This is a genomic window from Mesorhizobium sp. M1273 (assembly GCF_040318195.1).
Lineage (GTDB): Bacteria > Pseudomonadota > Alphaproteobacteria > Rhizobiales > Rhizobiaceae > Mesorhizobium.
Genome location: NZ_JAMYLV010000037.1, coordinates 1 through 53,282 on the forward strand (window position 1 = coordinate 1; position 53,282 = coordinate 53,282).

Genomic DNA, 53,282 nt, shown 5'->3' on the forward strand with positions numbered 1-53,282 from the left:
AGCCATGGCGAGTTCCTCTCGTTGAAGGGAACTCCATGGTCAGATCGACCCCTCTACCCGCTCAAGTCAAAATGGCAGTCGCGCCATCTCAGAACGAGGCGCCCCTCCCGCGAAGCGGGTTCGTGCATTGGGCGCGAAGCGGTCATCCACGATCCTCAGGTTCTGACCCAGGACGGCCGTTCCCCGGTAGTGAGCGGGAAGGGCGCGGTCGTCGAGCGAGTTGTCAGCCGCCTATTTCCGCAGCCCATCAATGTGCAACTTGGGAAGCCGCTGACATCAATTCCTCCGGATTCGGCGCCTTGAAGGTATTGAGGCCATCCTCCAGAACTTCAGTGAAGTTCCAGCGTACGATGCCCGCCCGGTCGATTAGGAACTGACCGACAAGCTGCCCCTGGCCGGAAGCCATCGCCTGCTGGTCGGCTCCCGTAATCTCATATCCTTCCTTCTTGTTAAGAAACTCGTACATTGCCATGACGTCCATAGGCTCGGGCAACTCGCCCGGCAGATCGATACGGATCGCCATGACCGTGTCCATCCCGACCTCGCGCAAGCCGAAAGCACGGTGCGAGGCCCGCTCCGGGTCGGATGCGGCGAGAAGATCGGGTGCCGGGTGGTAACGGAAATAGAGCCGCGCCCGCTCGACTGGCGTATTGACCACCGCCAGGCATTCGACGCCTTTCTCACGCAGGGCCGGCTTAAGTTGCGCCATCGCCGCGACATGGCGCCGGCAGAACGGACAGTGCAGGCCTCGGAACAAACCGATCAACAACGGGCTACGGCCTCGAAAATCGTCGAGCGCGATCTTGCCTTCGCGGGAGATCGCATCGAGAATAATATTCGGCGCCCGGTCGCCCGGCTGGAGCGGGCGTTCGACATTACTCGTGGACATGGACAACCTCCTCGCCCCGGATAAGCACACCCAGCCATCCGGAGTTGAGTCCATGCTGGGCAACGCCAGGGCAAAAATGCGTTCGACCTTTGCCATATTGCCGAGGTCGAGATTACGCGCGTTGCAAGTGCATCATAACACGAAAAAAGCCTCTGCGGGTCGCCCGTTTCGCGAGCTGTCGCGAGCGCTGTGGTAAAACAATGTAATCGTCTCATCCGTGCCATGGGACGACACAGCGGCGGGACCGATTGGATCTTCACATGCTCGCGGTGTTCAAGTCTTGAAACTTGGGCGGCTTCGATGTGCCCGGACGTCAAATGCCGACCGTACAGATCGCGGAACTCTGCCCTCAGCGGAACCGACCCGCCATGCAGCCAGTTAACCCGCATGAAACTTCCGACCAGCGCAAGGCCACGTCATGAGCATTTTGCAAACCACGAAGAAAGCCGTCGGGCAGGTCACCGGCGTCGCCAGGCCGGGCCGGCGAGAGGTCGCCGACCTCCTGAGGCCGCGCAAACCGAACGAGTTTCGGTTCAGCGATGATGGCCTGGTGCCCAACCATCCGTTCTGGCCGCTGGTCGTCTATCGCGGTGCCGTGACGCTGCCCGAAGACTTCGATCCGGCGGCTGTCATCGAGGCGCTTTTCGAGGCAAATGGCTGGGGCGATAGCTGGCGCAACGGCATCTACGGTTACGTCCACTACCATTCGCGGATACACGAGGTGCTGGGCGTTGCGCGCGGCACGGCCAAGGTCCGCTTTGGCGGCAGCAAGGGGCGGACGCTGTCGCTGAAGGCCGGCGACGTCGCGGTGCTTCCGGCCGGCACCGGGCACCAGCGTCTTTCCGCATCCGACGATTTTCTGGTTGTCGGCGCCTATCCTCCATCCGGCACCTATGACCTGTGTACGACCGCCGCCGACCATGCCAAAGCGGTCGTCACGATCCCCAGGGTCGGCCGTCCGCGCAAGGACCCTGTCTATGGAAGCAACGGCCCGTTGCTCGCAGCCTGGGAAAAGGATTGAAGCCGTTTTCTTGCAGGTTGGCTTCGGGGCTAAAACCGGATCCTTGACCCGCCGCTCAAGCCGCCAGCACCGCCGCATCCAGCCCGCGAATGATCTTCGCCAGTTCGACGCACTCGTCGTGCCGGACCTTGTTGCGCCGCCAGGCGAGGCAGATCGTGCGTTGCGGCATCGGTTCCTGGAACGGCACGATCTTCAAATCGGGGATAGTGCTGGCCGGCCCTGCCGCCATTTCCGGGATGAGCGTGACGCCAAGCCCGTGCGCCACCATCTGTAAGAGCGTCGTCAGGCTGGTCGCGCCATAGCTTGCCATCGCCACCGGCCGCACGTTGCCGCACACGGCGAGCGCCTGTTCGCGCAGGCAATGGCCTTCCTCCAGCAGCATCAGCCGCTCCAGTGCCGGGCTCTCTGGTGGCACCGGCGGCGAGGCGAAGGCGGGATCGCCGGCCGGCACGGCCAGGAAGAACCGGTCGGAGAAAAGTTCCTCGGTAATCAGGCCTGGGTAGTCGAGAGGCAGCGCCGCGACGAAGGCGTCGAGCTTACCCGAACTGGTGTCCTCGACCAGCGAGGCGGTCACCGCTTCGCGCAGTTCCAGCTGCAAGGCCGGGAAATGCCGTTTCAGCTCCGGCAGCACATGCGGCAAGAGATAGGGCGCCACCGTCGGGATGATGCCGAGCCGGAAGCGGCCTTCCAGCGCCGGGCGGCCGCGCCGGGCCGTCGCCTCGACGTCGCGGACGTCGGCAAGAATGCGCTCGATGCGCGGCAGCAGGGCCACGGCCTCGTCGGTCATCCGCACCACCTTTCCGCCGCGCTCGAACAGACGGCAATTCAGCCGCAGCTCCATCTCGGCGATCTGCGAAGACAGCGCCGGCTGGCTGACGCCGGCGAGTTTTGCGGCACGGCCGAAATGCAGCGTCTGCGCCAGCGCCTCGAAATAATGCATCTGCCGGACGGTTAAACCGATCATAAGGAAAACCTATCAGAATAAACAGCAAAGGCAATTTGTCTTTATCGGCTGGGCGGGCTAGTCTGGAACCATTCCAGGATGGCGCGGCCGCCGGCCCTGCCCGGAAAATCAACAAAATCCCGAAAAATCAACAAATCGGAGGCAAAGATGGACGCGAAAACCGACGACAACAGCGCCGGCAAATGCCCGGTCCCACATGGATCGGCCAGGAGAAGCAACCGTGACTGGTGGCCGAACCAGCTTGACCTTGGCGTCCTCCATCAGCAGTCCAGCCTGTCGGACCCGATGGACGAGGACTTCGACTACGCCAAGGAATTCAAGAGTCTCGATCTCGATGCGGTGATCAGGGATCTGCACCAGGTGATGACCGATTCGCAGGATTGGTGGCCGGCCGATTTCGGCCATTACGGCCCGCTCTTCATCCGCATGGCCTGGCACAGCGCCGGTACCTATCGCATCGGCGACGGCCGTGGCGGCGCCGGCGCCGGCCAGCAGCGTTTCGCGCCGCTCAACAGCTGGCCGGACAACGCCAATCTCGACAAGGCGCGCCGGCTGCTGTGGCCGGTCAAGCAGAAATACGGCAGGAAAATCTCCTGGGCCGACCTGTTGATCCTCACCGGCAACGTCGCGCTGGAATCGATGGGCTTCAAGACCTTCGGCTTCGCCGGCGGCCGCGCCGATGTCTGGGAGCCGGAGCAGGACGTCGACTGGGGATCGGAAACCAAGTGGCTCGCCGACGAGCGCTATTCCGGCGACCGCGAACTTCAGGGCCATCTCGGCGCCGTGCAGATGGGGCTGATCTACGTCAACCCGGAAGGCCCGAACGGCACGCCCGATCCATTGGCCGCGGCGCGCGATATCCGCGAAACCTTCGCCCGCATGGCCATGAACGATGAGGAAACCGTGGCGCTCATCGCCGGCGGCCATACCTTCGGCAAGACCCATGGCGCCGGCGATGCATCGCTGGTCGGCCCGGAGCCGGAAGGCGCCGACATCGAGGCGCAGGGCCTCGGCTGGTCGAGCAAGCATGCCACCGGCATTGCCGGCGACGCCATCACCTCGGGCCTCGAGGTGACCTGGACCACGACGCCGACCAAATGGAGCAACAACTTCTTCGACAATCTGTTCAACTACGAATGGGAGCTGACCAAGAGCCCGGCCGGCGCCCATCAGTGGACGCCGAAGGGCGGCGCCGGTGCAGGCACCGTGCCGGACGCGCACGATCCCTCCAAGCGCCGCGCGCCGGCGATGCTGACCACCGACCTCGCGCTACGCGTCGACCCGGCCTACGAGAAGATCTCGCGGCGCTTCCATCAGAATCCTGATCAGTTCGCCGATGCCTTCGCCCGCGCCTGGTTCAAGCTGACGCATCGCGACATGGGTCCGGCCGTCCGCTATCTCGGCCCGCTCGTGCCGAAGGAAGAGCTGATCTGGCAGGACCCGATACCGGCAATCGACCACGAGCTGGTCAGCGAGCAGGACATCGTCTCGCTGAAGGCGAAGATCCTGGCCTCCGGCCTGTCCGTCTCAGAACTGGTCTCGACCGCCTGGGCCTCGGCCTCGACTTTCCGCGGCTCCGACAAGCGCGGCGGCGCCAACGGCGCCCGCATCCGCCTGGCGCCGCAGAAGGATTGGGAGGTCAACCAGCCGGCGCAGCTGGCCAAGGTGCTCGAGACACTCGAAAGCATCCAGAAGGGTTTCAATAACTCGCAGTCCGGCGGCAAGAAGGTCTCGCTTGCCGACCTGATCGTTCTTGGCGGCGTCGCCGCGATCGAGAAGGCGGCGAAAGACGGCGGCCATGACGTGGGGGTGCCGTTCACGCCAGGCCGCATGGACGCCTCGCAGGAACAGACCGATGTCCAGTCCTTCGCCGCGCTCGAGCCGAAAGTCGATGGCTTCCGCAATTATGTCAGGGGCAAGCCGCCGATGTCGGTCGAAGCGATGCTGGTCGACCGGGCGCAGCTGCTGATCTTGACGGCGCCGGAGATGACGGTGCTCGTCGGCGGGTTGCGGGTGCTCGGCGCCAACACCGGTCAGTCGAAGCACGGGGTGTTCACCGACAGGCCGGGCACGTTGACCAACGATTTCTTCGTCAACCTGCTCTCCATGAACACGATCTGGGATCCGGCCGCCGGCTCAGATGAGGTCTACGAAGCGCGCGACCGCAAGACCAGGGCAGTCAAGTGGACCGGCACCCGCGCCGACCTGATCTTCGGCTCGCACGCGCAATTGCGGGCGCTGGCCGAGGTCTACGGCTCGGCGGACGCCGGGCGGAAGTTCGTCAGGGACTTCGTCGCCGCCTGGACCAAGGTGATGAACGCCGACCGTTTCGACCTCGCGGCCTGATCCGGGCATATTTCTCGACGCAACGAAAAAGGCGCGGGCCTCGACCCGCGCCTTTTTCATGAAGCCTTCGAAAAGTCAGTCTTTCTCGAAGATACCGGCCTTGGCGACCACGCCGGCGATGGCGCCGCCGATCAGCGGCGCGAGGATGAACAGCCAGAGCTGGCCGATCGCCGCAGTTCCCGAAAACAGCGCCGGTCCGATCGAACGGGCCGGGTTGAGCGATGTGCCGGTCACCGGAATGATGGCGAAGTGCAGTCCGGCCAGCGTCAGGCCGATGACCAGGCCGGCGAAGGCCGTCGTGTGCTTGGCGTTGGTGACGCCGAGGATCACCGTGACGAAGGTGAAGGTGCCGATCAGCTCCCACAGGAAGGCCGAGCTGACGCCCCATTTCGTCACGTCCCAGCCATTGGCGCCGAAGCCGCCGGTGTGGCCGCCGACCTGTCCGGAGACGATGATCCACAGCGCCAGCGACGCGATGATGGCGCCGATGACCTGCGCGATCCAATAGGGAATGACGTCCCTGGCCGGCATCCGCCCGGCGAGGAACACACCGAGCGTCACTGCCGGATTGAGGTGCGCGCCCGAAATCGGGCCGATCGCGTAAGCGGCCGCTATCAGGCCGATGCCGAACGCCAGACCGATACCTTCCTGGCCGAGCGGCAGCGCGCCGCCGAAGCCGCCCGTCACCACCGAAGCCGTGCCGATGAACACCAATAGAAACGTGCCTAGAACTTCCGCCAGATAAGTTTTCATTGCCCTCTCCTCGTATCGACCCGCGGCTCCGCTTTTTCTGCGACGCGAATCACCGCGCAAAGAGTATTCGCAACCGGAAAACTTGCAAAGCAGAGCAGTTTCGCAAGCCGCTATGCTTGTGAGCGCCGGACACGAACATTAGAGACGTATAATATATTTATCGAATTGTTCGTTCCGCATGCCGGCGCCCGCCTGGTGGCCGCGGCTCGCGATGCATCAATCCACATTCGTCACCCCTCGGCATGGATCGTCTCGCCGTCGGCGAAACAGAACTGTTTCAATCAGGGCACGAAAAGCTCTAAGAGCAGGGCCAGAATTAATTTACTGAATAATGGAAGACGACAATGAGACTGGGCGGGCGGCTGGCGGCAGCCATTGAAGTGCTTGACGAAATTGGCCGTCGCCACCGGCCGGTGGCCGATGCGCTGAAGGACTGGGGCCTGTCGCACCGCTTCGCCGGCGGCGGCGACCGCGCCGCGATCGGCAACATCGTCTACGACGCGCTGCGCCGCAAGCGCTCGGCCGGCTGGCTGTTGGGCGAAGACACACCGCGCGCCATCGGCTTCGGCGCGCTGCTGCTCGAATGGGGCCAGACGGCGCAGTCGCTGAACGAGGCGCTCGAGGGCGACAAGTTCGCGCCGCCGCTGCTTACCGCCGACGAATTGAAAACGCTCGGCGGTCGCCGGCTTGCCGATGCGCCGCCGGCGGTCAGGGCAGACATCCCCGACTGGTGCATGCCGCTGTTCGAACGGGCGTTCGGCACGGCCTGGGTGGAAGAGGGTGCCGCGCTGGCGACGCGCCCGCCGCTCGACCTCAGGGTCAACACGCTGAAGGCCGATCGCGGCAAGGTGCTGGCCGAGTTGGCGGAGACCGGCGCCAAGCCTGCGCGGATCGCGCCGCACGGCATCCGCATCCCGCCGATCGAAGGCGACGGCAGGCACCCGAACGTGCAGGCCGAACCGGCCTTCCAGAAAGGCTGGTTCGAGGTTCAGGACGAAGGCTCGCAGATTGCGGCCGAACTGGCCGGCGCCGAGCCTGGAATGCAGGTGCTCGACTTCTGCGCCGGCGCCGGCGGCAAGACGCTGGCGCTGTCCGCGGCGATGGACAATCGCGGCCAGATCTTCGCCCACGATGCGGAGAAGGCAAGGCTGGCGCCGATCTTCGACCGCATCCGCCGCTCGGAAAACCGCAATGTGCAGATCGTCACCAGGCCGGCCGAACTGGCGCCGCTCGGCAAGCACATGGATATCGCCCTGATCGATGCGCCCTGCACCGGCAGCGGCACCTGGCGGCGCCGGCCGGATGCCAAATGGCGGTTGACGCAAAGACAGCTCGACGCCCGCAAGGGCGAGCAGGAGACGATCCTCGATGCCGCCAGGGACTTCGTCAAACCCGGCGGCCTGCTGGTCTACATCACCTGTTCGGTGTTCGACGAGGAGAATGGCGACCAGGTTTCGGCGTTCCGGGACCGCCATCCCGATTTTGTCCCGGTCGATCACCGCCAGCTTTGGGACAGCCGTTTTGCGGGCCACGAAGCGGCAATGCGCATTGGCGCCGCGGGCGGCATTTCGCTGTCGCCATTGCTGAGCGGCACCGACGGCTTTTACTTCTGCGCGCTGCGGCGGGCCGGCTGAATCGTTGCCATCGATACAGGGCTAAGCCGAATGCTGCAGTGCAGCATTTGCGATTGCCTGCCGCCCACCCCTCTGCGATAAATGCCTTTGCAATAAGATTTGCCGAGAAACAAAGGGCGACGGCCATGGCAGCAAAGATCGTTCCTGCTCCCGATTATGAGGACCGCGTCAGGACGTCCTTCGCGCGCCAGAACGCGATGATGACGATTGGCGCCGAGCTGACGCTGGTGACGCCCGGCATCATCGAGATCGAAATGCCCTATTCTGCGGCGCTGACGCAGCAGCACGGCTTTCTCCATGCCGGCGTCATTTCGACGGCTCTCGACTCGGCCTGCGGCTATGCGGCATTCTCGCTGATGCCGGAAAATTCCGGCGTGCTGACCATCGAGTTCAAGGTCAATCTGCTGGCGCCCGGCAGGGGCGAGCGCTTCCTGTTCCGCGGCTCGGTGACCAAGCCCGGCCGCACCATCATCGTCGCCGACGGACAAGCCTATGCGTTCGCCGTCGACGGCGAGGCCAAGCTGATCGCCACAATGACCGGAACGATGATGACAGTGCTCGGCCGCGACGGCATCGAAGGCTGAGGAGCGGGTAGGGAGGATGGACGATCATGGCCGGCAAGACACCTGGTGAGCTCACCCCGATCTCCGGCAAGTCCGTTCTCTTCGTCATGGCGGCGGAGGCCGAATACGGTCCACACCTGCAGCGGCTGTTCACGCCGCTGATGACCGGCGTCGGACCGGTCGAGGCCGGTATCGGGCTCGGCGCCGAACTATCCCGGCTGCATGCCGGGATGGGGCTGCCCGATCTCGTCGTGTCGCTCGGGTCGGCGGGCAGCCGGACGCTGGAGCAGACGGAAATCTACCAGGCCGTTTCGGTTGGCTACCGCGACATGGACGCCTCGCCCCTGGGGTTCGAGAAGGGCGCCACCCCGTTCCTCGACCTGCCTGTAAGCGTGCCGCTGCCGTTCAGGATGCCAGGCGTCAGACAGGCGACGCTGTCGACCGGGGCGGCAATCGTCTCCGGCGCCGCCTACGACGCGATCGCCGCCGACATGGTCGATATGGAGACCTTCGCCTGCCTGCGCGCCTGCCAGCTGTTCGACGTTCCGCTTATCGGCCTGCGCGGCATTTCCGACGGCGCGGCCGATCTGAGACACGTTGGCGACTGGACCGAATATCTGCACGTCATCGACGAGAAGCTGGCCGCGGCGGTGCAACTGCTGGAACAGGCGATCGCCTCAGGCGCAATCCGGTTTTGAATCATCGCCTAAGGCGCGGGATTGAAGTAAGGCCGCGACCTCATAACCTATTGCGCCGACTCGTTCTTTCTCCAAACGCTCGCCATGGCAACATGTCGGCTTTCATTGGTTTAGCAAAAACTATTATGCAGATTTGTTCCCACCTGTGCCGCCCAAAATAGATAGTCGGAAACCAGCCCGGATATGTCGCCAGACTTTTTTGTTAGGCCGGTATCGCCTACATATCGTGACAACCATGACATATCGATTCGCATGATGCTTTACGTCCCGATGACGGCGACCGAATTCCGCGCTTGCCTAGCCGCCATCCCACTTTCGCAACTGGCTTTCTCTCGATTGCTAAGTGTTGCCCCGCGCACGGTACGCTCTTGGGCGCTGGCGGAGCGGCAGATACCGCCGCATGCCGCCATGATCGCCCGCCTGCTGGCGACGAAGCGAATTACGGTGAAACAGTTGCAGCACGCGGCCATGACCCAACTTAACGGCTAGGCTTTTTCAGCCTTGTAGCATAGGCACTATCAACCTATATTCTCTGGCTGCCGGGCAGCCGTCGTTCCCGATAGGCGCGGCAACGGGAGTAAAACTTATGAGTGACGTCGAAAACATTACGGCGCCCACACCATGGGAGCCAAAATTCCATCTCGACCTCAAAACCGCCAATTCGGGCACATTCTATGCCCTGGTTGATCAGTTTGAGGAATGGAGGAAAACCCGAGCTGAAAACGAGGACAAGCTTGCCAATGGATGGCATATCATAACTTCGGAAATGGCCGAAGGGCTGTTGCTCAAGAATCCAGCCGGGTCCAATCGCAAGGCCGTATTAGCTAACATTGTCTACTACGCGGAACAGATGGCCGCGGAGGATTGGCCCGAAACCGGGCAGCCGTTGATCTTCGATGTCGATGGCAAGCTGCTAGACGGTCAGCATCGCCTCTGGGCTTGCTACCTTTCCGGGGTGCCGTTCGCAACTTACGTTGTCAATCAGCGCAAGCCTATCAAATCGGCCTTCGCCTACATCGATAACGTCAAGGCGCGCACGGCCAAGGATGCGCTAGCCACGGCGGGCCTGAATGGCCTTTCGGCTCTGACGGCGCAAACGGTGATGATTGCCCAGCTTTACGAAAACAAAGCCTATACTGCGACGAAGAAGCACCGTCTTCCGCGCATGTCGCCCAAACAATTCATCGACTACGTCGAGGCGAATCCGACATTCGCCGGGGCGCCCAGTTGATGGCGGGTGAGCATGCCTCCGCATCCGCGATGATAGGCCATAACGATGTCGCGGCCTTTGCGGCGGTCAAGATTCTCGACCTCCATGATGAATTCACGCTCGACGAGTTCATGAACGACGTGGGTTCCGAGGGTGAAGAATTCGGCGCGGGAAGCCCGATTGCGGCTTTGCAGCATGTCCTGAAACTCAACAGCGTTGCCAAGGAGCCGATGCAGAAACATCAGGTCTTGGCGCATGTCATCAAGGCATTCAATGCTTGGATGGCTGGCGAGCAGGTCAAGAAAATCAGTCTGAGGGTTGATGAAACATTCCCGCGTTTCATGCCGAAACAAGCCGAGGCCGCATAAAAACGTTCAACGGGGAGGCGCGCGAATGCGCCTCCATTTTTCGCGCAAGGACAGAACCAAAATGGCTGTTCATTATCTAGACCATCCTTTCGCTGGAATCTGGCCTCTGTTGGGCGGCGAGGATTTTGCGGAATTCGTGGCCGATATCCGGGCCAACGGTATGCATATGCCGATCGTGCTTTATCAGGGAAGGATTCTAGACGGGCGCGCCCGTTACCGCGCCTGCATTGAGGCGGGCATTGAGCCGCGCTTTGAAAATACCGGCACGCTAAACGATGTTGGCGCGCTTGATCTGGCCGTTTCGCTCAACGACTATCGGCGGCAACATTCAACCTTTGAGCGGCGGGCTTTCGCGGCGGCAAGGCTGGCGCATTTAAAGCAACAAATTCAATTTCAAGAAACGATAGAAATGCCTGCCAGCGCAACGCGTGATCCTAGCCTTCCCGGTCACAATCGTTTCGTTAAACAAGCGGCCTTGATCATGGATGTTTCTACGGGTTCGCTTGCCCGCGCCCGCACCGTTGTGCAGTACGCGCCGGAACTGGAAAAGGCCGTCGTGGATAAGAGAATCGGACTTCAAACTGCGTCCGAAAAAGCGCGCCCGCCAAATGCCACGCACGTCAAGCGGACCGCTGCTAAGCGATCCGCAGCCAAGGAATCCGCCGCCGAGGAAATCTATCAACGCGGGCTGGAATTCCGCCGCAACATTCCGAAAACCAACTTTCTGACACCGGAAGAAGTTGATCCGGATTTCGAGGGCACACCGCTCGAATTCGCCACCAAATACGGTCACGTTCTTACCAAAACTGCCTCACAGCGCGAACAGGAGGCGGCGCAAGCACGCGGCGAGGATTTCGTGGCTTGGCTCCGTAAGTGTGCCAGCGGTGCGCCGGCTAATGTCAGTGAAACCGATTTGCTACCCTATATCAGGGGCAACGGCGCCGAACCCGGTTATCGACTCAACAAGCTCACCGAACGTTGGGCGGCACTCGATGCCATGCATGCCCGCTTTGCCGCGCTGGTCGCGCAACTGGAATCGCATCTGGCCGGCAAGCCGATCGAAGTAAAGCGCTAGTTCACCCTGCCCGCTCCAGATCGAGAGGAGCTACGTTGCCTGCCTCGGCCAGAAGGGTTCGCGGCGCTGATGGGCGCCTTGCGGTCGCTCGGCGCGGAGCGGACCGAGGCATCGATAGAGCCGCTCGCATTTAAGACGGTACAGCGGAATCGGATTGAGGCAGACGCCCAGCAACCCATTGCGCCGACTCGTTTCTTTCTCTAAACGCTCGCCATGAAAACAGCCAATCATCCCGACACCGTCCTGATTGTCGATTTCGGCAGCCAGTTCACCCAGCTGATCGCCCGCCGCATCCGCGAGGCCGGCGTGTTTTCCGAGATCGTACCCTTCCAGTCGGCCGAGGCGGCGTTCAAGCGCATCGATCCGAAGGCGGTGATCCTGTCCGGCGGCCCGGCCTCGACCGGCGACATCGGCAGCCCGCGCGCGCCGCAGATCGTCTTCGATGCCGGCGTGCCGGTGCTCGGCATCTGCTACGGCCAGATGGCGATGTGCGTGCAGATGGGCGGCGTCGCCGAAAGCTCCGATCATCGCGAATTCGGCCGCGCCTTCGTCGAGATCGCCAAGGACAGCCCGTTGTTCGAGGGCCTGTGGGCGCCCGGCCAGCGCCACCAGGTGTGGATGAGCCATGGCGATCGCGTCATCTCCCTGCCCAAGGGGTTCGAGGTGCTCGGAAAATCGGAGGGCTCGCCCTTCGCCATCTTCGGCAATGTCGAGCGCAAAATGTACGGCCTCATGTTCCACCCCGAAGTGGTGCATACGCCGGACGGCGCCAGGTTGCTCCGCAACTTCGTCCACAACATCGCCGGCATCGAAGGCGACTGGACGATGCGCGCCTACCGCGAGCACGCGGTCGAGACGATCCGCAAGCAGGTCGGCAAGGGCAAGGTGATCTGCGCGCTGTCGGGCGGCGTCGATTCCTCGGTCGCGGCCTTGCTGATCCACGAGGCGGTCGGCGACCAGCTTACCTGCATCCTTGTCGACCACGGGCTGATGCGCAAGGACGAGGCATCAGGCGTGGTGGAGATGTTTCGCCAGCATTACAATCTGCCGCTGATCCTGGTCGACGCTTCGGACCGTTTCATCGGCGCGCTCGAGGGCGAGTCGGACCCCGAGAAGAAGCGCAAGACCATCGGGCGGCTGTTCATCGAAGTGTTCGAGGAGGAGGCCGAGAAGCTCGGCGGCGCCGATTTCCTGGCACAAGGCACCCTCTATCCCGACGTCATCGAAAGCGTCTCTTTCAGCGGCGGCCCGTCGGTGACGATCAAGTCGCATCACAATGTCGGCGGCTTGCCCGAACGCATGAACATGCAGCTGGTCGAGCCGCTGCGCGAATTGTTCAAGGACGAGGTGAGGGCGCTCGGCAAGGAGCTCGGCCTGCCCGACAGCTTCATTGGCCGGCATCCGTTCCCCGGTCCCGGTCTCGCCATCCGCTGTCCGGGCGGCATCACCCGCGAAAAGCTGGAGATCCTGCGCGAGGCCGACGCCATCTATCTCGACGAGATCCGCAAGGCCGGACTCTACGACGCCATCTGGCAGGCCTTCGCCGTGCTGCTGCCGGTGCAGACCGTCGGCGTGATGGGCGACGGCCGCACCTACGAGTTCGTCTGCGCGCTGCGCGCCGTCACCTCGGTCGACGGCATGACGGCAGACTTCTACCATTACGACATGGCATTCCTGGGAGCAGCCGCCACCCGCATCATCAACGAGGTACGCGGCATCAACCGCGTCGTCTACGACGTGACGAGCAAACCGCCAGGCACCATCGAGTGGGAGTGACGAGGAGTAGTGCGGAGTAGAAGAGGATAGAGCAGCACGTTTAAGGCGATGTTGGCTCGGCGATAATAGTCAATAGTCCCAGCCCCCGGCCACCCGGCGACGGCATAGACGAAGCATCTGGCCGATCGGCGAATGTCTGGAACGAACGTCCCACAGAGAAGGGTGGAGCAGCCTAGCCTTGCTGGGTTTGACACCCGGGGTCCGCGGCAACTGCCACCGGCGAGGCGTTGCATCTGCCGGCCACGTATCCTTTCGCTGGGTTCATCCGTCTTAGCTGTTCATGGGCACGGTCATCCTTAACATCGCCCTCCTGGACGAATTGGAGCGTGACAAATGAACAGCAAGCAGAGCCTAGCGAACAAGATACACTACGAAACGCTCGCGGAGGCTTTTCGCAGCGGTCGAGAATCGCCACAGGAAGCATCCGAGTGGTCCGTTTTGACGGCAGAACCGGGCGGCGTCGATTACGTCGAGACGAACGTCGGCGACAAGACCGCGCTGTGGGTTCAGCCAAAAACGGCGGCCAAAGACCGGGTCATGCTTTACCTGCACGGCGGTGGCTATGTCGGCGGATCGATCTGGACCCATCGCAAGATGGTCGGACACCTTGCTAAGGCGATCGGCTGTTACGCTCTGCTCGCTACGTACGACTACGTTTTCCAGAGCAAGTTTCCGCGCCAAATCGAGCAGGCCGTGACCGCGTTCGAATGGCTCGCCGAGCAGGGTGTCGCGCCGAAGCACACCATAGCTGCAGGCGATTCCGCTGGTGCTGGCCTGATCGTTGCGGCGGCGATGAAACTCCGCGATGCGGGACGGCCGCTGCCGGCCGCGATCCTCAGCATCTCTGGCTGGTATGATCTGTCGGCGAGCGGGCACTCCTACGAAAGCAACCGCGAGAAGGACGCCTTCTTCCAGAAGGCGGTCGTGGATATGCTGGTATCGCAAGTCCTTGCGGGGACCGATCCCCGGCATCCACTCGCCAGCCCGATCTTTGCCGATCTGAAGGGCCTGCCGCCGATCTATCTGCAAGTGGGTGGAGACGAAACCCTGCTCGACGACAGCCGAGCGCTCGCCGACCGCGCGAAAGCCGCCGGCGTCGAGATGCGCTTAGACGTATTTCCGGGGATGCTGCACTCGTTCCAGATGATGGCCGGCCGCGCTCCCGAAGCCGACGACGCGATCGCGCGGTTGGCACAATGGGTTCGCCCCAAGCTTGGTCTGGCCGCAACCGCAGACACGCGCTGAAGGTCAGGAGGTCGCATGACTGGCAAATTGAAACCAAGATGTGGCAGCTGAAGGACATGCCCAAGCGACCGACCGGCCTGTTCGATGCGCGATATCGCGCCTTCCTCGAGACGGTGTCAGGCGTCCGCGCCCAACTGCATCGCTACTGCGCCCGCATGACGGGCTCACGCCTCGACGGTGAGGATCTCGTGCAGGAGACGCTGTTCGAGGCCTACACGAAGATTAAGACCCTCGATGATCCCCGCAGGCTAAAACCCTGGTTGTTTCGCATCGCTCACAATCGCTGCATCGACTTTCTGAGGCGACGCGATGTGCGCGAGCGCGCGGAGCACGGCTATTCGGACGACATCGGCGTTGTCTCTGCAGAGCCGGCAGCGACCGATGCACGCCGCGCCATCGAACGGCTGGTTGGCCGCTTGCCGCCCAAGGAGCGCGCCTGCATCCTCTTGAAGGACGTGTTCGACTATTCGCTGGAAGAGACCGCAGAACTCGTGGGCTCGACGGTTGGGGGCGTCAAAGCCGCGCTCTCCCGCGGACGGGCGAAGCTCGCCGACTTGCCCGCTGAACCTGCCGGTGAACCGAACCGTCCGCTTGATCCCGACACCGCGCGGCTCTTGCAGCGCTATGTTGACCTCTTCAACCGCCATGACTGGGATGGCGTGCGGAGCCTGACCAGCGCCGATGCTCGGTTGCGGGTCGCCGACTGCTTCGACGGCCTGGTCAGAAGTTCTCCCTATTTCGTCGAATACGAGCGAAACCCGGAGACGTGGACCATGGAGTTGGGGGCGATCGACGGAGAGCCTGTCCTGATCGTGCTCTTCCAGCGAGGCGACCGGTGGCAGGTCGCGTGGCCGGTTCGTGTCCATGTCGCCGGTCGCGTCATCGATCGCATCGAAGATTATTATGCCTGTCCATGGATGTTGGAAAACGCCGCGGAATCCGACCTGAAACTCATGACTGGGCCGCTTTGGGAAGAGCATAAGGCGACGATTTCTCACTCTGGCTTGGCCGAGTCACGATGGTGAATTCTCAACGAAAAATCGTGGCGTGCCTCGGGTCGAGCAGCACGGCGGGCAAGGGCCAGGCATTCGATTGGATGGCGGAGCTCCGCCGGCGGCCGGGCAACGGGCAATTTGAGTTCCGGAATTTTGGTGTCGGCGGCGACTTGGCCTACAACGCGCTGCAGCGCTTGCCGGATGTGCTCGCCTGTCGTCCCGACAAGGTCATCGTCTGGGTCGGCGGGAATGATGTTCTCACGCTCGTGTCACGCAAAGTGCGGCGGTTCTTTACGTTTTGGAAGCGTCTGCCCCGCACGCCTTCGCCCGATTGGTTCCACGAGAATCTGGCCGAGATAGCACGCAGGCTGAGGCGCGAGACGGCGGCGGAGATCGGCCTTTGCTCGCTCCCTCCGATAGAAGAAGCGCCGGATTCGGACGACCCGTTCCAGAGCGAGCTCAACCGGCGGATCAAGGAATATTCTGCGATCGTGGCGGCCATCGCGCACGAGGAACGCTGCGGCTATGTCCCGCTCCATGAGGCGCTCACCGAGGCGGCTCGCGCCTCGCCTGGCCGGCCTACACGGCGTTCATCTTTCTTCCATTCTATCGCGATGCTTTTCGCGTACTGGTGCTGCGGCAGCGTCCGGATGATGTCGCCCGCGTAAATGGCTGGCTATTTCACACAGACGGCGTGCACTTGAACAGCCGGGCAGGGCTGATCGTGGCGGATCGCCTACAGAAATTCGTTCAGGCCTGAACCCTGAGCGGCAAGGCTGTATCCGATTTGCGCACCTATCTGAATGTCTTATCGCGCAGGCTGGCGGCCGGTTTATCGACCTAGCAACATCGCCACGCGCGATGCCAAAAGTTTAACGACGAACCCTAGAGGATAACCCCGGTGGCTCGGCACGTCGTCAGGAATGACATCGCTGTCCGACTTGAACTTCGTGCAAATCCGCAGCTGCAGTGGCGGGAGTTCTCCGTGAAACCGCGCTCTGTATACCGAGACCCAATGCGGACCTCTATCGAAGTTCATTAACATCGCTGAATTGCAGCACATGGCGATGACCCTATTCGTGGCTGAAGTTTCCTTAAGCTTGTAACCCCTCAGCAATTCGGCCCCCTTGGAGCACTCGATGCGGTCCTTTCGATAGAGGATGTATGCGGTGCCGCCATCGGGATCGCGTATGGCGCCAGCACCTGGCAAAGCTTCGATCTGATCAGCTCCCTTCCGGCAGTCGTCGCAGTAGCAGGCACTGCTCACGATCGGCCTGCCAAAGGCTTTGAGTTCGACGCCACCGCAAGAGCAAGTTGCGGTCATGATAGGTGAGTGCGTCATCTGCTGGTGATCATCATGCGATTGCCCTCGCTGTCCCGAAATTCCGCGATCGTGCGCCCCGGTTGCCATGGCGCGGGGCGCGGTTCTGCTATGATCTCGGCGCCTCGCGATTTGAGTCTCTGAACGGTGACTTCGATTTCGTTGTCAACCAGCACGAGGACGGGCCCCTCAGATGGTGTTTCGTCCTTGCGCCTTAGGAAGTGGAGGGTGGTTTCGGCCCCTGGAAATCCGAGTTCGATCCATCGCCAGCCATCATTGCTCATGGGCTGATCGGCGACGATGCGGCAATTCAGGTGATCGATGTAGAACGCCTTGGCGCGTTCCTGGTCGAACACTGGAAGCTCCGCGAACTGGATGTGCATTGTCGATCTCTCCCCATTGCATCTCGGTCCAAATCAAACTAGACGGTCCAGTACCCATGAGTCAATCGGCAGCGGACACGCCAGGAGCATGACCACGACGCGTTCAGCAGGTGCTACAGAAGAACTCGAACCGCACGGACGGTCGGCGAAAAAGCGCCGGGCCATCCTCGATGCGGCTACAGAGGTGTTTCTGCAAAAGGGCTATCTGGCCACCAACATGGACGAGATCGCGGCGCTTGCGGCGGTGTCGAAACAGACCGTCTACAAGAATTTTCCGAGCAAGGAGACGCTGTTCGTAGAGATCGTGAGCAGCGTGACCAATCGAGCCAGCGATAGGGTCCACAGTAAAATGCCCGAACTCGCCGAGGGCGAAGATATTGCCGATTATCTTCAGCGCTATGCGTACCGACAGCTTGCCACCGTGCTCACGCCGCGCGTCATGCAGCTGCGCCGTCTGGTGATCGGCGAGGTCGGCCGCTTCCCGGAACTGGCAAAGGCACTCTTCGATGGCGGACCCGGGCGCGCAATTGCGGCGATGGCAGTGTTGTTCGAGCGTTTGGCTGATCACGGCCTGCTTGCGATCGATGATCCGGCCGTCGCCGCTTCCCAGTTCAATTGGTTGATTATGGGCGAGCCATTGAACAGGGCCATGCTGTTGGGTGACGAGTCGATTCCGAAACCGGCGAAGCTTCGACGGCACGCCGCGGCCGGCGTACGGGTGTTCCTTGCGTCATACGGCAAGTGAGGCACGCCACGGCGACGAGCGAATGCCGGGCGCAACCGTGCGGACCGCTCGGCCGTGTTTGACGGTCCTTTTTTGGTCCCCAGTGGGTCGCGGCTTGTTGCGGCGCGGCTGCCGAAAATAGACCGATTGTTGTCGATAGTCGCCGAAACCGAGCCGATCCCGAATCGCCGAAATTCCCTTTTGAAATCAAGAGCGCAGATTTCTGACGGATCGCAGAGTCGGTTCTTTAGGGCGTGCAGAAAAGTTTGTGCTGCCGCGTCAACGCGTTACGATGGCTCAAAACGATCGAGTGGGAGTGAGGGGAGCGTAGTTTCGGATACTTCGGGAAACTGTGTCGTAGTGTAGGCGGCTCACACATCTCGATAGATACCGAATAATGTCCGCTTGTGGTGCCGTTCACGCTTTTGGATTGGTCAGGGCTGGGCGTGCCATCACCTGCTCTCATCGAAGTAGGCATGATGATGCCTCGGGGACTGCAATCAAGGCCCTGAATCCAATGCATTTCCCTTTCGACAGACATCTCGATCCCCACTGCGTCCCTTATTGAAAAGGCAGCCGCAGCCTCATGGTGTGTGCCCACACAATCTTCATTCGAGCTTGGTCGGTATGGACCGCGAAAGATGCGGGGCTGCATCCCTTGACCAATCTCATGCCATCCCCTATTATTGAGTATCCACTCACTCAATATCGTTAGACGGAAATATGGCGCGTCCCCTCAGTGAAGAAAAGCGACAGGCACTGCTCGATGCAGCGGCCAAGTTCGTCGCCAGCCTGGGCACAGGCGCGTCCACGGCCAAGATCGCAAAGGCTGCTGGCGTGTCTGAGGGAACGCTGTTCACTTACTTTCCAACCAAGGACGATCTGCTCAACCAGCTCTTTCTCGAGATCGAGGCCGACTTGGTAGAGATGATGCTGGCGCCATATCCGGCGGACGCCTCCGCCAAAGACCGACTATTCGCGGTCTGGAACCGTCTGATTGACTGGGGACTGGCTCACGCCACGGCGCGCAAGGCCCTTCGTCAGTTGAAGGTGTCGGATCGCGTGACAGCGGAAAGCCGGAACCGGTGTCACGCCATGCAGCGGGATGCGCGGACGATGGTGGAGGAGTGTCTCGCCGGCCATGCCGCGCCTGACAGGATCGCCTTCTACATCGATACCATTCTCTTCGACTTGGCCGACATCAGCATCAACGCGGTCACAGCCAAACCTCAGGAAAGTGACGCCATCCGGCAGGCCGGGTTCGACCTGTTCTGGAAGGGGTCTGCCGCCTGAGTTTTAGCCCATAAATGAGTATGTAGTCACTCATAGATAAGGATCGAAAATGTCGAATTGCAAGGGTTGCACCGAAGCTAACGTTCCCAAGCAGACGGGAAAAAGCTTCATCGTCACAGGCGCCAACGCCGGCGTCGGGTTCGAAATCGCGCGGGTGCTTGCCGCCAGGGGCGCGCGCGTCCTGCTTGGCTGCCGCGAGCAGACCAGGGCGCAGGACGCCATCGCGCGGATCAAGCGGATCACGCCGAATGCCGATCTCGTCTGGTTGCCGCTCGACCTCGGTGACCTGGACAGCGTTCTCACCGCAGCCGAGATCGCGGCGAAGGAGCCACGGATCGATGCACTCATCAACAATGCCGCGATCATGAATCCGCCGCTGACGCGCACGAAGCAGGGGTTCGAATCGCAGTTCGGCGTCAATCATCTCGGCGTGTTCGCGCTCACCTCGCTGCTCCTGCCCAAACTGACGGAGACGCCGGGATCGCGGGTGGTCGTGACCTCGAGCATCGCGCATCTGAAGGCCAAGATCGACTGGGACGACCTCAACGCCGACAAGAGCTACATCAAGACCGATCGCTACGGCGGCAGCAAATTGGCGAACGCGCTGTTCTTCTTCGAACTGGATCGTCGCCTGCGCGCGCCGAAGTCACCCGTCACAGCCATCGGCGTTCACCCTGGCGTCGCCAATACAAGTCTTGGCCGCCACATGGGGATTGTCCAGATCGCAGGCCCAATCGTCGGCCTGTTGCTCAATAGCTCCGACAAGGGCGCGTGGCCGGCACTTTTGGCTGCGACCGGCAAGGTGAAGCCCGGAGGCTATTACGGTCCCACCGGCCTTGGCGGAATCCGCGGTGTAGCCGGCGAAGCAAAGCGCGCGCCGCATGCCGAAGATCCCGCGCTTGCGAAGCGGCTCTGGGACGTCTCCATCGCCATGACCGGCATCGATCCAGGCTTGCCGGCCACCTGACTTCACGGCGACACGGTGCGTCAGGCCCTCGTGTAGGCTTGCTCTGGGGCGCGGATTGGACGAGCCTCGCCCGGGCGACGAAACCTTGCTATAAGAGACATGACGGTACTTTTCCGCTGTTAGCGGAGCGGCTCCCAGCCGCTAAAAATCGGTTCTCAGAGGCAATCGACCTCGATAGATGCCGAAATCATGCGAAAAATATTCAGTGAAAAATCTGTTTAAAATCAACAGCGTAGATTTTTGACAGCCCCCATGTCGGCTTATTGTCATCTAAACTGAGAAATTTCGAGGGAAATCAGATGCTTATGGTCCGTCCGAACAATCGAGTGGGAGTGAGGGGGCGTGCGGTAGAGTAGGTTGGAGTACTGTGGGATATATTCGGAAATTGTTGGTCAACGATAGGAGGCGATAGTTCGCGGGCGATTCTGCAAGAACAAGCAGCCGTTTTGCAGGTCGGCGATAGACCTTCGATTATGTGTAGAGATGCTCAAAGGGATCGATCCACCGCGCCGTTCACAGCACATGCTTTGGATTGGGATCGGAGCGCCGATCCAATTCCTCGGACAATAGACATCATGTTCCGTGGATTTGTATCATGGTCTAAGCCCGGGGCGGGACCAACGAGACGAGCACACAGCCGCCGAGCACAGCGGGGACGGCGCCGTAGCTGAATACGTTCTCGTGCCTCGCATAGTTTCAGAGTGCTCCCGCAAGCGTGGATCGTGCGCATGCCGTGCGCCAGATCCCTGTAGACTTAAGCGTGCCATGCTTCAGCAGCTTGGCCGACAGCGGACCCGAGTTGGCGAACGGCACAATTTGGTCGTCCTGCTACGCGACGAAGCGGACCACGCCACCATCCACCCGCAAAGCCGCGCCGGTGGTCGCCGAAGCCTGCTCCGAGCATGTGTAGATGATCATGTTGGCCACCTCATCGGTGGTCGCGAAGCGGTGGATGAGGCTCGTCGGACGCATCGCCTGCAGGAAGCCCTGCTCGGCTTCGTGCTGCGTGATTCCATTTGCGTCAGCCTGTTTCGCCATGAAGTTGCCCAGGATCTCAGAGCGGGTAGGTCCCGGCAGGACGGCGTTGACGGTGACGCCCGTGCCCGCGACCGCCTCGGCAAGCCCGCGTGAGACCGCGAGTTGAGCGGTCTTGGTCATGCCATAGTCGAGCATTTCCTTAGGGATGTTGACTGCGGATTCGCTACTTATGAACACGATGCGGCCCCAGCCTTTCGCCACCATCCGCGGCAGGTAATGACGGCTCGCGCGCACGCCACTCATTACGTTCAACTGGAAGAGGTCAAGCCAGTCCTCATCGGGGATATTTGCGATATCCTCGACGCCGTTGTAGCTCCGGATGTGTGCTGTACCGACGTTGTTCACAAGGATATCGGCGTCAGGCGCATGCGCGATCAAGGCCTTTGCCCCCTCCGCTGTCGCAAGATCAGCGGCGATACCCGAGATGTCGCTGCCGGGGAAGGCCTGCCGCATCTGCCGCACCGCCTCATCGACCCGAGCGTTTCCACGGCCGTTGACGACGACCGATGCACCGGCACGTGCCAACCCCTCCGCCGTCGCGCGGCCGATACCGGCGGTGGATCCGGTAACAATGGCCTTGCGGCCTTTGAGTTCGATATTCATCTCATTCATCTCCAAAATTAAACAGGAAGCGCAATCAATCCACTGTCGTCTTCGCTGTTTCCGCCTCCGCTGCGTGGGCGAGGCTTTCGACCCAGTCTTGGTGATACCGATAGAGTGCGCCGGGATGTTTGCGCCCGAGTTCATCGAGGAAGAAGGGGCCCTGCTGCGTTTCCTCGGTCAGCACATGGCAGCCATGGTCCGTAGGCGTGATGACCCAGCCATGGTATGCGCTTGAGCCGGTCTCGTCGCCATCAACTGTCGTCGCCCATGCGAGCCTGCGAAGGGGCTCGCATTCCGTCACGACCAGACTCATCGGAAATCCAACCGTCACACGGCTGTATCGCGTTCCGAGCGCCAGTTCCGGCTCCCCCGTCAGAATCTTGACCTGATCCTCGGCGGGAAAGTAGCTCGACCAATTCTCGGCTTCGACGAGCAGCTTCCAGACCGCTTCAGGCGGCGCCTTCACGTCAATGTCGTTGAGTGCGTAGATGGCCGACGTTTTCGGATCATATCGCTCGGGCCAAGTCACATGGTCGTACATCGATTACTGCTCCTTCTTGAACAAATCCTGGAAGATGAGCTGGCCCCAAGTGCGGCCGCGCGCGTGCACCAGCGCGCCACCCTCGTTGAGCTTTCCCAGCTTGACGGGTGCGAACCCGAGTTGTTTGGCCAAGGCCGCCACGGGAGCGGTCGCGTCCTCGTCGTCGCTCGACAGAAAGACGACACGGTGCCCGCCCTGGACGATCGGATCGGCAGCCAGAGAGGCCGCACCCAGATGATTGAACCCTTTGACGAGCTTGGCGCCGGTGAACGCCTTCGCGACGAAGGCGGAGGACGGGAGACCGTCCAGCTCTTCAGGCACTGGAAACGCGTTCATCGCGTCGATGACTGTCTTGCCTTCCCAGCTCGGCAGAGCCTTCGCAACCTCGCGATGCTCCCCGAACGGGACTGCCAAGATGATTGTGTCGGCCTCGAGTGCATCCCGCAGCGACTTGGCGACTACCGTGGGTCCAATCGCCCGAGCCTGCGGCGCCAACGCCTCGGGCGGTCGGCGGCTCGCGACGGCCACGTCGATGTTTTTACGGGCGAAGGCGTGGGCGAGGGCCTGGCCTATCTTACCGAATCCTACAATTGCGTAGCTCATGATCTTCTCCGATCCGTGTTGGTATTGATTTCCCCGGCCTTCAACGGCGCTGGGTTAGCGCGTCAGAGTTGCGCAAGACCGCCGTCAACGGCGACCTCGCTGGCAGTCATGAAGCTGCTGTCCGACGACGCGAGAAAGGCCGCCGCCGCCCCGATCTCCGCCGGATCGGCCATGCGCTGGAGCGGAGTCATCGAGGCGAAGACCTTCTGGCCCTCCTCGCCTAGCGCTTCCTTCGCTAGCTCGGTCGCAGTGGCCCCGGGCGACAGCACGTTTACCCGGATGCCGGTGCCCTTTAGGTCCTCCGCCCAGGTCCGCGCGAGGTTGCGCACTGCCGCCTTGCTCGCGCTGTAGGCGCTCATCCCCGGGGCGCCCGTGGTGCCAGCGCTCGATCCGGTCAGGATTATCGAACCGCCCTCGCTCATCAGCGGCAGCGCCTTCTGGATCGTGAAGATCGTACCCTTCACATTGGTGTCGAAGGTTTCGTCAATGTGCTCGGCGGTGATCTCGCCGAGCCGAAGCTGGCTTCCCGCCCCGGCATTGGCAAAGACGATGTCGAGGGTTCCACGCTCGGCCTTCACCGCAGCGTAAAGTCGGTCGAGGTCGGTCAGATCGGAGACCGAGCCCTTCACCGCGCGGGCATTGGGCCCGAGGTCGGCCACAGCGGCGTCGAGCGCTTCCTGCCGACGGCCGAAGATGAAAACGAAGGCGCCCTCCTCGATGAAGCGCTTTGCTGCGGCGCGGCCGATGCCGGTAGCGCCGCCGGTGATGACTGCAACCTTCCCTTCAAGCTTTCCCATGACTTATCCTTCCAGGCCTTCGCCTTTGGTTGTGCGGGGACACCCCCGAGAACCTCGAAATGGGTCCGCCGGCGTCAGTTGTTGAGTGCGGAAGCGCGCACATCGGTGGTGCGAAATCGATCCGGCTGGGCGACTGACGCCAGCCGCGACGATCGGCGTCCGCCGTTCGGAATTGAGCTGCGCGCGTCGACATAGGCTATGATGACCGCCCGTACTGCTGTTCGATGTGTTAGATACGGGCTTTGGAAGGCGCACCGCGCGGTGCCGGATTGCACCATGATCGACTGGGATGACGTTCGCTACTTTCTTGCCGTCGCGCGCGGAGGCTCGGTGCGGGCCGCCGCCGAGCGCCTCGGTGTGAACCACTCGACCGTGCTGCGACGTGTCGCCCAGCTCGAGGAACGCCTCGGGGTGCACATGTTCGAAAAGCTGCCTTCGGGCTACCGCCTGACGACTGCGGGCGAGGAGGTCCTCGAGTTCGCGGACCAGATGGAAGTGTCGTCGCACCTGCTGGAGACGCGGGTCTTCGGGCGCGACCAGAGCGTGCGCGGGCTTCTGCGGGTGACGCTGGCACCGCCCCTCGCGACACACCTGCTCATGCCGGACTTCGCCGACTTCGCGCGTCTGCATCCGGACATCGAGATGGAAATCTTGTCGTCCGGCGAGCTGGCAAATCTGACCAACCGAGAGGCCGACGTCGCGATCCGCGTCGTCTACGACCGCAAAACCCTGCCGCTCAATCTTCACGGCCTGAAGGGACCGGAGCTGTTCGGCGGCGTCTATATGTCCTGCGATCGACTAGCCGCGTGGCGTGCGGGCGCACCTGATCCCATCCGGTGGATCGTCATAAGCATTCATGGAATTCCGGAATGGGCCAGCGAGGGTGAGGTTCGCACCACGGCGGTTCCCTTCAGGACCACGGACGCCGAGGCGCAGATCGTTGCTGTACGGCAAGGGCTCGGGATCACGACACTGCCCTGCTTCGTCGGCGATGCCGACCCCCTGCTGGCGAGGGTGCCGGGCACCGACCTGCACATGTACGGAACGCTCTGGCTTCTCACGCAGGGGGAGACACGCAAGACGAAGCGCGTACGGCTCTTCACGGAGTTCGTATCCCGCAGGCTCGCCGCGTACGCGCCGCTTCTCGCGGGGCTGTCCATATCGCGCGACTGACGCCTGGCAGGTCGCCGATGGCGCTGTCTCGAGCGGTCGGCGGCCGTCAGAAAGAAATCGACCGATTGATACCGATAGTCGCCAAAACGAGCAAATCGTGGACCGTCGAAATTGGTGTTTGAAATCAAGAGCGCAAATTTCTGACGGATCGCAAGAGGGTTCTTCGTCATGCGCAAAGGATTTGCGATAGCCAAATCAGCGAGTTACCATAGCTATGAACCATCGAGTGGGAATGAGGGGGAGTCTTAGCGAGCTGCCGAGAGCAGAGTGGCGGAAGCGATAATACCCCGGCAGATGTAGGCGATTGTCCTTGCATGGTGGCCTCTAGTCCCTCAAGGCGACGAGAAGGGCCATTCTCGGCGTTGAAAAACAATTGCTCTTTGAAGACTGTGGCGCGTACAGCTATTTCGAAATCCCATGATTGCTATGAGAAGCTTTGCCCGAGCACCGCGCCGCACGAATGATGACGCGCAGCGCAACCAAATTGGGGAGGATTCAAAATATTAGTATGCGATGTTTGATTGTCACGGCTCATCCACTCAATCCAAGCCTTTGCCAAACGCTTTCGAACGCAGCTATCGACACCCTGGTGGATGCGAAGCACCAGTGCCGACATGTTGATCTGTATCGATCTGGCTTCTTCCCGGCTCTTACACCGGCGGAGCGTGCGAGCTACTATTCCGGATTCGAGACCACAGAGGTAGCTAAAGAGATTGAGGATCTTCTCTGGGCCGAGACTATCGTCTTGATTTTTCCCACGTGGTGGTTCGGACCTCCAGCTATATTGAAGGGCTGGTTCGACAGGGTATGGGTGCCTGGTATTGCATACGATCACGCAGCCGATCTTGGTGCCATGCAACCGCGACTTCGCCAGTTAAGGAAGGTGGTTGCAATAACAACTTTGGGCTCACCTTGGTGGGTCGATTGGCTGATCCTCAGGCGGCCAGTGCGGCGTGTTCTCAAGACAGCTATTCTGAATACCTGTGCTCCTCAAGCCTCGCTTACGTTCCTTTCATTTTACAAGGTTGAAAGTCTGCCTAGGCAAGGCGTCGATGCTGCGATAAATCGCATTAGATCAACGCTACAGCGTCTATAGCTAAGCCCCGTCACAATGCTCCTTTTCCTTGAAGGGCGCACGTAGAGCAATGCCCGTGGGGACAGCGCGGCTCGTGACCGCTGCCCTTATCGGTATGTACGCGCATCACCACCGGTAGATGGCAGCACCGCGGATATCTACCGTCACGACATGGCATTCCTGGGCGCAGCCGCCACCGGCATCATAAACGAGGTGCGCGGCATCAACCGCGTCGTCTATGACGTGACGAGCAAACCGCCAGGCACAATCGAATGGGAGTGAGGGAAACGGCGATGATAGGCGGCTCTAGCGTAGAATTTCGCAGAAAATACAATGATTTGCGGGCAGGGCAGACTGCTAGCCAGGGCACCTTATCAATGCAATTGACAAACCTATCAAATCATTGAAATAGTTAAGTTTATCGGAGCGCCTGGCGCGGCTCGCAGCTTGTAGCAGATCACTCTGACGGTACTTTTGACGGTACTTTTCGTATCCGACAGAGCATTCTAAAAAGTACCGTCATTCGTTTTTGGGATTTGACGGTACTTTTCTGTGCGTCAACGCTTTGAAATATAACGAAAATTGCCCGTACCATGACATTTCTGCGCTGACGGAACTTTAGTTATCGACATACATAGTTTCAGCTTTGGCTGCGGTACCGATCGATGTTCCGGACCCGATAGCATATCGTCGGATGGCACCGTCGCATCACCTATCAAATGTTGTCCCGACTGCTGCCGGATCTGCGATGGAGAGAAGCGTCGACCGCATCCAGGCGGGAGCTTGGACCGCGGTAGATGCGAGCGTCTTTTTGTCGTTGGGAGAAAGATGAGGTGCCGCGATCTGTGCAAGCTCGGCCGCGCGCCGGCCCAATATGACGAAGCGCCTGGATACGGTCCCGGCCAAGCTGCCCGGAGCAATCAAATGCTTATCCGCCCGCGTGGTCGTTGCCACCGTGCGCGGCGATGAACATGGCGATGGCCGACCGGCAATAGGATTCGATTTCGTTGTCGTCTTCTGCTCTCGCCTGATCGAAGCGTGCGATAATCAGGAGATCGGATCCTTTGAAAAGCGCGGCAAACAAGCGGGCGGACCGGAGAGGATCGGGCACGTTCAGAACCGCCTTCGCGTGCAGCTGGCGCAACAGGGCCTCGATTTGGGCGATGACATGGGCGGGGCCGGCTTCGTAATGGAGCTTGCTTAACGACTTTTGATTCGTCTTGTCGGCCATGACCATGGCTTCGACACTGCGGACGTCTGATCTCAACAGCGTGCGAAGCAGTGATGATCCCACCGCCATGAGCTGATCGTCGACCGAACCGTCGACGCCTTCAAGAAGGGCCTGTGGTGCAAACAACTGATGGCAGCCGGCCGCGATGGCCGCGCTGTACAGCGCCTCCTTGTTCTCGAAGTGCCGATAGATGCTGAGCTTGGATATCTTCGCCCGCTGGGCGACCTTGTCCAATGTCGTCGCTTGAAAACCCAATTCCACAAAGAGTTCGCAAGCGGCGTCGAGTATCGTTTGGCCAAGCGCCTCGTTGGCGGGCCGGCCGCGCCGGCCCTGGCTGTTTTCGGTCACGACAATTCCAGTCCTTGACAGTATCCTAATTCTTGAATTACGATACCATGTAGTTTCCGAAATGTGCAAGCTAGCGGGTGGATTTCAACCTGTCCTCCAAATCAAGTTTCCCCGGGCCGCCCGGCGATATCGAATGCGGCATTGTCCGGCCGGCCAACACAGTGATGGGCGACTTTCTCGCCGATGCCGAAGCCCTGCTCGCTGCCCGTCTCGAGCGCGTATCGCTGGACGATATTTCGCGCCAGGCCCAGCCCACTCCCCTCCATCAACAACACGGAGCCCATCACCATGGATGACGTCATCATCATCGGCGGCAGCTTTGCCGGTCTCGCCGGCGCCCTGCAGCTCGGCCGTGCCCGCCGCAAGGTCACAGTTCTCGATACCGGCCTGCCGCGCAATCGCTTCGCCGGCCACTCGCATGGCCTGCTCGGTCACGATCACAAGCCACCGCTGGACATCCTGGCCGAGGTGCGGCAGCAGCTGGCGCGTTATCCCACGATCAGGCTGGTCAGTGCCCGGGCCGACAGCGTCTCCGGCGCCATCGACGATTTCTCCGTCCTCACTGGCGATGGCGAAAGCCTTGGGGCGCGGCGCCTGATCCTGAGCTATGGCGTCGCCGACCAGATGCCTGATGTTCCGGGCTTTGCCGAAAGCTGGGGCACGTCCATCGTACCCTGCCCCTATTGCGACGGCTTTGAGGCCGCCGGCCAGCATTGGGGCCTCGTCTGGTCCGGCCCGCAGTCGCACAATTATGTCAGGCTGTACCACGATTGGACCGACACGTTGACGCTCTTCGCCGATGGTCACGACATTCCACCCGATATCCGGGCCGATCTGGCGCGCCGCAACATACCTGTCGTCGATGGCCGGATCACCGAGATCGCCCATCACGGGGGCCATATCGCCACCGTCAATCTCGATACCGGCCGCAATGTCGCGGTCGACATCCTGTTCGCCCATCCGCGCAACAAGCCGTCCGCAAGCCTGCATGAATCACTGGGCCTCGCCACGGTCGATACGCCCCTCGGCATCGCACTCAAGGTCGACGAGCGCCGCGAAACTAGCATTCCCGGCATCTACGCCGCCGGCGACCTCGCCAACCCCCTCATGGCCTCGGTCACCCTGGCAACATCGCATGGCGCGACGGCGGGTATCTCCGCCCAGCAGTCGATGCTGGTTTGAGAGCACAGATTCCCTTCTCCGGTTGCCGCGGGCTATCATATTCTGAAGGTTGCGGGCCGGTGCCACGGAACGCGGGGCCCCTCTCCCCTGAGGGCCTTGGCCGCCTGAGCACCGTCATGTGTCCGCCGCTCCGCTAAACACGGGGGCTGCGCGGCGGACACGCCAACGTCAACGCAATGCCACGCCATTTTGCAGAACTTGACGCACACAACTCTCGGAGCGGGTGGGTCTTGAGGTGTCCAGTTTATGCTGCCGGGAGTGTCCAGTTTGCACTGCCAGCGGTATCCAGTTCACCTACAAACGGAGAGGGATGGCGCTTGGATGACGCTGCCGCGGCGGGTCGCGTTGTGGCGCGCTGTGCTATGAAAGTTAGTGACGGTACTTTCTTGGTTCGCTGTGAAACCCACCTGAGTTGCCCAAAGTGGGTCGGGAAAGGCGATCGACTTCGATAGATGCCAAAACCGCACAAAAAATTTTCGTGCTATTTTTCCATTTGAAATCAAGACTGTAACGTTTTGACGGCCCATGGGTCGGCTTCTTGCGCGGCAACGAATAAAAAACCTAGCTATATCAATGGCCTAACTAGATTTAGAACAATCGAGTGGGAATGAGCTCAAATTCGGTCCGACGGACGTTAGGGTGTCGGGTGGGTTGTGATCAGGCGGGGAACGTACGTCACTCTGATCGCGTCCTCGCCAACCCGGTCGCTGGCCACGAGACGCAGCGTTGAAGTGGCGATGGAGCGCCTCGCCCGGCATCGGCAGCCCGGGCCGGCCCTCGGCGCCAGCGACATAGTCGTCGAGCGACTGCATCATTCCGAACACAAGCTTCGCCATGCACAGGCTCCTATCGATCGACGACGATCCGAAGGGATCGCATTCATTTATACCTCGCCCTTACTTCGTCGGTTCGTTGGCTGCACACATTCTCTGACCTGTTCACGTTGGCCGGTAAATCTGCGCCACCGCGGCCCCCGGAAAGGCTTTCGAGCTCACCAGCTTGAGAGACATCGGCGCGGCGAGTTCGGAGAACAGCGGCAGGCCTTTGCCCAGCGCCACGGGGCCACCATCAGGGCGAGCTGGTCGACCAGTCCTTGGGCGACGAGACTGCGGGCGAAGCTCACTCCGCCGTGGGCGATGATCGGCTTGCCCTCTTGGGCTTTCAACTTCGCGACTTCCTCCGCCAAGTCACCGCTCGCCACATAGGCCTCCGCCCAACTTTCACCACCGGGCTGCAATTTCGCCGGCTGGTTGCGGCTGAGGCAACTGCCGCCCGCCAGGTGGCGAGAGGCATGTGAGACGAAGCCGCTGCACGCCGACTGATTTGATTCCCAAAACCGGATACGGGTCTTTCCGTAACGGCGCCAATCAGCTGGTCGATTTTTCTCGGCCGGGTTCTCCTTTCGTCGCGCCCAGGCGGGTAAGCAGATTGAGCGTGATCCTGCCGACATCGTTCATGGCGCCTGCGGCTGGCAGCGCGCCGCACCAGGCAACCGAGCTTGCCGAAAAGATCAAGCCGCCTGCTGCGAGCTTTCGCAGGGTCATTTCGGCGCAGCGGCGGGCGATGCGTTGCTTATCCCCGCCCTCATACCAGCGCGTCGGATCCTGGAAGAAGCTGTCGGGAAAGCTCGTCGCCCGCGCGATCACGACGGTGTCAGCGGAAGTGCCGAGGGCTGGATCCGTCGCATCCACTTCGTAGCCCGCGGCACCGCCCAGCACCATGCCGTCGGTGCCGAAGGTCGCATTTTCAACGCCTTCGAACAGCCATGCGCATCCTGCTTCATGGCTTTCCTCAGTGCGCGTGAAGGGGCGTGCGCCATCGAAACCCATCAATGAGATTGCACCGCCGATCAGCGAGAATTCGCCTCGGCCGCGGCAGCGGAGATAGCCGCCTGGTTCGTTGGTGATCGACAGCGCCTGTTCGGCGACCGGGCCGTCCCAGGTGCGGCCGGCCTCCAGCGGCGAGCGCCGCAACTCCATCAGGTCGTCCTTGAAAGCCACAGTGGCAGCAAAGCCGTTTCCGCCGAGATAGGCGATGCTGCCGCCTTCGGCTACAAACTGCCGCAGCGCCTGCTCCATCTCGATCGACACATATTCGGGATGACTGCCGGTGACGACGGCTTGATGTCGACGCAAACCGTCTATGCCGCATTCGTGCAACTCGTGATCGGTCATGACGTCAAACACGATTCCATTGTCGTGGCAGAATCGGAGGAAATGCAGATCGACCGGCAAATTGTGTGGGCAGCCGCAGAGCGGATAATCGTAATCGTCCCTGAGCGTCACTTTCGGCTTTTTGTAGGAGCAGATGGAAACACCGCTAAGGTCGGAATGGTAGTCGTAAAGGGATTTCAGATTGTTGGCGATCGCGAAGCGATGTCCCCGGTCGTCGCCTTTCCATTCATAAAGATGATCCGGGAGATATTCGTCCGCATAAGCGAGATAGGTGGCCGTCGGCACGAGATACAACAGCGGCGACGAAACCTGTGAAGAGGTGACGAAGAACACCACGCGTTCGTAGCCACCCTCCCATTCGGCCTGGAACGCGTAGACGCCTGGGTGTGCGTTTTCGGGGATCGTCACGCGGTGCGAGACCGGCCACTCAAGCGGGCCGATGTCGTCGTCGTGGCAATGGATAGCGTCGTAGTGCGACGGCACCAAGCGAGGCTCGAAGCTCGATCCGTCCCAGCGTGCCGAAGTCACGCAGAAGGCTGGCTGATTGATCACATCTAGGAGCAGCGGATCTGCTCCGCCCGACGACAGGATCGGTTGCGTTGGTAACAGCGTCGGGAAATCCCAGGCAACAGTCCCCTGTGGGGTGTCGAGCCGGATCGCAGCAAATTTCGCGTTGAGGGTAGGTTCGTGGTTGGTGGCACTTGCGCCGAAATGGATGCCGTGCGCCTGGAGGTTCCGCGCCGGGCCGCCAAAACCTTCATGGAGTTCGTAAGGCGCGAGACGGTCATGGGATTTGATGCGCAGACGCGATTGTTCCTGCCGCAGATCCAATTCGACGGTGAGCCACACACCAGTTGGCGCCTTCTTCTCGACAAAGGTTTCGTCACCGATTTCCACGACAAATGCGCCGTCGTCGCGGAGGCGCAGCCCGAGGGCGCCTGCTTCCAGGATCGTGCGCGCACCTTCGTTGCGCGTGAGGAACAGCTCGAAACGAATGCCGTGGACGGCTTGTACTTTGGCCAGTTCGCCGGCTCGCACGAACAGGAACGACCCCTGGTCGAAATGCCGATGCCGTGCTTCACCTATCGTTTCGATGGGCCAGGCGAGAAATTCCGGAGCCGGCTTGTCGAGCCGGCAAATTCGTGTGGCCTTTATCGGCCGATCGCATGACAGGCTGAGGTTGATCCGCTGGCCTGCTTTGGCACTCCAGGGGGTGGTATAGCCGACCACGCTCATCGCGTCGTGGTCTACTGCGCGCTTCATCTATCCCCTCCCGATGAACTCCAGATGGGCTGGGGCGAACCGCGTAGACCGGTCCGATGTCGGTCAATGCGCTGCCGCTCTGACAAGCAAAGTTCCGCATGGCGCACTACAGCCATGATGTACATGCTTGTATAGATAAGCTGCATTCGGATAGTCTCGACGCGATCGGTCCAAGCGCGACATTACCAAGGAGGATGACATGCGCAACGCATCTCTCTTCGATCTGTCAGGCAGGAAGGCGCTTGTAACCGGCGCAAGCCGTGGCATCGGGCGCAGCATCGCCGAGGCGCTCAGCGCGGCCGGCGCCGACGTCGCGGTCGCGGCGCGCAGCGTGGCCTCGCTCGAGAAGACGATGGCCGCCATCCGCACCGCCGGCGGGGTCGCGCACGCCGTCGCCCTGGATGTCACCGATGTCGACCGCTGCCGGGCGGCGACAGCCGAGGCCGGCAGCCTGCTCGGAGGTCTCGATATTCTCGTCAACAATGCGGGGGTGGAAGAGGTCCGGCCTTCACTCGATGTCGACGAGGCCTTGTGGGACCGGATTGTCGATACGAATCTCAAAGGCGCCTTCTTCTGCGCCCAAGCCGCCGCGCGGCAGATGAGAGACGCCGGACGGCCCGGCGTCATTATCAATCTCTGCTCGCTGACCTCCGAGGTTGGGGTTCCCACGGCGGTGCCGTACGGCTCGTCGAAATCAGGCCTCCTCGGCATGACGCGGGCGCTTGCTGCAGAGTGGGCCGATCTCGGGATCCGGGTCAACGCCATTGCGCCTGGCTATTTCAGAACAGCGATGACAGACGTGTTCTACAGCAACGAGGCATGGCAGCAATCGATGCTCGCCAAGATTCCGCAGCGCCGTTTTGGTGATCTCTCGGACCTGCACGGAATCGCGGTGTTCCTCGCTTCGGATGCGGCAGCCTACATAACCGGCCAGTCCATTCCCGTGGATGGAGGCTTTCTCGCATCGATTTGAAGGCTTCAGGGGCCGGAGACGTGTCCCAGAAGTGATCGACAAGCGCTAATCGTAATTGCGTTCTAACAAAAGGAGCCGCCATGTCTGACGTCAGCTTCCACCGCCTGTCATCCCTCAGCGTCGATCAGCGGGCCAGTTTACTGAAACGCGCCGAAGGAGATCTGTCTTCCTTCATCGAAAAGGTCCGTCCAATCATTCAGGCCGTCAAGGATGAAGGTGACGCGGCACTGCTCCGGTTTGCACGCGAACTCGACAAAGCCGATGTTGCCGACGGTGGACTGAAAGTTTCGGAAGCGGAGTTCGACGCGGCATTCGACAAGGTCGAAAAGGATGTCGTGGAGAGTATCCGGTTCGGCATTGAGAACATCCGGCATTTCCACGAGGAGCAGCGCCCGGAAACGATGTGGCTCAAGGAAGTTCGGCCGGGCGCCTATGCGGGTGACCGATACACACCGATTGCTTCCGTTGCGCTTTATGTGCCGCGCGGCAAAGGCGCCTTTCCCTCGGTGACGATGATGACCTCGGTTCCGGCGGTGATTGCCGGGGTTCCCCAGATCGCGATTGTGACGCCTGCGACTTCGGATGGTTCCGTCGACGCCGCGACGCTGGTTGCTGCCCGCATCGCCGGCGTGGAGACCGTGTACAAGTGCGGCGGCGCCCATGCGGTCGCCGCCGTCGCCTATGGGACCGAGACCGTGAAGCCTGCCGTCAAGATCGTCGGGCCGGGGAGCCCCTGGGTGGTGGCGGCAAAGAGCGTGTTGTCCCCGATCATCAACACAGGTCTCCCCGCCGGTCCTTCCGAAGCGATCATTTTTGCCGATCACAGCGTCGACGGCGGCTTGGCCGCTCTTGACCTGTTGATCGAGGCCGAGCACGGGCCGGATTCCTCGGCCTACCTAGTGACGCACAGCCGCAAGGTCGCCGAAGCCGCGTTGATTGCGATACCGGAACACTGGTCCAGGATGAGCGAACAGCGTGTGGAGTTCTCACGCGCGGTGCTGACTGGGAAGCGCGGCGGCATCGTGCTGACCGAGTCGCTGGAGGACAGCTACCGGTTCATCAACGACTATGCGCCGGAGCACCTCGAGATTCTGTCAGCGGAGCCATTTGCGCATCTCGGACGTATCACGGAAGCTGCCGAGATCCTCATGGGTCCGCATACGCCGGTGACCCTCGCCAACTTCGTCCTGGGACCCAATGCGGTGCTGCCGACCAGCCGGTGGGCGCGAACCTTTGGACCGCTTTCCGTGACGGATTTCGTCAAGAGATCGTCGGTCGGCTATGTGACCTCGGCGGCCTATCCGGAACTCGCCCTGCATGCCCGCAGGCTCGCCCGCTACGAAGGATTCAGCTCGCATGAGAACGCGGTTTCGGAGATCCGCGATCGCTATCTCGCCGGCTGAGCGGAAACGATGACGATGAGGGCGGCGCGGCTCCATGGACCCGGCGACCTGCGCGTCGAGGATATCGCCGCGCCAGGCGCTCCCGAGCCAGGCTGGGTGAAGCTGAGGGTCGATGCCGCAGGCATTTGCGGTTCCGATCTCCACAACTTCCGCACGGGCCAATGGATAAGCCGATCGCCTTCCACGGCCGGCCATGAGCTGACAGGCACGGTGATTGCCATCGGCGAGGGCGTGGATACCGTCGGTGTTGGCGACCGAGTGGTCGCCGATTCCCGTTTCTGGTGCGGAGAATGCGCGCAATGCCATGCAGGCAAGCGGCATCTTTGCACGTCGCTGGGCTTTGTCGGCGAGATATGCGACGGCGGATTTGCCGAACAGGCGGTCCTGCCCGCACGCCTCCTGCACATCGTCGAAGCCGTGCTTGACGAACGGGTCGCGGCGATGGCCGAGCCGCTGGCTGTAGCGTTGCACGCAGTGCGGCGTCTGCCGAAAACGGCCGGTTCCGTTCTTGTCGTCGGCTGCGGGACCATTGGCGGGCTTGCCGCACTGCTGCTTTCCCGGACATTCGCAGGTACCGTGCTCGTCGCCGACCGCAATCAGGGCCGCTGCGCCCGCGTGGCGCGGGTCACCGGCGCCAGCATCGTCGATTTGAACCGGAACGCCATCGCCGCCGCCACCGCGGATGCCCCCTTGCTCGCTGCCGTCGAAGCGACCGGCAGCATCGCAGCACTCGGCCAGTTGCTCGGCGTTCTCGACGCCGGCGGCACCGTTGCGATGGTCGGCATATTCCACGGCCGCCTCGATATCGATCCCAACATCCTGGTTGAACGCGAAATCGCATTGCTGGGATGCCACGCCTTTGCCGATGAGCTTCCCGACGCCATCCGGATGCTCGGCGAATTGAGCGAGCCCATGGTCGAACTGATCGACCGGGAGATCGGCCTGGATGATGTTCCCGCAGCCTATAAGCGGTTGTTGGCGGGACAGGGCGATGGCTTGAAAACAATCATCCGGATGCGGTCTGCCGGGCGCGTGTGATTTCCGAACCTTGCCGGAAAGGATTTTTGTAATGATCACTTTGCCCGACACCGCCAGCCCTCTTTACGAGAAGGTCAAGGACTACATCCTGACGAATATCGGAACGGGGCGATGGAGCAAGGACCGCAAGCTGCCGTCCGAAAATGAATTCGTGGCGACACTCGGCGTGTCTCGGATGACGGTCCATCGTGCCTTGCGAGAGTTGACCTCTGCGGGTTTTCTGATCCGGCTCCAGGGCGTCGGCACATTCATCGCGCCGCCTCGACCGCAATCCGCACTGATCGAGATCAACAACATCGCGGCGGAAATTGTCGCGCGGGGAAACAGGCATCGCTCCGAGGTTATCGTCCTCGAAAAGATCACGCCGACAAAGGAGCTCGCGCTTTCGTTTGAGTTTGCAAAGCGCGTGTCGGTCTACCATTCCATCGTCGTCAACTTCGAGAACGACCTGCCTGTGCAACTGGAAGAGCGCTTCGTCAACCCGGGCCTGATACCCGACTATGACAAGCAGGATTTTTCCAAGACAGCGACCTACGACTACCTCATGCAGAAAACCCCCGTGACGGAGGTCGAGCACATCATCTCGGCGACCCCTGCCGATGCCGAGACGGCGCGGTATCTGGGCATCGACGTCGGCAGCTGCTGCCTGTTTCTGCATCGCCGGACATGGACGGGCGCCGTCGTTGCCACGATCAGCAAGCTGACTTACGTTGGCAGCCGCTACTCGCTTGGCAGTCGATATTCTCCATCCAAAAAAACCTGATCGCAGTGAAGCGAATCAGAGTCGGAAGGAGGGGGGCTAACTTGTATATGCATGTATGTATTTAGCCTTGACATCCGCTGTTGCTGACGTTGAAGTGTCGTCGCACTTTCGTTGAACGGACAGCTAAGATGCCGAGGCACGGTGCCGCAAGAGCAGAAGCCCGCATTCTCACCAGGCCGGATGTTTGGCTCAAAAAAAGCGGCCTGATCATCAAGGGGAACAAGATGATGCGTAACCTAGCAGGACAATTTCGGGCACTCGTTATGGCTGCTGCCGTCGGGTTTGCCCCGGCGGTCTACGCGGCCGACACGACAATTCCGGCGACGCCTGAGGCAGGAACATTCAAGATAGGCATCGAGCCATGGCTTGGCTACGGCCAGTGGCACGTCGCCGAAGCCAAGGGTCTGTTCAAGGCAAACGGGCTGTCTGACGTGCAGATCGTGAACTTCGCCGAGGACAAGGACATCAACGCCGCCCTGGCGAGCGGCCAGCTCGATGCCGCCAACATCGCGACCCACACGGCTATGGGCATGGTTGCGGCCGGCCTGCCGGTGAAGATCGTGCTTCTGCTCGACGTCAGCATGACGGCGGACGCCATGATCGCCGGCAAGGACATCGCCTCCGTCGCCGACCTCAAGGGCAAACAGGTGGCTTTCGAGGAAGGCACGACGAGCGACATCCTGCTCAAATACGCGCTCGCCAAGAACGGCATGTCCATCGCCGATGTCCAGCCGGTTCCAATGCCGGCGGCGGATGCCGGCAGTGCGTTGATCGCCGGCCAGGTCCCGGTCGCGGTTACCTATGAGCCCTATCTCACCGCGGCCAGGGCACAGAACAAGGACGTCAAGCTGCTCTTCACCGCAGGCGAAGATCCCGGCCTGATCAGTGACGTGTTCGTGGTGCGCGATGAGGTGATCAAGTCGCGTCCCGGCCAGGTGCTTGCCATGATCAAAACCTGGGATGCGGCCCTGAAGGCTTACAATGCCGACACGCCCGACGGCCGGGCGATCATCTCCAAGGCGGTTGGTTCGAGCGTCGAAGACCTCAACACCGCCTTTGATGGCGTGCGTTACTATACTCTCGCCGAAAACAAGGATGCGCTGACGGGCGAATTTTCCACCAAGACATTCGCCGATGTCGAGGCAGCCGCCAAGAACGCCGGGCTGCTTCAGGCGGACGTGACGCCGGAGCAGATGATCGACCCGTCATTCGTCAAGGCCGCGAAATGACGAGGGCCGGCTCGCGGTGGTGACGCAAATGTCCGAGCAGCGTGCGACCAAGCCAAGCCCGTCTCACGCAGCGCCGGGGCAGGTGATCAAACAGCCGATGCGCCGTCGCCCCTCCGCCGGGGTAGGGGCGCCCCACGGACCCGCGCGGGTGGGGGTGGTATCAGTTGGGGTTTTTTCCGGCCTCGGCCTCGCCTGGTGGGCGGCAACGGGGTTGGGGCTGGTAAAGCCGATTTTCCTGCCCTCGCCGGGGAGCGTGGTGACCCAGCTCGGCAAGCTCTCGGGTGACGGCACGCTGTGGCTGGATCTCAGGACCTCGATATACCGTATTTCTGTTGGCTTCCTCATCGCCTCGGCATTGGCGATTCCGATTGGCGTGCTGATCGGCAGCTTCAGGACTTGGGAAGCGGCGATCGAGCCGCTTGTGGATTTCATCCGCTACATGCCGGTGGTCGCTTTCGTGCCCCTCTCCATCCTGTGGTCGGGGACCGGCGATGCCCAGAAGTTCCTGATCATCTTCATCGGCACCTTCTTTCAGCAGGTGCTGATGATCATGGACAATGTGAAGCGGGTTCCCGCTGATTTCATCGGCCTTGGCAGGACGCTCGGCCTGCCGGATCGCAGGATCCTGACGCGCATCGTGGTTCCCAGCGCCTTGCCAGGCATCTGGGATACGTTGCGCATCAGTCTCGGCTGGGCATGGACCTGGCTGGTGTTGGCGGAACTTGTCGCGGCGACATCAGGGCTCGGCTACCGCATCACCGTGTCCCAGCGTTATTTCCAGACAAACACCATCATCGGCTACATCCTGCTGCTGGGCGTGCTTGGCCTCATTACCGACCAGGTTATGAAGGCACTGGGAAAAGTGCTGTTCCGGCAGGAGGGCCACGTGCAATGAGGCCGGGCCGATGAGTTTGCCCAAATTGCGGATCGAGGGTCTCCACAAGAGCTTCGGCACGGGCGCGCGGCGCACGGAAGTGCTGCGCGATATCAATCTCGATCTTGCCGACAACGAGTTCGTCTCGCTGGTGGGCACGTCGGGTTGCGGCAAGAGCACGCTGCTGTCGATCGTTGCCGGACTGCAGGATTTCGACGCGGGAGATCTTGCCATCGATGGCGCGCCGATCCTGCAGCCGGGCCTCGACCGCGGCGTCGTCTTCCAGTCCTACACCCTGCTTCCCTGGCTGACGGCGCAGCAGAACATCGAGTTCGCGCTCAAGGCCGCGGGTCATGATCGCGCGACCTGCCGCAGGATAGCACGCGAGCATCTCGATCTGGTCAAGCTCCCGCACAGCGCCAATCGTTATCCGTCTGAGCTTTCGGGCGGCATGAAGCAACGGGTGGCCATAGCGCGTGCTCTTTCGTATCGACCCAAAATGCTTCTGATGGACGAGCCCTTTGGCGCGCTCGATGCCTTGACCAGGCATCAGATGCAGGAACTCCTGACGCAGATCTGGGAGGAGCACAGGCTCACCGTGCTCTTCGTCACCCATGATGTGGAAGAAGCCGTCTACCTTTCGGACCGCATCGTCGTGATGGGGATCGGCCCAGGACGCATCATGCAGACCTTCAATGTCGACATCGAGCGCCCGCGCCGGGAAGAGGTCATGGAAACCCCGGCCTTCATGGATTTGCAGCGCAGCGTGCACAAGGCGATCCGCGAGGCCTCAAAACGTCCCGAAATGGTTTAGGCGAGCCACTCAATTACTTACAATCGGCGACCAGCGTTGCGCCCAATCTCGATATCGCGCCATCGCAATTCCTGACTAGAGGAGCCGCGATCGGCGGCTTTCTCCTTAACCTCGAAAAAAATTTGCAGGACAATGTCGATTTCCTAAACTCCGTTCGTCGTTTCGATGCCGGGCCGGTGAGTCCGGCTCAACAAGGAGACAGACGATGCGTGTGATGGTGCTCGTGAAGGCTACCGAGGACAGCGAAAAGGGCTTTGTCCCCACGCCCGAGGCGAAGGAGGCGATGGAGGCGATGGGCAGGTTTAACGACGAGCTGCGCAATGCCGGCATCTTGCTCGACGCCGATGGCCTCAAGCCCTCCTCGCAGGGCAAGCGCGTTGCCTTCGATGGCCCCCGCCGGACGGTCATCGACGGGCCTTTCGCCGAGACCCGCGAACTGGTCGCCGGCTTTTGGCTCTGGGAAGTCAAGGACATGGACGAGGCGGTCGCCTGGGTGAAGCGCTGCCCCAATCCCATGCCGGGACCGAGCGAGATTGAAATCCGGCCGCTGTACGAGATGGCTGATTGGCAATGGGAATCTGACGCCGGAGGTCACGGAAATCCATGACCGGACGCGCGAGAAGCTCAGCGGCAACTGAACCTGTCGGCCGCAACCTGCTTTGCCTTCGTTATGGCTTTGGCCGATAAGGCAGCATGACGGCAGGCGAGACGCAGCAGGCGATCGAGGCGATTTTTCGCATTGAACGGGCCCGGCTCATCGCGGGCCTGGCCCGCCTCGTGCGCAATGTCGATCTTGCAGAGGAACTGGTGCAGGACGCCCTCGTCATAGCCCTATCCGAATGGTCCAGGACCGGCGTTCCGGCCAATCCTGGCGCTTGGCTGATGACAGTCGCCAAACACCGCGCCATCGATGCGATTCGTCGCGACAAGATGCGCGAGCGCAAGCATGAGGAGATCGCGCGGGAGCTGGACGGCGAGTGCGACGGTACGGCCGAGGGAAACGAAATGGCCATGAACAACGATCTTGGCGACGAACTGCTGGGCCTCATCTTCACAGCCTGCCACCCCATACTTTCGGCCGACGCCCGCGCGGCCCTCACGCTGCGTGTCATCGGCGGCCTGACGACGGACGAGATCGCCCGTGCTTTCCTGTCGAGCGAGGTGACGATCGCCCAGCGCATCGTCCGCGCAAAGCGGACGATCGGAAAGGCCAGGCTCAGCTTCGAGGTGCCGCGCGGCGCCGAGCGTGCGGCGCGTCTGTCCTCGGTGCTGGAGGTCATCTATCTCATCTTCAATGAAGGCTATGCCGCCACGGCAGGCGACGACCTTGTCCGGCCGAGCCTGTGCCTGGAGGCACAACGGCTCGGCCGCATGCTGGCGGGGTTGATGGCCGAGGATGCCGAGGTGTTCGGCCTGCTGGCTCTGATGGAAATCCAGGCATCGCGCCTGCCGGCACGCATCGGGCCGGACGGCGCCCTCTTGACCCTGACCGAGCAAAACCGCGCGCGCTGGGACCAGCTGCTGATCCGCCGAGGCCTTGACGCGCTGGCCCGTGCCGAAGCCCTCGGGGGCGATGGCCCCTATGTGTTGCAGGCCGCGCTTGCAGCCTGTCACGCGCGGGCGCGCAGTCCGGCCGACACCGACTGGCCCCGCATCGCAGCGCTCTACGACCGGCTGCGTGCAGTGATGCCCTCGCCGGTGGTCGATCTCAATCGAGCGGTCGCCCACAGCATGGCCTTCGGGCCCGAAGCGGGCCTGCGGCTGGTAGACGAGATTGCCGACGCCGCCGCCTTGCGCAATTATGCGCCATTGCCGGCGGCGAGGGGCGATTTTCTGTTTCGGGCCGGCCGGCTGGCCGAGGCCCGCGCCGAATTCGAGGCTGCGGCCAAGCTCACCCGCAACGTGCGCGAAGCGGCCTTTCTCCTCGCCCGCGCAGACGCTTGTGGTTGACAGCATCGCTCTCCGTGCCCGACGCGCCGCTCGGCAACATCGAAAGCCGCCAGTTCGCTCCCGGCCAGCCCCCTTCAATGAGCGTGATCAGCTCGCAACGCGAAAGGGATTAACGATGCGCAAGCCTTCGTCGAGCGCCATTCCGTGCTGCATGTCCTCTGACCAGAGTGTATCGCAGCCAGCGTGAACCGCCGCGGAGGCGATCATCGCTTCATAGGTGGAAAGGCCGTACCGCTCGGCGAGCCTCAATCGGTTTATTCATTTTGGAGGAGAGGGCCTCGATCATGCCAGCAACTGCGTCGGCACGCCGAGAATCGGTCCTGCCTCGGCGAGTCGCTGGTCGAGGGTCCACACCGTGGCGCCATGCTCCGATGCCGTCGCGAGGTGCAGGGCGTCGCCAGCACGAAGCCCGAGGATATGCTGATCGGCGAATTTCGCGGCGACCCGAAAATGCCCGCCCGTCACCGGCAGCACGGTGAAGCTCTCAGCGACAAGCCTATTGAACATCGCGAGCGCTGCCGCGCGTTGCTCCAGGTCGATCTGTCCGGTCCGAAGCTTGATCGCCATGGCGGAGGACATCTCGGTGATGGTCCAGTCGCTGATCACAAGTTGCGCTGGGTCCTGCTCCGCCAGCCAGCCCTGAACGCGCGCGGTCATGGCTTTGTTGGATAGCGCCGCGATGATCAGCGAAGTATCGAGATAGGACGTCAATAGCGATCGCCATCTCGCATCGATCGCACCAGATCGGCGGCAGCCTGAGCTTGCAGAGGCATGGTTGCGGTCAGGGATTGGAGCAGGACGGCGTCGATCCGTTTGCGAGGGCGGGCCACGGCCGTGAGCCTGGCGACCGGCTTGCCACGCCGGGTTATGTCGATCGAGTCTCCAGCCTCGACCCGGTCGACGAGCTCACTCAGATGTGCCTTGGCGTCCGCCAAATTGACCGCGTCCATCTCAGCTCCTGACCATGTAGATGGTCATATAGCATATAAACGCGTGACAATTCCAGTGCAGAGCACGGCGAATAAGCAACTGGCTGCGTGAGCGAAGCAGGTGACCTGCAACGAGAATTATGCCGCTTCCCGCTTGACTCACACATATCCCGGTGGTTATACATCGATCAATAGCCGAAGGGTTATCGATCCCAATGCCAAACGCTCACGATGTACTCTTCAGAACGCTTGCCGATCCGACTCGGCGCGCTATTTTTGAGCGGCTGTGTCGCGAAGGAGAGCAGACGGTCGGGGCTCTGACGGCTCAGGCCGGGATCTCGCAACCGGCCGTGTCAAAACATCTCGGCGTTTTGAGGCAGGCCGGGCTCGTGCGCGACCGCCATGCAGGGCGACAGACCCATTATAGCGCGCAGCTTGCTGCGCTTGCCCCCCTGATCGACTGGACAAGCCAGATGACCGGGTTCTGGCAGAGCCGGTTCGACGACCTCGAAGACCTGCTCAAAAGGATGGACCAGTGAACCGAACGTCGACCGAAACGCTCTCCGTCGTTGTCGAACGGGAAATCGCTTATCCGCCCGAGAAGATCTGGCGCGCGCTCACGCAACCACACTTGATCGAGGAGTGGCTCATGAAAAATGACTTCAAACCTGTCGCGGACCACCGTTTCAATCTTCACGCAGACTGGGGCGCTGTCGAATGTCAGGTGCAGACGGTCGAGCCGAACAGAACACTGACTTACACGTGGGATACCAAGGATCTCAAGAGTGTCGTCTCCTGGACCCTCACCCCCACGAGCACCGGAGCCCGCTTGCGCATGGAACAGTCGGGCTTCCGGCCGGATCAGCAGCCTTACTTCCGGGGTGCCAAAGTCGGCTGGCCGAGGTTCTTTGACGATCTGGAGCAGGTTCTGGCGCGGACGGACTGAGATCCGCTGGGCTATCCAGGCAAGGGCTCTGTTACAGAGCGACATCACGAGGCGATAATGGAGGCAAGCCAATGAAGATCAAGTTGGCCAAAGTATTCGTGGACGACCAGGAAAAGGCACTGGGCTTTTACACCGAAACGCTCGGCTTTACCAAGAAGGCCGATTTCAGCAATGGGCCGTTTCGCTGGCTGACCGTCGCATCACGCGACGAGCCGGACAGTGCCGAGCTGCAACTCGCGCTCAATGACAACCCCGCTGCAAAGACCTACCAGCAAGCCATTTTCCAGCAGGGCCAGCCCGCGGTCATGTTCTTCACCGATAACGTCAAGGGCGACTACGAGCGCATCAAAGCGCGCGGCGCCGAGTTCACGATGCCGCCGACCGAAGTAACCGGCTCGACCATCGCCCAGCTGAACGACAACTGCGGCAATCTCGTTCAAATCACCCAACTGGCGCGCTGGTAAAGCATGCGTTCAGTGGCGTGGCTGCCCGGCGGGAGTCGCCAAACGGGCTGCCCGATCCGCTTCGGTTCGTCTTCAGAGGAGGTCTCAATGGATTGGAACAAATGGGTTCGGCAGATCCACCGCTGGCTATCGATTATCTTTGCGACGGTCGTCGCCGCCATCTTCATCAGCCTGGGAGTAGGCAAGGAACCCGCCTACTGGGTATACCTCTTGCCGCTGTTTCCACTCGGCTTGCTCCTGCTTACCGGGCTGTACATGTTCGTGCTGCCTTACGCTCCCAAGTGGCGCAACGCAGGGGGCACCGGCGCATTGGAGTGAACGCATGGCCGACAAGACGTCCATCAAGTCAGCGGCGGTCGCGAAGAAGCCCGCCGCCAAGCCTGCAGCCGCCAAGCCGGTCCTCCTCGCAGGCGGCAACCCGCAGATCCCGAAGGGTGATGGTGACGCTCCCGTGCAGGCCTACATCGCGGCCATGCCGGGCTGGAAACGCGACGTCGGACGCCGCCTCGACGCACTCATCGAGCGCAACGTTCCCAACCTGCGCAAGGCCGTCAAATGGAACTCGCCCTTCTATGGCGTAGAGGGTCAAGGCTGGTTCCTCAACTTCCATTGCTTCACAAAGTACATCAAGCTGGCTTTCTTCCGCGGCACGTCGCTGCATCCTGTCCCTCCAGGCGAGTCCAAGCACAAGGACGTGCGCTACCTCGACATCCGCGAGGACGACCAGCTCGACGAAGCTCAACTCACCGGCTGGGTAAAGCAAGCCAGCCAGTTGCCTGGCGAGCGAATGTGAGTGGAATGCGAGTCATCCCGCAAACCCGGTGCCGACTAGCGGTATTCATGTGACGGGCGAGCGGCAACAACCCTAGGGAAAGTGACAATGATGATGAAGAGTGGCTCTATGGAAGGAAATGCAGAGAGCTCTCCCTCTCAGCTGATAGATGCGAGGATCAGTGAGCTGGGCGATTGGCGAGGCAAGACGCTTTCCCATGTCCGTGCTCTCGTCAAGCAGGCCGACCCGGAAGTGGTCGAGGAGTGGAAGTGGCGAGGCGTTCCGGTGTGGTCGCACGCCGGAATAATCTGCACCGGCGAGACCTACAAGAACGTCGTGAAGGTGACCTTCGCAAAGGGCGCCTCCCTGCAGGATCCTTCAGGCCTGTTCAACTCCAGTCTCGAAGGCAACACCAGGCGCGCCATCGATATCCGTGAGGGCGAAGACATAGATGAGAATGCGTTCAAGGCGCTGATACGCGCTGCTGCCGCCCTGAACACGGCCCGATAGTCAGCTCCGGCCGATATGGTCGGCTAGCGGGCCGAGAGCGGCGAGCAAAGCTTCGCCGGTGGCTTGCGTCGCGTTCTCATGCGGCGCGCGCAGGTTCAGCCAGCGTCTGTCGCCGGACCGTACCGCCAGCACTGCCTTCATCGCGGAGATGAGGCCGGCGTCCTGGATGATTTTGCGGAACGCCTTAATGGCGGCATCCGCGTCAGTAATGTCCTCTCCCGCCAGCGCTGCGTCGTAGAGGGCCCGGATCGCTGCGGCATTCAGATTGACCGTCGCCGAGATGCAGCCCGCAGCACCGTTGGCGAGGCCTTTCGTCAGCTGTGCTTCCGAACTCGGGAACACCGCGACCCCTGGAGCTGCCGCAATGACCGCCACGGTGTTGTTCCAATCGCCGGCGCTGTCCTTGTAAGCCACCACGACATCCGGAAACGCTTGGCTCAAGCGGGCGGTCAGCGCCGGGCTCACCGGTACGCCGGAATTCTGCGGAATGTGGTAGAGGATCATCCTCATCGCCGGGTTCGCCACCCGTTCGATCAGCTCGCCATAGTAGCGGGCCTGTCCGTTGTCGCCGGCGGCCGTATAGAAGAACGACGGCAGCACCATCACCCCGGCACAGCCGAGCCCGACGGCATGCGCCGTCAGCTCGACGGTCTCGGCAAGTGCTGTGACACCGGTGCCGGGCATCAGATGGCTTGGCGAAATGCCGGCCTCGACCAGCCACTCCAGCGCTTGCATGCGCTCGCGCAACGAGACGGACAACGCCTCGCCCGTGGTGCCGAACGGCGACAGGAAATGCGCTCCCTGATCCAGCACCCACTTGGCGTGTGATATCCAGAGGTCGCGGGCAATGCGGCCGTCGTTTTCGAACGGCGTCAGGATCGGTGCGATGGTTCCTTGTGGGCGGATCATGTGCGTCCTTCTACGGGTGAAAATCTGTGCTGTGCTCAAAGCCGGGCATCAGAAATGTCGAGCAAGCTACATGAGGCAGTGTTGCTGAGTACCGGCCGTTCGACCTCGAAATCAAGCCGCTCGCGCATAGGCGCGCGATTGTGATCGGGCGGCGGTTCTGAGGCTCTCGAGGTATATCCTTGTCACGGGATAACCTCGTCCGGCCGAAAGGGGGGTGACAAACGAGTTCTGCTGTTTCATCAATGCCGCCTTTTGAGGAGAAGCCCATGCGCAGCATCGGCGTCGGCATTATCGGCTGCGGCAACATTTCGGATGCCTATCTGAAGGCATCGCCACAATTCCCGGTGCTCGACATTGTCGGCGTCGCCGACGTCAACCGGACGGCGGCCGAGGCCAAGGCAGCGACCTACGCCCTGGCTGCCATGCCGGTCGACGCGCTGTTGGCCGATCCGCGCGTCGAGATCGTGCCGGCCTTGCGGGCTTTCACGGCACCATGTGCGACAGCTTCCGCAACGAGCCGGAATACCAGTTCATGACCGGCGGCCAGTGGGTCGCCCATCCCGGCAACATCATCGACTATCACGTCGACATCACCAGGCCAGACGATCCGGTCATGCAGGGCATCGACGGCTTCGCCTACCGTTCAGAGCAGTATTACATGCATGTCGATCCGACCAACGAGGTGCTGGCGACGACTACTTTCACCGGCGAGCATCTCGATTTCATCGCCGGCGTCGTCATGCCGGTCGTCTGGAAGCGCCGCTACGGCAAGGGCCGCGTCTTCTACAGCGCGCTCGGCCACACCGCCGACGAGTTCGCCGTGCCGCAAATGCGCACGATGTTCGAACGCGGCGCGATTTGGGCCAGCCGAAACTCGGACCTTGCATAGCCGTTCAATCTGAACGCCACGTACCGTTGTAATCTCTCATAGGGGGCGGCCCGAACGCAGACACAGGCACTGGGCTGCGGCAAGCAATTGACTGCCATGGTAGTATCCAATACATCAGCGGTCCTCATCGAGAAATTCCGCAGCTGGAGGTCGAATGGAGCAGACGTGGCGATGGTTTGGGCCGAGCGACGCAGCAACGCTTGCCCATGCCAGGCAGGCCGGCGCGACCGGCATCGTGACGGCACTGCACGACATCCCTTACGGCGAAGTCTGGCCGATCGACGCCATCAGGCAGCGCCAGGCGCTTATCGAAGCGGATCCGGCGATGGGCCTGAAATGGAGCGTCGTCGAGAGTGTGCCCGTGCACGAGGACATCAAGCTCGGCCGCGGCGATCTCGACCGGCTCTACGACAATTTCAGGCAGACCTTACGCAATCTCGGCGCCTGCGGTGTGCGCACGGTCTGCTACAACTTCATGCTGATCCTCGACTGGACCCGGACCGACCTGGCTGCGCCGCTGCCGGGCGGCGGACGGGCGCTCCGCATGAACATGCACGAGCTTGCCGCGTTCGATTGCTACATGCTGCAGCGCAAGGGATCGGAGCGCGACTATGCGTCCGATGTTCTCCAGCGGGCGAGCGAATGGTTCGAGACGACGCCGGATACGTCAAAAGAGCGTCTGCTCGCCAACATCATGGCCGGCCTGCCGGGCGCCTTCAAACGCTACGACATAGCAGAATTGCGCGAAGTGGTGGCCGAGCAGTCGGGCCTGTCGCACGACCGGCTGCGCGAGAACCTCGTCCGTTTTCTCGAAAACGTGCTGCCGGCGGCCGAAGAGGCGGGCGTCACGTTGGCGATCCACCCGGACGATCCGCCGCGCGATCTCGTCGGCCTGTGCCGGATCGTCAAGAACGCCGACGACATCGCCCTTATCCTGGACGCCGTGCCATCGGCCCATAGCGGCCTCACCTTGTGCACCGGGTCGCTGGGCGCCAACCCGGCCAATGACGTGCCCGCCATCGCCAGGCGCTTTGCGCACAAGATAAACTTCGTGCATCTGCGCAATGTCAGCATGGACCCGGACGGCTCGTTCATGGAATCCGAGCATCTGAGCGGCGATGTCGACATGGTCTCGGTGGTCTCGATCTTGCTCGACGAGCAGCAACGCCGCCGCGATGCCGGTGAACCGGCGGCGCTGCTGCCGTTTCGCCCGGATCATGGCCACGAGCTGATTGATGACGCCGCGCGGCACACCCATCCCGGCTACCCCGTGATCGGCCGTCTTCGCGGCCTTGCCGAATTGAGAGGCGTGATGACAGCGATTGCCCATCAGCGCGGCTACCGGCTGCAATGACGGCGCCCCGCCTGCTCTGCGTCGGCGCGCTCACCTACGACACGATCTTGCGCCTCGATGTCCTGCCCTCCGGCGCCGGCAAGTTCCTGCCGAGCGAGGCCGTGCAGATCGCGGCCGGGATGGCGGCAAGCGCCGCCGCGTCAGCCAGCCGCCAGGGCGGGCAGGTCTGGCTATGGGCAAGCGTCGGCGACGATGCTGTCGGCCGCGATGTCATCGGCCAGATGGAGGCGGAGCGGGTCGACTGTTCGCTGGTGCGCAGGGTTGAAGGCGGTCGCTCGGCCATTGCCACGATCCTGGTCGATGCCGCCGGCGAGCGTATGATTGTGCCCTTCTACGATGCAATCACGCAAGCCGATCCTGACCGTCTTCCGCCCGCGGATTTTTCCCGCTTCGACGCCGTGCTGGTTGATGTCCGCTGGCCCGGAGCCGCGGCCCTGGCGCTGGCGAAGGCTCGCGAGTGCGGCATCCCGGCGATCCTTGACGCCGATGTCGCGTCGCGACCGGTGCTCGACCGGCTACTGCCGCTCGCCTCGCATGTCGTTGCTTCGCTGCCGGCGGCACGCATCCTTTGCGGTCCAGAGGTTTCCGCCGGTTCCGCCGTCGCCATTCTCGGCGAACGGACCGGCGCCTTCGTGGCGGTCACCGATGGGGCGAACGGCACCGCGTTCCGGCACCCGGGCGGCAATGATGTCCGTCATCTGCCGTCGCCGCGGGTCGAAGCCGTCGACACCCTGGCGGCAGGCGACGTGTTTCACGGCACCTTCGCTCTCGGTCTGGCCGAAGGTTGGGACGAAGAGCGGGCGGTAGCAGTGGCCAGCGCCGCCGCCGCGCTAAAGTGCCTGCGCTTTGGCGGACGTCTTGGCGCACCGACGCGCGCGGAAACGCTGGCTTTCATGCAAGGATCGACATGACGCCGAACACGGTTGGGCCGGTTCGGCAAAGAAGGGCACGTCAAGTGGCGCCGATCGACTACCATGGCAGTCGCTGCGCAACTGTTCGAGGGAGAATAAATGGCTGAGTTCAAAAAACGCGCACTGGTCACGGGGGCGGCCATGGGCATCGGCCGTGCTGTCGCCGAAAGGCTGGCCGGGCAAGGCGTCGACCTGATTCTGTTCGACCGGGCGGGCGATCAGCTGGATGACGTCGCGGCGCAGCTTTCGGCGCGCGGCGTGACCGTGCACACCGTGCTTGGCTCGACCGCCGACACTGAAGCCTGTGGCCGCGCCGTCGAGCTTGCCCGATCCGCGTTCGGCGGGCTCGACATGCTCTCCCACAATGCCGGCATCCAGCGTTACGGAACGGTGGAGACCACGGACGAGGCGCTTTGGGACGAGGTGATGAACGTCAACCTCAAGGCTGCCTACCTGCTCTCCCGCGCGGCGATGCCGCTGCTGCGGCAAAGCCGCGGCGCCATCGTCCATATGAGCTCGGTGCAGGGTCTGGCCAGCCAGGAAGGGGTTCTGGCCTACAGCACGGCCAAGCACGGCCTGATCGGGCTGGTCAAATCGATGGCCGTCGATTATGCGCCGCTCGGTGTGCGCGTCAATGCCGTCGCTCCGGGCGCCGTCGACACGCCGATGCTGCGGGATGCGGTCAAGCTCAACGATAAGCCCGACGAGATCCTGCGCATCCTCGACAACATGCATCCGCTCGGCCGTACCGCCCAGCCGCAAGAGATTGCCGCAGTCGTCGCCTTCCTGCTGTCCGACGATGCCTCCTTCGTCACCGGCGAGGTCGTACGCGTCGATGGCGGCCTGCTGGCGCGCATCGGCGGTTCTCCGCGCAAGGAATAACGTCGGCGCTGCTGCTTGCGCAGGCATTTCATGAACGGCTTGAAGCTGCAGAGCCTATAAGGGGTCGCCGATGGCACGGCTTTTGGGAACGCGGACCATCACCGAGGGGCGGCTCGACGAAACCGCCCCCGGCGCTTCAGTCGCGGCTAGGACGTTCGAGGTTTTGCTCGACCAGATCCTGACCTTCCGCCTGAAGCCGCACGAGCTGATTTCTGAAAAGGCGATGTCGGAAGCCCTCGGCGTGAGCCGCACGCCGGTCAGGGAGGCGCTCGCCCGGCTGGCCGGTCTTGGCTTGATCGACATTTATCCGCAGCGCGGCAGCATGGTGGCGCCGCTCCGGATTGCCGATCTCGAGAAATCGCAGTTTCTGCGCGAAGCGCTCGAAGTCGGCCTGATCAAGCGCGCGGTCGAGAGCCCGCGTCGCGCCGAACTGCTCGCCATGCTCAAAGGCGAACTGGCGGTCCAGGAGACGTTCGCCTCCATCGCGGACGACAGGCGCTTTTTCAAGTCGGACGAGCTGTTCCACCAGCACATCGCCAGCCATGCCGGCTTCCCCGGAATCTGGGCCGACATCAGCGCGGCGAAGCTGCACATGGACCGCTTCCGTTTCCTGTCTTTCCCGCGCCTCGACAGCATGTCGGTGGTTCTCGGCCAACATCGGCGGATTGTCGATACGCTCGAGCAGGCCGACGCGCTTGCGGCGGAAGAGGCGATGCGAACGCATCTTCGCCGCATCTTCGAGGTGCTCGAAATCGTCCAGGAGCGCTATCCCTATTATTTCGAGGCAAACGGCAGTGTGAGCCCGCTTTCGGCCGGCTCAATCCAAGCCTGAGCCTTTCTTGCGCGCTTCCGAAGGTGTCTTGGTCTTGCTGCCGGATGTGTCGGAAGCTGGCTCGGCTTTGCGATTTTGACCCTCACCGCCTTGCTCGTTGCGGAGCTGCTTTTCCACTATCGATCGCGATCCTTCCGCCGGGTCTTGTTCAGGATGAGTATCGGTTCCCGTCATGTCGGTTCCTATCCATTTTGATCAATTGCGTGCGGCGTGGGCTGACCTCCGCCGCCGGTTCTGTCGCGCCCGATCATCAGCCAGGCGGCGAACAGCACGACCAGTACGACCACGATCCAGGCGACGAAACGAGGCATCGGCCTCATGTCCCTCGCCGCCGCTTGCTGCCGCGTGCCTCCGGATCGGAGCCGGCCTCGACCGTTGGATCGGGCACGACCGGGCCGCGTTCGGCCTCGGAACCCTCAGCTTCGATCTCCTGCACGGCCTGATCCCAATGCTCGCGCTCGCGTCCTTGCGGACGGCCTTCGCGCTCCCAGATCTCATGGGCTCGCTGCCTGATACGCTCTTCCCTGTCCATGGCCTTTGCCTCGTCATCCCCTAATCCGGCGATCGCTGGTTTGTTCCGCGGTGCCAGCGCCGTTCATCGCGATTCAGTTGACCTGATCACCCAGCGCTCTAGATCAAACTTCGCGCCGAAGTCGCCTGGTGCCGGGGAGAACAATCGTGTGGCAGCAACGCTACAAGCACGTATTGTAAATGCCGTTACAGCCGTCGGTTCTCGACCAGACCGCCTGCGCTTGCTGCTGATAATATTTGTAGTGACGGCATGCTCGCCTTCCGGCCAGGTCGAGCAGCAGTCGAAAACCGCGGCTTCCGCCACACAGACCGCATCGCTGGTCCTGGAGAGCTGGATCGCTGGGGAAGCCCCGTCGGAATACACGTCGCGCACTTTGCAATCGGCCGGCAAGGCGCTCGCCGATGCCGGTGCGCAAATCCAGTCCGGCAAGTCGCCTGAGTCCAGCGGCCAAGCCGGTCTGAAGATGGCGGTTGGACGGCTTTCGGCAGCGGTAATTCGCGCGGCGACGGCCGTGCAGAACGGCAACCGCTCGGAAGTGGAACACGCGCAGCAGGATCTGCGGGCCGCCGCCGCCGACCTGAGCACGTCCTACGCGAAATATTTCGCGCCGAAATCATGAAGAAGCTGCTCGAAATATCGCTCGGCGTCGTCACCAGCGTTGGCGGCTTTCTTGAGGTCGGATCAATGGCGACCGCCGCTCAGGCCGGCGCCGCGTTCAGGTTTCAGCTGATATGGGCCGTCGTCCTGGGCGCGATCTGCATCATCTTCCTGGTCGAAATGGCCGGACGCTTCGCCGCAGTTAGTCATCACACCATCGCCGACGGGATCCGGGAACGGTTTGGCTTCAACGCCTTTCTGTGGCCGTTGCTCGCCACTTTGCTGGTTAACTTCCTGGTCATGGCAGCCGAAATCGGCGGTGTTGCGATTGCGCTCGAGCTCGCCACCGGCATCGGCTTTCAGTGGTGGGCGCTGCCGGTCGCTTTTCTGGCATGGCTGTTCCTTTGGAAAGGCACGTTCGGATTCATCGAAAAAGGCGTCGCGATCCTCGGGCTGGTCACGCTGTGCTTCGTGGTTGGCGCCGTCATGCTGAAGCCCGATTGGGGGCAGGTCGCGGCCGGGGCCGTGCCAACACTGCCGGATCACGACGCGGCCAACTACTGGTTCATGGCAGTCAGCATTCTTGGTGCGTCGATCTCGCCCTATCTGTTCATGTTCTATTCGTCGGGAGCGATCGAGGACGAGTGGGACAAGAGCTATCTCGGAGCCAATCGGGCGATTGCCGGCCTGGGCATGAGTTTTGGCGGCACAATCGCTATGGGTGTGCTGATTGTGGCGGCGCTCGTTCTGGCAGCACACGGCATAGTGCAGGTCGACGACTACCACCAACTGCCGCTGATGCTGATTCAGATCTTCGGTTTCTGGGGGTTCGTCCTGTTCGTTGCGTCACTAGGCATTGCCTGCTTCGGCGCCGCGCTCGAAATCGGCCTGCAGCAAGCCTACCTTGTGGCGCAGGGTTTCGGCTGGACCTGGGGCGAGAACCTGAAACCGCGCGACGACCCGGGTTTCAGCACCGTGTATACGGTCTCGCTGTTTCTCGCCGCCATTCCGATCGCACTGGGTCTCGATCCGCTGAAGCTCACCATCTTCTCCATGGCGCTGACGGCCGCCAGCCTGCCGCTAACCGTGGTGCCGTTCCTCTTCCTGCTGAACGACGAGCGTTATATCGGCGAGCACCGCAATGGCATCATCGCGAATGCCGCGGTTATCTTCATCATCGCGCTCGGTTTCTTGCTCGCGATCGTGACCATTCCTTTGCAGATGTTCGGAGGCACGTGATGGATTTGCTGCGTGACATCCTGGACAAGCAAGTGGTCGACCGCGAGCAGGTCAAGATCGGCAAGGTTGACGGGCTGGTGGCCGAACTCAGGCCAGGCAAGCCGCCAAAAATCATTGCGGTCGAGCTCGGCTCGATCACGCTGGCGCGCCGGCTTGGCCAGCGGCCCGGGCGCTGGATGGCGCGGCTTGCGGCAAGGCTCGGCGGCAAGCGCCATGCCG

General features: G+C 61.9%; 60 protein-coding genes and 4 pseudogenes (1 of these 64 running past the window's edge). 44 read left to right on the forward strand and 20 right to left on the reverse strand.

Going from position 1 to position 53,282, the window contains the following annotated elements; translation table 11 throughout:
- Positions 1–247 precede the first annotated feature (247 nt).
- On the reverse strand, positions 248–889 hold the full coding sequence (locus NKH30_RS27410; protein WP_352473491.1) for a peroxiredoxin-like family protein: 642 nt from the start codon (positions 887–889) through the stop codon (positions 248–250).
- Positions 890–1,307: 418 nt separating this feature from the next.
- Between NKH30_RS27410 and NKH30_RS27415 the strand changes: the two genes are divergently transcribed.
- Positions 1,308–1,910: a cupin domain-containing protein gene (locus tag NKH30_RS27415; protein WP_352771991.1), complete on the forward strand. Its 603-nt coding sequence runs from the start codon at positions 1,308–1,310 to the stop codon at positions 1,908–1,910.
- Between the two features lie 55 nt (positions 1,911–1,965).
- Here the strand turns inward: NKH30_RS27415 and NKH30_RS27420 are convergent, their stop codons facing one another.
- Positions 1,966–2,874: a hydrogen peroxide-inducible genes activator gene (locus tag NKH30_RS27420; RefSeq protein WP_352473479.1), complete on the reverse strand. Its 909-nt coding sequence runs from the start codon at positions 2,872–2,874 to the stop codon at positions 1,966–1,968.
- 147 nt (positions 2,875–3,021) lie between these two features.
- Between NKH30_RS27420 and katG the strand changes: the two genes are divergently transcribed.
- Positions 3,022–5,220 carry a catalase/peroxidase HPI gene (gene katG, locus NKH30_RS27425; protein ID WP_352473478.1) on the forward strand — a complete coding sequence of 733 codons (2,199 nt, stop codon included), beginning with the start codon at positions 3,022–3,024 and terminating at the stop codon, positions 5,218–5,220.
- 75 nt (positions 5,221–5,295) lie between these two features.
- Here the strand turns inward: katG and NKH30_RS27430 are convergent, their stop codons facing one another.
- Positions 5,296–5,973 carry an MIP/aquaporin family protein gene (locus tag NKH30_RS27430; RefSeq protein WP_352771994.1) on the reverse strand — a complete coding sequence of 226 codons (678 nt, stop codon included), beginning with the start codon at positions 5,971–5,973 and terminating at the stop codon, positions 5,296–5,298.
- Positions 5,974–6,317: 344 nt separating this feature from the next.
- Between NKH30_RS27430 and NKH30_RS27435 the strand changes: the two genes are divergently transcribed.
- The 11 genes from NKH30_RS27435 (at position 6,318) to NKH30_RS27485 (ending at position 16,205) form a co-directional block, all read left to right on the forward strand.
- On the forward strand, positions 6,318–7,607 hold the full coding sequence (locus NKH30_RS27435; protein WP_352473477.1) for an RsmB/NOP family class I SAM-dependent RNA methyltransferase: 1,290 nt from the start codon (positions 6,318–6,320) through the stop codon (positions 7,605–7,607).
- 125 nt (positions 7,608–7,732) lie between these two features.
- Positions 7,733–8,191 (forward strand): PaaI family thioesterase, encoded by a 459-nt coding sequence (locus NKH30_RS27440; protein ID WP_023677140.1) that lies wholly within the window; start codon positions 7,733–7,735, stop codon positions 8,189–8,191.
- Between the two features lie 26 nt (positions 8,192–8,217).
- Entirely contained in the window at positions 8,218–8,868 is a 651-nt protein-coding gene (locus NKH30_RS27445; protein WP_352819520.1) for a 5'-methylthioadenosine/S-adenosylhomocysteine nucleosidase, read from the forward strand.
- Between the two features lie 252 nt (positions 8,869–9,120).
- Positions 9,121–9,357 (forward strand): helix-turn-helix domain-containing protein, encoded by a 237-nt coding sequence (locus NKH30_RS27450; protein WP_352473475.1) that lies wholly within the window; start codon positions 9,121–9,123, stop codon positions 9,355–9,357.
- A 97-nt stretch (positions 9,358–9,454) separates the two neighbouring features.
- Positions 9,455–10,099: a hypothetical protein gene (locus NKH30_RS27455; protein ID WP_352997556.1), complete on the forward strand. Its 645-nt coding sequence runs from the start codon at positions 9,455–9,457 to the stop codon at positions 10,097–10,099.
- The gene (locus NKH30_RS27460) at positions 10,099–10,446 is read left to right on the forward strand and encodes a hypothetical protein (RefSeq protein WP_352997557.1); all 348 of its coding nucleotides are present in this window, start codon (positions 10,099–10,101) and stop codon (positions 10,444–10,446) included. Before NKH30_RS27455 ends, NKH30_RS27460 begins: the two co-directional genes overlap by 1 nt.
- A gap of 25 nt (positions 10,447–10,471) precedes the next feature.
- A complete protein-coding gene (locus NKH30_RS27465; RefSeq protein ID WP_352997558.1) occupies positions 10,472–11,521 on the forward strand; it encodes a hypothetical protein in 1,050 nt (349 codons plus the stop codon).
- A gap of 213 nt (positions 11,522–11,734) precedes the next feature.
- Positions 11,735–13,297, forward strand: a complete 1,563-nt coding sequence (gene guaA, locus NKH30_RS27470; RefSeq protein WP_352473470.1) for a glutamine-hydrolyzing GMP synthase — start codon at positions 11,735–11,737, stop codon at positions 13,295–13,297.
- Positions 13,298–13,630: 333 nt separating this feature from the next.
- Positions 13,631–14,542, forward strand: a complete 912-nt coding sequence (locus NKH30_RS27475) for an alpha/beta hydrolase (RefSeq protein ID WP_352772001.1) — start codon at positions 13,631–13,633, stop codon at positions 14,540–14,542.
- A gap of 38 nt (positions 14,543–14,580) precedes the next feature.
- Positions 14,581–15,567: an RNA polymerase sigma factor gene (locus NKH30_RS27480; RefSeq protein ID WP_352473467.1), complete on the forward strand. Its 987-nt coding sequence runs from the start codon at positions 14,581–14,583 to the stop codon at positions 15,565–15,567.
- Complete coding sequence (locus NKH30_RS27485) at positions 15,561–16,205, forward strand: SGNH/GDSL hydrolase family protein (RefSeq protein WP_352473466.1); 645 nt, start codon at positions 15,561–15,563, stop codon at positions 16,203–16,205. The genes NKH30_RS27480 and NKH30_RS27485 overlap by 7 nt, the downstream gene beginning before the upstream one ends.
- A 164-nt stretch (positions 16,206–16,369) precedes the next feature.
- Here the strand turns inward: NKH30_RS27485 and NKH30_RS33255 are convergent, their stop codons facing one another.
- On the reverse strand, positions 16,370–16,948 hold the full coding sequence (locus NKH30_RS33255; protein WP_502898637.1) for a GFA family protein: 579 nt from the start codon (positions 16,946–16,948) through the stop codon (positions 16,370–16,372).
- On the reverse strand, positions 16,876–17,241 hold the full coding sequence (locus tag NKH30_RS27490; protein ID WP_352473465.1) for a VOC family protein: 366 nt from the start codon (positions 17,239–17,241) through the stop codon (positions 16,876–16,878). The genes NKH30_RS33255 and NKH30_RS27490 overlap by 73 nt, the downstream gene beginning before the upstream one ends.
- A gap of 88 nt (positions 17,242–17,329) precedes the next feature.
- On the opposite strand from NKH30_RS27490, the gene NKH30_RS27495 reads away from it, so the two are divergent.
- From NKH30_RS27495 to NKH30_RS27505, 3 genes are all read left to right on the forward strand, one after another.
- Positions 17,330–17,986, forward strand: a complete 657-nt coding sequence (locus NKH30_RS27495; RefSeq protein ID WP_352473464.1) for a TetR/AcrR family transcriptional regulator — start codon at positions 17,330–17,332, stop codon at positions 17,984–17,986.
- Positions 17,987–18,688: 702 nt separating this feature from the next.
- Positions 18,689–19,258, forward strand: coding sequence for a TetR/AcrR family transcriptional regulator (locus tag NKH30_RS27500; RefSeq protein ID WP_352473463.1), 570 nt, complete (start codon positions 18,689–18,691; stop codon positions 19,256–19,258).
- A 49-nt stretch (positions 19,259–19,307) separates the two neighbouring features.
- Positions 19,308–20,225: an oxidoreductase gene (locus NKH30_RS27505; protein ID WP_352473462.1), complete on the forward strand. Its 918-nt coding sequence runs from the start codon at positions 19,308–19,310 to the stop codon at positions 20,223–20,225.
- A 712-nt stretch (positions 20,226–20,937) separates the two neighbouring features.
- On the opposite strand, the pseudogene NKH30_RS27510 reads toward NKH30_RS27505, so the two are convergent.
- From NKH30_RS27510 to NKH30_RS27530, 5 genes and pseudogenes are all read right to left on the reverse strand, one after another.
- Positions 20,938–21,050: pseudogene (locus NKH30_RS27510) on the reverse strand (alpha/beta fold hydrolase); the annotation flags it as partial.
- Between the two features lie 3 nt (positions 21,051–21,053).
- Positions 21,054–21,866 carry an SDR family NAD(P)-dependent oxidoreductase gene (locus NKH30_RS27515; RefSeq protein WP_352473461.1) on the reverse strand — a complete coding sequence of 271 codons (813 nt, stop codon included), beginning with the start codon at positions 21,864–21,866 and terminating at the stop codon, positions 21,054–21,056.
- A gap of 34 nt (positions 21,867–21,900) precedes the next feature.
- The gene (locus tag NKH30_RS27520) at positions 21,901–22,407 is read right to left on the reverse strand and encodes an SRPBCC domain-containing protein (protein ID WP_352450990.1); all 507 of its coding nucleotides are present in this window, start codon (positions 22,405–22,407) and stop codon (positions 21,901–21,903) included.
- 3 nt (positions 22,408–22,410) lie between these two features.
- A complete protein-coding gene (locus tag NKH30_RS27525; protein WP_352473459.1) occupies positions 22,411–23,010 on the reverse strand; it encodes an NADPH-dependent F420 reductase in 600 nt (199 codons plus the stop codon).
- A 62-nt stretch (positions 23,011–23,072) separates the two neighbouring features.
- The gene (locus NKH30_RS27530; RefSeq protein WP_352473458.1) at positions 23,073–23,807 is read right to left on the reverse strand and encodes an SDR family NAD(P)-dependent oxidoreductase; all 735 of its coding nucleotides are present in this window, start codon (positions 23,805–23,807) and stop codon (positions 23,073–23,075) included.
- Positions 23,808–24,083: 276 nt separating this feature from the next.
- On the opposite strand from NKH30_RS27530, the gene NKH30_RS27535 reads away from it, so the two are divergent.
- The 3 genes and pseudogenes from NKH30_RS27535 to NKH30_RS33260 all read left to right on the forward strand — a co-directional run.
- Positions 24,084–24,980: a LysR family transcriptional regulator gene (locus NKH30_RS27535; protein ID WP_352502130.1), complete on the forward strand. Its 897-nt coding sequence runs from the start codon at positions 24,084–24,086 to the stop codon at positions 24,978–24,980.
- A gap of 508 nt (positions 24,981–25,488) precedes the next feature.
- A complete protein-coding gene (locus NKH30_RS27540) occupies positions 25,489–26,076 on the forward strand; it encodes an NAD(P)H-dependent oxidoreductase (protein WP_352772071.1) in 588 nt (195 codons plus the stop codon).
- 96 nt (positions 26,077–26,172) lie between these two features.
- Positions 26,173–26,337, forward strand: a pseudogene (locus NKH30_RS33260) (GMP synthase (glutamine-hydrolyzing)); the annotation flags it as partial.
- A 646-nt stretch (positions 26,338–26,983) separates the two neighbouring features.
- On the opposite strand, the gene NKH30_RS27550 reads toward NKH30_RS33260, so the two are convergent.
- On the reverse strand, positions 26,984–27,634 hold the full coding sequence (locus tag NKH30_RS27550; RefSeq protein ID WP_352473455.1) for a TetR/AcrR family transcriptional regulator: 651 nt from the start codon (positions 27,632–27,634) through the stop codon (positions 26,984–26,986).
- Positions 27,635–27,735: 101 nt separating this feature from the next.
- Entirely contained in the window at positions 27,736–27,924 is a 189-nt protein-coding gene (locus NKH30_RS27555) for a hypothetical protein (RefSeq protein ID WP_352542047.1), read from the reverse strand.
- Between NKH30_RS27555 and NKH30_RS27560 the strand changes: the two genes are divergently transcribed.
- Positions 27,923–28,816, forward strand: coding sequence for an NAD(P)/FAD-dependent oxidoreductase (locus tag NKH30_RS27560; protein WP_352473452.1), 894 nt, complete (start codon positions 27,923–27,925; stop codon positions 28,814–28,816). The two genes, NKH30_RS27555 and NKH30_RS27560, sit on opposite strands and share 2 nt — an antisense overlap.
- A 1,117-nt stretch (positions 28,817–29,933) precedes the next feature.
- Here NKH30_RS27560 and NKH30_RS27565 read toward each other — a convergent pair.
- Both NKH30_RS27565 and NKH30_RS27570 read right to left on the reverse strand, forming a co-directional pair.
- Positions 29,934–30,266, reverse strand: a pseudogene (locus NKH30_RS27565) (hypothetical protein); the annotation flags it as partial.
- Positions 30,184–32,226 carry a N,N-dimethylformamidase beta subunit family domain-containing protein gene (locus NKH30_RS27570; protein ID WP_352997559.1) on the reverse strand — a complete coding sequence of 681 codons (2,043 nt, stop codon included), beginning with the start codon at positions 32,224–32,226 and terminating at the stop codon, positions 30,184–30,186. The gene NKH30_RS27570 and the pseudogene NKH30_RS27565, both read right to left, overlap by 83 nt.
- A 226-nt stretch (positions 32,227–32,452) precedes the next feature.
- On the opposite strand from NKH30_RS27570, the gene NKH30_RS27575 reads away from it, so the two are divergent.
- The 9 genes from NKH30_RS27575 to NKH30_RS27615 all read left to right on the forward strand — a co-directional run bounded on the left by NKH30_RS27575 (position 32,453) and on the right by NKH30_RS27615 (position 41,297).
- Positions 32,453–33,226, forward strand: coding sequence for an SDR family NAD(P)-dependent oxidoreductase (locus NKH30_RS27575; RefSeq protein ID WP_352473450.1), 774 nt, complete (start codon positions 32,453–32,455; stop codon positions 33,224–33,226).
- An 80-nt stretch (positions 33,227–33,306) separates the two neighbouring features.
- Positions 33,307–34,629, forward strand: coding sequence for a histidinol dehydrogenase (gene hisD / locus NKH30_RS27580; RefSeq protein WP_352502137.1), 1,323 nt, complete (start codon positions 33,307–33,309; stop codon positions 34,627–34,629).
- Between the two features lie 15 nt (positions 34,630–34,644).
- On the forward strand, positions 34,645–35,667 hold the full coding sequence (locus NKH30_RS27585; protein WP_352772073.1) for a zinc-dependent alcohol dehydrogenase: 1,023 nt from the start codon (positions 34,645–34,647) through the stop codon (positions 35,665–35,667).
- A 31-nt stretch (positions 35,668–35,698) separates the two neighbouring features.
- Positions 35,699–36,430: a histidine utilization transcriptional repressor HutC gene (hutC, locus tag NKH30_RS27590; protein WP_352502138.1), complete on the forward strand. Its 732-nt coding sequence runs from the start codon at positions 35,699–35,701 to the stop codon at positions 36,428–36,430.
- Between the two features lie 227 nt (positions 36,431–36,657).
- A complete protein-coding gene (locus NKH30_RS27595) occupies positions 36,658–37,659 on the forward strand; it encodes an ABC transporter substrate-binding protein (protein ID WP_502896457.1) in 1,002 nt (333 codons plus the stop codon).
- Positions 37,660–37,756: 97 nt separating this feature from the next.
- Positions 37,757–38,554, forward strand: a complete 798-nt coding sequence (locus NKH30_RS27600) for an ABC transporter permease (RefSeq protein ID WP_352997563.1) — start codon at positions 37,757–37,759, stop codon at positions 38,552–38,554.
- A 10-nt stretch (positions 38,555–38,564) separates the two neighbouring features.
- Positions 38,565–39,347 carry an ABC transporter ATP-binding protein gene (locus NKH30_RS27605; protein ID WP_352451005.1) on the forward strand — a complete coding sequence of 261 codons (783 nt, stop codon included), beginning with the start codon at positions 38,565–38,567 and terminating at the stop codon, positions 39,345–39,347.
- A gap of 205 nt (positions 39,348–39,552) precedes the next feature.
- The gene (locus tag NKH30_RS27610) at positions 39,553–39,954 is read left to right on the forward strand and encodes a YciI family protein (protein ID WP_051406115.1); all 402 of its coding nucleotides are present in this window, start codon (positions 39,553–39,555) and stop codon (positions 39,952–39,954) included.
- 86 nt (positions 39,955–40,040) lie between these two features.
- On the forward strand, positions 40,041–41,297 hold the full coding sequence (locus tag NKH30_RS27615; RefSeq protein WP_352473445.1) for an RNA polymerase sigma factor: 1,257 nt from the start codon (positions 40,041–40,043) through the stop codon (positions 41,295–41,297).
- Positions 41,298–41,579: 282 nt separating this feature from the next.
- Here NKH30_RS27615 and NKH30_RS27620 read toward each other — a convergent pair whose 3' ends face one another.
- Together NKH30_RS27620 and NKH30_RS27625 are read right to left on the reverse strand one after the other, a co-directional pair.
- On the reverse strand, positions 41,580–42,008 hold the full coding sequence (locus NKH30_RS27620; protein WP_352473444.1) for a type II toxin-antitoxin system VapC family toxin: 429 nt from the start codon (positions 42,006–42,008) through the stop codon (positions 41,580–41,582).
- Positions 42,005–42,247: a type II toxin-antitoxin system Phd/YefM family antitoxin gene (locus tag NKH30_RS27625; RefSeq protein WP_352468031.1), complete on the reverse strand. Its 243-nt coding sequence runs from the start codon at positions 42,245–42,247 to the stop codon at positions 42,005–42,007. The genes NKH30_RS27620 and NKH30_RS27625 overlap by 4 nt, the downstream gene beginning before the upstream one ends.
- Before the next feature lie 194 nt (positions 42,248–42,441).
- On the opposite strand from NKH30_RS27625, the gene NKH30_RS27630 reads away from it, so the two are divergent.
- The 6 genes from NKH30_RS27630 (at position 42,442) to NKH30_RS27655 (ending at position 44,918) form a co-directional block, all read left to right on the forward strand.
- A complete protein-coding gene (locus tag NKH30_RS27630) occupies positions 42,442–42,765 on the forward strand; it encodes an ArsR/SmtB family transcription factor (protein WP_023716560.1) in 324 nt (107 codons plus the stop codon).
- On the forward strand, positions 42,762–43,172 hold the full coding sequence (locus NKH30_RS27635; protein ID WP_352473443.1) for an SRPBCC family protein: 411 nt from the start codon (positions 42,762–42,764) through the stop codon (positions 43,170–43,172). The genes NKH30_RS27630 and NKH30_RS27635 overlap by 4 nt, the downstream gene beginning before the upstream one ends.
- Positions 43,173–43,243: 71 nt before the next feature.
- Positions 43,244–43,636, forward strand: a complete 393-nt coding sequence (locus tag NKH30_RS27640) for a VOC family protein (RefSeq protein WP_352814603.1) — start codon at positions 43,244–43,246, stop codon at positions 43,634–43,636.
- Positions 43,637–43,723: 87 nt separating this feature from the next.
- Positions 43,724–43,954 (forward strand): hypothetical protein, encoded by a 231-nt coding sequence (locus NKH30_RS27645; protein WP_352473441.1) that lies wholly within the window; start codon positions 43,724–43,726, stop codon positions 43,952–43,954.
- 4 nt (positions 43,955–43,958) lie between these two features.
- The gene (locus tag NKH30_RS27650) at positions 43,959–44,429 is read left to right on the forward strand and encodes a DUF1801 domain-containing protein (RefSeq protein WP_352473439.1); all 471 of its coding nucleotides are present in this window, start codon (positions 43,959–43,961) and stop codon (positions 44,427–44,429) included.
- A gap of 90 nt (positions 44,430–44,519) precedes the next feature.
- On the forward strand, positions 44,520–44,918 hold the full coding sequence (locus NKH30_RS27655) for a DUF1801 domain-containing protein (protein ID WP_352473485.1): 399 nt from the start codon (positions 44,520–44,522) through the stop codon (positions 44,916–44,918).
- On the opposite strand, the gene NKH30_RS27660 is transcribed toward NKH30_RS27655, so the two are convergent.
- Entirely contained in the window at positions 44,919–45,827 is a 909-nt protein-coding gene (locus tag NKH30_RS27660; protein ID WP_352473438.1) for a dihydrodipicolinate synthase family protein, read from the reverse strand.
- A gap of 266 nt (positions 45,828–46,093) precedes the next feature.
- Between NKH30_RS27660 and NKH30_RS27665 the strand changes: the two genes are divergently transcribed.
- From NKH30_RS27665 to NKH30_RS27690, 6 genes and pseudogenes are all read left to right on the forward strand, one after another.
- Complete coding sequence (locus NKH30_RS27665; RefSeq protein ID WP_352997560.1) at positions 46,094–46,363, forward strand: Gfo/Idh/MocA family oxidoreductase; 270 nt, start codon at positions 46,094–46,096, stop codon at positions 46,361–46,363.
- Positions 46,297–46,716: pseudogene (locus tag NKH30_RS27670) on the forward strand (ThuA domain-containing protein); the annotation flags it as partial. The gene NKH30_RS27665 and the pseudogene NKH30_RS27670, both read left to right, overlap by 67 nt.
- Before the next feature lie 154 nt (positions 46,717–46,870).
- Complete coding sequence (uxuA, locus tag NKH30_RS27675) at positions 46,871–48,070, forward strand: mannonate dehydratase (RefSeq protein ID WP_352473434.1); 1,200 nt, start codon at positions 46,871–46,873, stop codon at positions 48,068–48,070.
- A complete protein-coding gene (locus NKH30_RS27680; protein ID WP_352473433.1) occupies positions 48,067–48,981 on the forward strand; it encodes a PfkB family carbohydrate kinase in 915 nt (304 codons plus the stop codon). Before uxuA ends, NKH30_RS27680 begins: the two co-directional genes overlap by 4 nt.
- A gap of 99 nt (positions 48,982–49,080) precedes the next feature.
- Entirely contained in the window at positions 49,081–49,863 is a 783-nt protein-coding gene (locus NKH30_RS27685) for an SDR family NAD(P)-dependent oxidoreductase (protein WP_352451506.1), read from the forward strand.
- A 70-nt stretch (positions 49,864–49,933) separates the two neighbouring features.
- Positions 49,934–50,695, forward strand: a complete 762-nt coding sequence (locus NKH30_RS27690) for a GntR family transcriptional regulator (protein ID WP_352473432.1) — start codon at positions 49,934–49,936, stop codon at positions 50,693–50,695.
- Here NKH30_RS27690 and NKH30_RS27695 read toward each other — a convergent pair.
- From NKH30_RS27695 to NKH30_RS27705, 3 genes are read right to left on the reverse strand one after another with little or no spacing between them, the layout of a single operon-like run.
- On the reverse strand, positions 50,681–50,869 hold the full coding sequence (locus NKH30_RS27695) for a hypothetical protein (protein ID WP_352473431.1): 189 nt from the start codon (positions 50,867–50,869) through the stop codon (positions 50,681–50,683). The genes NKH30_RS27690 and NKH30_RS27695 overlap by 15 nt on opposite strands.
- An 8-nt stretch (positions 50,870–50,877) precedes the next feature.
- Positions 50,878–51,006: a hypothetical protein gene (locus tag NKH30_RS27700; protein ID WP_280952094.1), complete on the reverse strand. Its 129-nt coding sequence runs from the start codon at positions 51,004–51,006 to the stop codon at positions 50,878–50,880.
- Between the two features lie 5 nt (positions 51,007–51,011).
- Positions 51,012–51,227, reverse strand: coding sequence for a DUF2934 domain-containing protein (locus tag NKH30_RS27705; protein ID WP_023676165.1), 216 nt, complete (start codon positions 51,225–51,227; stop codon positions 51,012–51,014).
- On the opposite strand from NKH30_RS27705, the gene NKH30_RS27710 reads away from it, so the two are divergent.
- The 3 genes in view from NKH30_RS27710 to NKH30_RS27720 are tightly spaced (each overlapping or abutting the next) and all read left to right on the forward strand, a layout consistent with a single transcriptional unit that may run on beyond the window.
- Complete coding sequence (locus tag NKH30_RS27710; RefSeq protein WP_352473430.1) at positions 51,226–51,846, forward strand: hypothetical protein; 621 nt, start codon at positions 51,226–51,228, stop codon at positions 51,844–51,846. The genes NKH30_RS27705 and NKH30_RS27710 overlap by 2 nt on opposite strands.
- Entirely contained in the window at positions 51,843–53,063 is a 1,221-nt protein-coding gene (locus NKH30_RS27715) for an NRAMP family divalent metal transporter (protein ID WP_352814606.1), read from the forward strand. The genes NKH30_RS27710 and NKH30_RS27715 overlap by 4 nt, the downstream gene beginning before the upstream one ends.
- Positions 53,063–53,282, forward strand: partial view of a hypothetical protein gene (locus NKH30_RS27720; protein ID WP_352473428.1) — the 5' portion only. It continues 143 nt past the right edge of the window; only the first 220 of its 363 coding nucleotides appear in the window; its start codon is at positions 53,063–53,065; its stop codon lies off the right edge, out of view. The genes NKH30_RS27715 and NKH30_RS27720 overlap by 1 nt, the downstream gene beginning before the upstream one ends.

What these genes read in the sequence shown, in the direction of transcription:
- NKH30_RS27440 (WP_023677140.1), top strand. Translation starts at nt 7,733, where the DNA reads ATGGCAGCAAAGATCGTTCCTGCTCCCGATTATGAGGACCGCGTCAGG.
- katG (WP_352473478.1), top strand. Translation starts at nt 3,022, where the DNA reads ATGGACGCGAAAACCGACGACAACAGCGCCGGCAAATGCCCGGTCCCA.
- hisD (WP_352502137.1), top strand. Translation starts at nt 33,307, where the DNA reads ATGTCTGACGTCAGCTTCCACCGCCTGTCATCCCTCAGCGTCGATCAG.
- NKH30_RS27430 (WP_352771994.1), bottom strand. Translation starts at nt 5,973, where the DNA reads ATGAAAACTTATCTGGCGGAAGTTCTAGGCACGTTTCTATTGGTGTTC.
- guaA (WP_352473470.1), top strand. Translation starts at nt 11,735, where the DNA reads ATGAAAACAGCCAATCATCCCGACACCGTCCTGATTGTCGATTTCGGC.
- NKH30_RS27480 (WP_352473467.1), top strand. Translation starts at nt 14,581, where the DNA reads ATGTGGCAGCTGAAGGACATGCCCAAGCGACCGACCGGCCTGTTCGAT.
- NKH30_RS27515 (WP_352473461.1), bottom strand. Translation starts at nt 21,866, where the DNA reads ATGAATATCGAACTCAAAGGCCGCAAGGCCATTGTTACCGGATCCACC.
- NKH30_RS27600 (WP_352997563.1), top strand. Translation starts at nt 37,757, where the DNA reads ATGCGCCGTCGCCCCTCCGCCGGGGTAGGGGCGCCCCACGGACCCGCG.
- NKH30_RS27530 (WP_352473458.1), bottom strand. Translation starts at nt 23,807, where the DNA reads ATGGGAAAGCTTGAAGGGAAGGTTGCAGTCATCACCGGCGGCGCTACC.
- NKH30_RS27705 (WP_023676165.1), bottom strand. Translation starts at nt 51,227, where the DNA reads ATGGACAGGGAAGAGCGTATCAGGCAGCGAGCCCATGAGATCTGGGAG.
- NKH30_RS27505 (WP_352473462.1), top strand. Translation starts at nt 19,308, where the DNA reads ATGTCGAATTGCAAGGGTTGCACCGAAGCTAACGTTCCCAAGCAGACG.
- NKH30_RS27575 (WP_352473450.1), top strand. Translation starts at nt 32,453, where the DNA reads ATGCGCAACGCATCTCTCTTCGATCTGTCAGGCAGGAAGGCGCTTGTA.
- NKH30_RS27630 (WP_023716560.1), top strand. Translation starts at nt 42,442, where the DNA reads ATGCCAAACGCTCACGATGTACTCTTCAGAACGCTTGCCGATCCGACT.
- NKH30_RS33255 (WP_502898637.1), bottom strand. Translation starts at nt 16,948, where the DNA reads ATGGCAACCGGGGCGCACGATCGCGGAATTTCGGGACAGCGAGGGCAA.
- NKH30_RS27695 (WP_352473431.1), bottom strand. Translation starts at nt 50,869, where the DNA reads ATGACGGGAACCGATACTCATCCTGAACAAGACCCGGCGGAAGGATCG.
- NKH30_RS27605 (WP_352451005.1), top strand. Translation starts at nt 38,565, where the DNA reads ATGAGTTTGCCCAAATTGCGGATCGAGGGTCTCCACAAGAGCTTCGGC.
- NKH30_RS27560 (WP_352473452.1), top strand. Translation starts at nt 27,923, where the DNA reads ATGGATGACGTCATCATCATCGGCGGCAGCTTTGCCGGTCTCGCCGGC.
- NKH30_RS27535 (WP_352502130.1), top strand. Translation starts at nt 24,084, where the DNA reads ATGATCGACTGGGATGACGTTCGCTACTTTCTTGCCGTCGCGCGCGGA.
- NKH30_RS27625 (WP_352468031.1), bottom strand. Translation starts at nt 42,247, where the DNA reads ATGGACGCGGTCAATTTGGCGGACGCCAAGGCACATCTGAGTGAGCTC.
- NKH30_RS27415 (WP_352771991.1), top strand. Translation starts at nt 1,308, where the DNA reads ATGAGCATTTTGCAAACCACGAAGAAAGCCGTCGGGCAGGTCACCGGC.
- NKH30_RS27665 (WP_352997560.1), top strand. Translation starts at nt 46,094, where the DNA reads ATGCGCAGCATCGGCGTCGGCATTATCGGCTGCGGCAACATTTCGGAT.
- NKH30_RS27485 (WP_352473466.1), top strand. Translation starts at nt 15,561, where the DNA reads ATGGTGAATTCTCAACGAAAAATCGTGGCGTGCCTCGGGTCGAGCAGC.
- uxuA (WP_352473434.1), top strand. Translation starts at nt 46,871, where the DNA reads ATGGAGCAGACGTGGCGATGGTTTGGGCCGAGCGACGCAGCAACGCTT.
- NKH30_RS27595 (WP_502896457.1), top strand. Translation starts at nt 36,658, where the DNA reads ATGCGTAACCTAGCAGGACAATTTCGGGCACTCGTTATGGCTGCTGCC.
- NKH30_RS27450 (WP_352473475.1), top strand. Translation starts at nt 9,121, where the DNA reads ATGATGCTTTACGTCCCGATGACGGCGACCGAATTCCGCGCTTGCCTA.
- NKH30_RS27680 (WP_352473433.1), top strand. Translation starts at nt 48,067, where the DNA reads ATGACGGCGCCCCGCCTGCTCTGCGTCGGCGCGCTCACCTACGACACG.
- NKH30_RS27495 (WP_352473464.1), top strand. Translation starts at nt 17,330, where the DNA reads ATGACCACGACGCGTTCAGCAGGTGCTACAGAAGAACTCGAACCGCAC.
- NKH30_RS27585 (WP_352772073.1), top strand. Translation starts at nt 34,645, where the DNA reads ATGAGGGCGGCGCGGCTCCATGGACCCGGCGACCTGCGCGTCGAGGAT.
- NKH30_RS27540 (WP_352772071.1), top strand. Translation starts at nt 25,489, where the DNA reads ATGCGATGTTTGATTGTCACGGCTCATCCACTCAATCCAAGCCTTTGC.
- NKH30_RS27500 (WP_352473463.1), top strand. Translation starts at nt 18,689, where the DNA reads ATGGCGCGTCCCCTCAGTGAAGAAAAGCGACAGGCACTGCTCGATGCA.
- NKH30_RS27445 (WP_352819520.1), top strand. Translation starts at nt 8,218, where the DNA reads ATGGCCGGCAAGACACCTGGTGAGCTCACCCCGATCTCCGGCAAGTCC.
- NKH30_RS27525 (WP_352473459.1), bottom strand. Translation starts at nt 23,010, where the DNA reads ATGAGCTACGCAATTGTAGGATTCGGTAAGATAGGCCAGGCCCTCGCC.
- NKH30_RS27490 (WP_352473465.1), bottom strand. Translation starts at nt 17,241, where the DNA reads ATGCACATCCAGTTCGCGGAGCTTCCAGTGTTCGACCAGGAACGCGCC.
- NKH30_RS27570 (WP_352997559.1), bottom strand. Translation starts at nt 32,226, where the DNA reads ATGAGCGTGGTCGGCTATACCACCCCCTGGAGTGCCAAAGCAGGCCAG.
- NKH30_RS27435 (WP_352473477.1), top strand. Translation starts at nt 6,318, where the DNA reads ATGAGACTGGGCGGGCGGCTGGCGGCAGCCATTGAAGTGCTTGACGAA.
- NKH30_RS27460 (WP_352997557.1), top strand. Translation starts at nt 10,099, where the DNA reads ATGGCGGGTGAGCATGCCTCCGCATCCGCGATGATAGGCCATAACGAT.
- NKH30_RS27555 (WP_352542047.1), bottom strand. Translation starts at nt 27,924, where the DNA reads ATGGTGATGGGCTCCGTGTTGTTGATGGAGGGGAGTGGGCTGGGCCTG.
- NKH30_RS27660 (WP_352473438.1), bottom strand. Translation starts at nt 45,827, where the DNA reads ATGATCCGCCCACAAGGAACCATCGCACCGATCCTGACGCCGTTCGAA.
- NKH30_RS27645 (WP_352473441.1), top strand. Translation starts at nt 43,724, where the DNA reads ATGGATTGGAACAAATGGGTTCGGCAGATCCACCGCTGGCTATCGATT.
- NKH30_RS27520 (WP_352450990.1), bottom strand. Translation starts at nt 22,407, where the DNA reads ATGTACGACCATGTGACTTGGCCCGAGCGATATGATCCGAAAACGTCG.
- NKH30_RS27685 (WP_352451506.1), top strand. Translation starts at nt 49,081, where the DNA reads ATGGCTGAGTTCAAAAAACGCGCACTGGTCACGGGGGCGGCCATGGGC.
- NKH30_RS27650 (WP_352473439.1), top strand. Translation starts at nt 43,959, where the DNA reads ATGGCCGACAAGACGTCCATCAAGTCAGCGGCGGTCGCGAAGAAGCCC.
- NKH30_RS27420 (WP_352473479.1), bottom strand. Translation starts at nt 2,874, where the DNA reads ATGATCGGTTTAACCGTCCGGCAGATGCATTATTTCGAGGCGCTGGCG.
- NKH30_RS27455 (WP_352997556.1), top strand. Translation starts at nt 9,455, where the DNA reads ATGAGTGACGTCGAAAACATTACGGCGCCCACACCATGGGAGCCAAAA.
- NKH30_RS27615 (WP_352473445.1), top strand. Translation starts at nt 40,041, where the DNA reads ATGACGGCAGGCGAGACGCAGCAGGCGATCGAGGCGATTTTTCGCATT.
- hutC (WP_352502138.1), top strand. Translation starts at nt 35,699, where the DNA reads ATGATCACTTTGCCCGACACCGCCAGCCCTCTTTACGAGAAGGTCAAG.
- NKH30_RS27465 (WP_352997558.1), top strand. Translation starts at nt 10,472, where the DNA reads ATGCGCCTCCATTTTTCGCGCAAGGACAGAACCAAAATGGCTGTTCAT.
- NKH30_RS27475 (WP_352772001.1), top strand. Translation starts at nt 13,631, where the DNA reads ATGAACAGCAAGCAGAGCCTAGCGAACAAGATACACTACGAAACGCTC.
- NKH30_RS27700 (WP_280952094.1), bottom strand. Translation starts at nt 51,006, where the DNA reads ATGCCTCGTTTCGTCGCCTGGATCGTGGTCGTACTGGTCGTGCTGTTC.
- NKH30_RS27610 (WP_051406115.1), top strand. Translation starts at nt 39,553, where the DNA reads ATGCGTGTGATGGTGCTCGTGAAGGCTACCGAGGACAGCGAAAAGGGC.
- NKH30_RS27690 (WP_352473432.1), top strand. Translation starts at nt 49,934, where the DNA reads ATGGCACGGCTTTTGGGAACGCGGACCATCACCGAGGGGCGGCTCGAC.
- NKH30_RS27710 (WP_352473430.1), top strand. Translation starts at nt 51,226, where the DNA reads ATGGCCTTTGCCTCGTCATCCCCTAATCCGGCGATCGCTGGTTTGTTC.
- NKH30_RS27715 (WP_352814606.1), top strand. Translation starts at nt 51,843, where the DNA reads ATGAAGAAGCTGCTCGAAATATCGCTCGGCGTCGTCACCAGCGTTGGC.
- NKH30_RS27640 (WP_352814603.1), top strand. Translation starts at nt 43,244, where the DNA reads ATGAAGATCAAGTTGGCCAAAGTATTCGTGGACGACCAGGAAAAGGCA.
- NKH30_RS27410 (WP_352473491.1), bottom strand. Translation starts at nt 889, where the DNA reads ATGTCCACGAGTAATGTCGAACGCCCGCTCCAGCCGGGCGACCGGGCG.
- NKH30_RS27655 (WP_352473485.1), top strand. Translation starts at nt 44,520, where the DNA reads ATGATGAAGAGTGGCTCTATGGAAGGAAATGCAGAGAGCTCTCCCTCT.